This is a genomic window from Lentilactobacillus farraginis DSM 18382 = JCM 14108 (genome assembly GCF_000583655.1).
GTDB lineage: Bacteria > Bacillota > Bacilli > Lactobacillales > Lactobacillaceae > Lentilactobacillus > Lentilactobacillus farraginis.
In genome coordinates, this window is the sequence record NZ_BAKI01000008.1 from 1 (window position 1) to 57,671 (window position 57,671).

Annotated in this window: 51 protein-coding genes and 7 pseudogenes (1 of these 58 running past the window's edge); 21 read left to right on the forward strand and 37 right to left on the reverse strand. The window is 43.2% G+C overall.

Going from position 1 to position 57,671, the window contains the following annotated elements:
* Nucleotides 1-609: 609 nt before the first annotated feature.
* Entirely contained in the window at nucleotides 610-1,932 is a 1,323-nt protein-coding gene (locus tag JCM14108_RS04560; protein ID WP_035178729.1) for an MFS transporter, read from the forward strand.
* Between the two features lie 94 nt (nucleotides 1,933-2,026).
* Here the strand turns inward: JCM14108_RS04560 and JCM14108_RS04565 are convergent, their stop codons facing one another.
* Together JCM14108_RS04565 and cls are read right to left on the reverse strand one after the other, a co-directional pair.
* The gene (locus JCM14108_RS04565) at nucleotides 2,027-2,356 is read right to left on the reverse strand and encodes a hypothetical protein (protein WP_035178730.1); all 330 of its coding nucleotides are present in this window, start codon (nucleotides 2,354-2,356) and stop codon (nucleotides 2,027-2,029) included.
* Nucleotides 2,357-2,736: 380 nt separating this feature from the next.
* Nucleotides 2,737-4,197, reverse strand: a complete 1,461-nt coding sequence (gene cls / locus JCM14108_RS04570) for a cardiolipin synthase (RefSeq protein WP_035178731.1) — start codon at nucleotides 4,195-4,197, stop codon at nucleotides 2,737-2,739.
* A 136-nt stretch (nucleotides 4,198-4,333) separates the two neighbouring features.
* On the opposite strand from cls, the gene JCM14108_RS14800 reads away from it, so the two are divergent.
* Entirely contained in the window at nucleotides 4,334-4,483 is a 150-nt protein-coding gene (locus JCM14108_RS14800) for a hypothetical protein (RefSeq protein ID WP_191978530.1), read from the forward strand.
* 179 nt (nucleotides 4,484-4,662) lie between these two features.
* On the opposite strand, the gene JCM14108_RS04575 is transcribed toward JCM14108_RS14800, so the two are convergent.
* Nucleotides 4,663-5,106, reverse strand: a complete 444-nt coding sequence (locus JCM14108_RS04575; RefSeq protein ID WP_035178732.1) for a MarR family winged helix-turn-helix transcriptional regulator — start codon at nucleotides 5,104-5,106, stop codon at nucleotides 4,663-4,665.
* Between the two features lie 177 nt (nucleotides 5,107-5,283).
* On the opposite strand from JCM14108_RS04575, the gene JCM14108_RS04580 reads away from it, so the two are divergent.
* From JCM14108_RS04580 to JCM14108_RS04590, 3 genes are all read left to right on the forward strand, one after another.
* Nucleotides 5,284-5,859, forward strand: a complete 576-nt coding sequence (locus JCM14108_RS04580) for a PadR family transcriptional regulator (protein ID WP_035178735.1) — start codon at nucleotides 5,284-5,286, stop codon at nucleotides 5,857-5,859.
* On the forward strand, nucleotides 5,843-7,417 hold the full coding sequence (locus JCM14108_RS04585; RefSeq protein ID WP_035178736.1) for an MFS transporter: 1,575 nt from the start codon (nucleotides 5,843-5,845) through the stop codon (nucleotides 7,415-7,417). The genes JCM14108_RS04580 and JCM14108_RS04585 overlap by 17 nt, the downstream gene beginning before the upstream one ends.
* Nucleotides 7,418-7,602: 185 nt before the next feature.
* Complete coding sequence (locus tag JCM14108_RS04590; protein WP_035178740.1) at nucleotides 7,603-8,520, forward strand: NADP-dependent oxidoreductase; 918 nt, start codon at nucleotides 7,603-7,605, stop codon at nucleotides 8,518-8,520.
* 153 nt (nucleotides 8,521-8,673) lie between these two features.
* On the opposite strand, the gene JCM14108_RS04595 is transcribed toward JCM14108_RS04590, so the two are convergent.
* Nucleotides 8,674-9,459 (reverse strand): carbon-nitrogen family hydrolase, encoded by a 786-nt coding sequence (locus JCM14108_RS04595; protein ID WP_035178743.1) that lies wholly within the window; start codon nucleotides 9,457-9,459, stop codon nucleotides 8,674-8,676.
* A gap of 213 nt (nucleotides 9,460-9,672) precedes the next feature.
* On the opposite strand from JCM14108_RS04595, the gene JCM14108_RS04600 reads away from it, so the two are divergent.
* Nucleotides 9,673-10,629 (forward strand): GRP family sugar transporter, encoded by a 957-nt coding sequence (locus JCM14108_RS04600; RefSeq protein ID WP_035178745.1) that lies wholly within the window; start codon nucleotides 9,673-9,675, stop codon nucleotides 10,627-10,629.
* 134 nt (nucleotides 10,630-10,763) lie between these two features.
* On the opposite strand, the gene JCM14108_RS04605 is transcribed toward JCM14108_RS04600, so the two are convergent.
* Nucleotides 10,764-11,075: a SemiSWEET family transporter gene (locus JCM14108_RS04605; RefSeq protein WP_035178746.1), complete on the reverse strand. Its 312-nt coding sequence runs from the start codon at nucleotides 11,073-11,075 to the stop codon at nucleotides 10,764-10,766.
* A gap of 765 nt (nucleotides 11,076-11,840) precedes the next feature.
* Between JCM14108_RS04605 and trpD the strand changes: the two genes are divergently transcribed.
* From trpD to trpA, 5 genes are read left to right on the forward strand one after another with little or no spacing between them, the layout of a single operon-like run.
* On the forward strand, nucleotides 11,841-12,866 hold the full coding sequence (gene trpD, locus JCM14108_RS04610) for an anthranilate phosphoribosyltransferase (protein ID WP_035178748.1): 1,026 nt from the start codon (nucleotides 11,841-11,843) through the stop codon (nucleotides 12,864-12,866).
* Complete coding sequence (gene trpC / locus JCM14108_RS04615) at nucleotides 12,863-13,642, forward strand: indole-3-glycerol phosphate synthase TrpC (RefSeq protein WP_035178749.1); 780 nt, start codon at nucleotides 12,863-12,865, stop codon at nucleotides 13,640-13,642. The genes trpD and trpC overlap by 4 nt, the downstream gene beginning before the upstream one ends.
* A gap of 2 nt (nucleotides 13,643-13,644) precedes the next feature.
* A complete protein-coding gene (locus tag JCM14108_RS04620) occupies nucleotides 13,645-14,232 on the forward strand; it encodes a phosphoribosylanthranilate isomerase (protein WP_035178750.1) in 588 nt (195 codons plus the stop codon).
* On the forward strand, nucleotides 14,229-15,449 hold the full coding sequence (trpB, locus tag JCM14108_RS04625) for a tryptophan synthase subunit beta (protein ID WP_035178752.1): 1,221 nt from the start codon (nucleotides 14,229-14,231) through the stop codon (nucleotides 15,447-15,449). The genes JCM14108_RS04620 and trpB overlap by 4 nt, the downstream gene beginning before the upstream one ends.
* Nucleotides 15,442-16,236, forward strand: a complete 795-nt coding sequence (gene trpA / locus JCM14108_RS04630) for a tryptophan synthase subunit alpha (RefSeq protein ID WP_035178754.1) — start codon at nucleotides 15,442-15,444, stop codon at nucleotides 16,234-16,236. The genes trpB and trpA overlap by 8 nt, the downstream gene beginning before the upstream one ends.
* A gap of 90 nt (nucleotides 16,237-16,326) precedes the next feature.
* Here the strand turns inward: trpA and JCM14108_RS04635 are convergent, their stop codons facing one another.
* From JCM14108_RS04635 to JCM14108_RS04660, 6 genes are all read right to left on the reverse strand, one after another.
* Entirely contained in the window at nucleotides 16,327-17,934 is a 1,608-nt protein-coding gene (locus tag JCM14108_RS04635; protein ID WP_235807183.1) for a polysaccharide biosynthesis protein, read from the reverse strand.
* Between the two features lie 104 nt (nucleotides 17,935-18,038).
* Nucleotides 18,039-18,599 (reverse strand): GNAT family N-acetyltransferase, encoded by a 561-nt coding sequence (locus tag JCM14108_RS04640; RefSeq protein WP_035178759.1) that lies wholly within the window; start codon nucleotides 18,597-18,599, stop codon nucleotides 18,039-18,041.
* A 137-nt stretch (nucleotides 18,600-18,736) separates the two neighbouring features.
* Nucleotides 18,737-20,065 carry an MFS transporter gene (locus JCM14108_RS04645; protein WP_035178762.1) on the reverse strand — a complete coding sequence of 443 codons (1,329 nt, stop codon included), beginning with the start codon at nucleotides 20,063-20,065 and terminating at the stop codon, nucleotides 18,737-18,739.
* A 704-nt stretch (nucleotides 20,066-20,769) separates the two neighbouring features.
* The gene (locus JCM14108_RS04650; RefSeq protein ID WP_035178765.1) at nucleotides 20,770-21,030 is read right to left on the reverse strand and encodes a hypothetical protein; all 261 of its coding nucleotides are present in this window, start codon (nucleotides 21,028-21,030) and stop codon (nucleotides 20,770-20,772) included.
* A 174-nt stretch (nucleotides 21,031-21,204) separates the two neighbouring features.
* Nucleotides 21,205-21,456, reverse strand: a complete 252-nt coding sequence (locus tag JCM14108_RS04655; RefSeq protein ID WP_035178767.1) for a fatty acid kinase subunit FakA-related protein — start codon at nucleotides 21,454-21,456, stop codon at nucleotides 21,205-21,207.
* A gap of 140 nt (nucleotides 21,457-21,596) precedes the next feature.
* On the reverse strand, nucleotides 21,597-21,956 hold the full coding sequence (locus JCM14108_RS04660; protein WP_035178769.1) for a winged helix-turn-helix transcriptional regulator: 360 nt from the start codon (nucleotides 21,954-21,956) through the stop codon (nucleotides 21,597-21,599).
* Between the two features lie 186 nt (nucleotides 21,957-22,142).
* Between JCM14108_RS04660 and JCM14108_RS04665 the strand changes: the two genes are divergently transcribed.
* On the forward strand, nucleotides 22,143-23,162 hold the full coding sequence (locus tag JCM14108_RS04665; protein WP_035178849.1) for a zinc-binding alcohol dehydrogenase family protein: 1,020 nt from the start codon (nucleotides 22,143-22,145) through the stop codon (nucleotides 23,160-23,162).
* Between the two features lie 104 nt (nucleotides 23,163-23,266).
* Here the strand turns inward: JCM14108_RS04665 and JCM14108_RS04670 are convergent, their stop codons facing one another.
* The 4 genes from JCM14108_RS04670 to JCM14108_RS04685 are packed head-to-tail and all read right to left on the reverse strand — an operon-like array spanning nucleotide 23,267 to nucleotide 26,414.
* The gene (locus JCM14108_RS04670) at nucleotides 23,267-23,740 is read right to left on the reverse strand and encodes a hypothetical protein (protein ID WP_235807182.1); all 474 of its coding nucleotides are present in this window, start codon (nucleotides 23,738-23,740) and stop codon (nucleotides 23,267-23,269) included.
* Nucleotides 23,724-24,053, reverse strand: a complete 330-nt coding sequence (locus JCM14108_RS04675; RefSeq protein WP_035178771.1) for a hypothetical protein — start codon at nucleotides 24,051-24,053, stop codon at nucleotides 23,724-23,726. The genes JCM14108_RS04670 and JCM14108_RS04675 overlap by 17 nt, the downstream gene beginning before the upstream one ends.
* A gap of 29 nt (nucleotides 24,054-24,082) precedes the next feature.
* Nucleotides 24,083-25,654 (reverse strand): hypothetical protein, encoded by a 1,572-nt coding sequence (locus JCM14108_RS04680; protein ID WP_035178772.1) that lies wholly within the window; start codon nucleotides 25,652-25,654, stop codon nucleotides 24,083-24,085.
* Complete coding sequence (locus JCM14108_RS04685) at nucleotides 25,647-26,414, reverse strand: ABC transporter ATP-binding protein (RefSeq protein WP_035178774.1); 768 nt, start codon at nucleotides 26,412-26,414, stop codon at nucleotides 25,647-25,649. The genes JCM14108_RS04680 and JCM14108_RS04685 overlap by 8 nt, the downstream gene beginning before the upstream one ends.
* A gap of 371 nt (nucleotides 26,415-26,785) precedes the next feature.
* Here JCM14108_RS04685 and JCM14108_RS14805 point away from each other — a divergent pair, with 371 nt between their 5' ends.
* Nucleotides 26,786-26,926, forward strand: coding sequence for a hypothetical protein (locus JCM14108_RS14805; protein WP_169790416.1), 141 nt, complete (start codon nucleotides 26,786-26,788; stop codon nucleotides 26,924-26,926).
* A gap of 67 nt (nucleotides 26,927-26,993) precedes the next feature.
* Here JCM14108_RS14805 and JCM14108_RS04690 read toward each other — a convergent pair whose 3' ends face one another.
* From JCM14108_RS04690 to JCM14108_RS14280, 4 genes and pseudogenes are all read right to left on the reverse strand, one after another.
* Nucleotides 26,994-28,634: an ATP-binding cassette domain-containing protein gene (locus JCM14108_RS04690; RefSeq protein ID WP_035178775.1), complete on the reverse strand. Its 1,641-nt coding sequence runs from the start codon at nucleotides 28,632-28,634 to the stop codon at nucleotides 26,994-26,996.
* 139 nt (nucleotides 28,635-28,773) lie between these two features.
* Nucleotides 28,774-29,544 carry an ABC transporter permease gene (locus JCM14108_RS04695; protein ID WP_035178778.1) on the reverse strand — a complete coding sequence of 257 codons (771 nt, stop codon included), beginning with the start codon at nucleotides 29,542-29,544 and terminating at the stop codon, nucleotides 28,774-28,776.
* Complete coding sequence (locus tag JCM14108_RS04700; RefSeq protein ID WP_081759848.1) at nucleotides 29,544-30,317, reverse strand: ABC-2 family transporter protein; 774 nt, start codon at nucleotides 30,315-30,317, stop codon at nucleotides 29,544-29,546. Before JCM14108_RS04700 ends, JCM14108_RS04695 begins: the two co-directional genes overlap by 1 nt.
* Nucleotides 30,314-31,256, reverse strand: a pseudogene (locus JCM14108_RS14280) (ATP-binding cassette domain-containing protein). The gene JCM14108_RS04700 and the pseudogene JCM14108_RS14280 overlap by 4 nt, the downstream one beginning before the upstream one ends.
* Nucleotides 31,257-31,530: 274 nt before the next feature.
* Between JCM14108_RS14280 and JCM14108_RS16080 the strand changes: the two are divergent.
* Entirely contained in the window at nucleotides 31,531-31,899 is a 369-nt protein-coding gene (locus JCM14108_RS16080) for an NUDIX hydrolase (RefSeq protein ID WP_369385524.1), read from the forward strand.
* Between the two features lie 18 nt (nucleotides 31,900-31,917).
* On the opposite strand, the gene JCM14108_RS04710 is transcribed toward JCM14108_RS16080, so the two are convergent.
* The 11 genes and pseudogenes from JCM14108_RS04710 to JCM14108_RS04755 all read right to left on the reverse strand — a co-directional run bounded on the left by JCM14108_RS04710 (nucleotide 31,918) and on the right by JCM14108_RS04755 (nucleotide 44,824).
* A complete protein-coding gene (locus JCM14108_RS04710) occupies nucleotides 31,918-32,841 on the reverse strand; it encodes a glutathione S-transferase C-terminal domain-containing protein (protein WP_035178783.1) in 924 nt (307 codons plus the stop codon).
* A 121-nt stretch (nucleotides 32,842-32,962) separates the two neighbouring features.
* Nucleotides 32,963-34,761: pseudogene (locus tag JCM14108_RS04715) on the reverse strand (oligopeptide ABC transporter substrate-binding protein).
* Nucleotides 34,762-34,868: 107 nt separating this feature from the next.
* A complete protein-coding gene (locus JCM14108_RS04720) occupies nucleotides 34,869-35,825 on the reverse strand; it encodes an ABC transporter permease (RefSeq protein WP_035178785.1) in 957 nt (318 codons plus the stop codon).
* 11 nt (nucleotides 35,826-35,836) lie between these two features.
* Nucleotides 35,837-36,796 (reverse strand): ABC transporter permease, encoded by a 960-nt coding sequence (locus tag JCM14108_RS04725; protein ID WP_035178786.1) that lies wholly within the window; start codon nucleotides 36,794-36,796, stop codon nucleotides 35,837-35,839.
* Nucleotides 36,796-37,775 (reverse strand): annotated as a pseudogene (locus JCM14108_RS04730) (ATP-binding cassette domain-containing protein). The gene JCM14108_RS04725 and the pseudogene JCM14108_RS04730 overlap by 1 nt, the downstream one beginning before the upstream one ends.
* The gene (locus JCM14108_RS04735; RefSeq protein WP_035178789.1) at nucleotides 37,772-38,797 is read right to left on the reverse strand and encodes an ABC transporter ATP-binding protein; all 1,026 of its coding nucleotides are present in this window, start codon (nucleotides 38,795-38,797) and stop codon (nucleotides 37,772-37,774) included. The pseudogene JCM14108_RS04730 and the gene JCM14108_RS04735 overlap by 4 nt, the downstream one beginning before the upstream one ends.
* Before the next feature lie 201 nt (nucleotides 38,798-38,998).
* On the reverse strand, nucleotides 38,999-40,147 hold the full coding sequence (locus JCM14108_RS04740) for an MFS transporter (protein ID WP_035178792.1): 1,149 nt from the start codon (nucleotides 40,145-40,147) through the stop codon (nucleotides 38,999-39,001).
* 219 nt (nucleotides 40,148-40,366) lie between these two features.
* Nucleotides 40,367-40,870: an NAD(P)-dependent oxidoreductase gene (locus JCM14108_RS04745; protein ID WP_237745714.1), complete on the reverse strand. Its 504-nt coding sequence runs from the start codon at nucleotides 40,868-40,870 to the stop codon at nucleotides 40,367-40,369.
* Nucleotides 40,867-41,019 carry an NAD(P)H-binding protein gene (locus tag JCM14108_RS16200; RefSeq protein ID WP_237745715.1) on the reverse strand — a complete coding sequence of 51 codons (153 nt, stop codon included), beginning with the start codon at nucleotides 41,017-41,019 and terminating at the stop codon, nucleotides 40,867-40,869. The genes JCM14108_RS04745 and JCM14108_RS16200 overlap by 4 nt, the downstream gene beginning before the upstream one ends.
* A 167-nt stretch (nucleotides 41,020-41,186) precedes the next feature.
* Complete coding sequence (locus JCM14108_RS04750) at nucleotides 41,187-43,445, reverse strand: glycoside hydrolase family 65 protein (protein ID WP_035178795.1); 2,259 nt, start codon at nucleotides 43,443-43,445, stop codon at nucleotides 41,187-41,189.
* A 21-nt stretch (nucleotides 43,446-43,466) separates the two neighbouring features.
* Nucleotides 43,467-44,824: pseudogene (locus tag JCM14108_RS04755) on the reverse strand (SLC45 family MFS transporter).
* 451 nt (nucleotides 44,825-45,275) lie between these two features.
* On the opposite strand from JCM14108_RS04755, the pseudogene scrK reads away from it, so the two are divergent.
* The 5 genes and pseudogenes from scrK to JCM14108_RS04780 all read left to right on the forward strand — a co-directional run bounded on the left by scrK (nucleotide 45,276) and on the right by JCM14108_RS04780 (nucleotide 49,837).
* Nucleotides 45,276-46,150 (forward strand): annotated as a pseudogene (scrK, locus tag JCM14108_RS04760) (fructokinase ScrK).
* 63 nt (nucleotides 46,151-46,213) lie between these two features.
* Nucleotides 46,214-47,215 (forward strand): zinc-dependent alcohol dehydrogenase family protein, encoded by a 1,002-nt coding sequence (locus JCM14108_RS04765; RefSeq protein ID WP_035178798.1) that lies wholly within the window; start codon nucleotides 46,214-46,216, stop codon nucleotides 47,213-47,215.
* Between the two features lie 5 nt (nucleotides 47,216-47,220).
* The gene (locus JCM14108_RS04770; protein WP_035178800.1) at nucleotides 47,221-47,988 is read left to right on the forward strand and encodes a DUF6198 family protein; all 768 of its coding nucleotides are present in this window, start codon (nucleotides 47,221-47,223) and stop codon (nucleotides 47,986-47,988) included.
* A gap of 28 nt (nucleotides 47,989-48,016) precedes the next feature.
* On the forward strand, nucleotides 48,017-48,406 hold the full coding sequence (locus JCM14108_RS04775) for a VOC family protein (protein ID WP_035178802.1): 390 nt from the start codon (nucleotides 48,017-48,019) through the stop codon (nucleotides 48,404-48,406).
* 86 nt (nucleotides 48,407-48,492) lie between these two features.
* Nucleotides 48,493-49,837: pseudogene (locus tag JCM14108_RS04780) on the forward strand (glucose-6-phosphate isomerase).
* 99 nt (nucleotides 49,838-49,936) lie between these two features.
* Here the strand turns inward: JCM14108_RS04780 and JCM14108_RS04785 are convergent.
* Nucleotides 49,937-50,539: a TMEM175 family protein gene (locus tag JCM14108_RS04785; protein ID WP_235807181.1), complete on the reverse strand. Its 603-nt coding sequence runs from the start codon at nucleotides 50,537-50,539 to the stop codon at nucleotides 49,937-49,939.
* 1 nt (nucleotide 50,540) lies between these two features.
* Entirely contained in the window at nucleotides 50,541-51,011 is a 471-nt protein-coding gene (locus tag JCM14108_RS04790; RefSeq protein WP_035178805.1) for an RrF2 family transcriptional regulator, read from the reverse strand.
* A gap of 121 nt (nucleotides 51,012-51,132) precedes the next feature.
* On the opposite strand from JCM14108_RS04790, the gene JCM14108_RS04795 reads away from it, so the two are divergent.
* Complete coding sequence (locus JCM14108_RS04795; protein WP_035178808.1) at nucleotides 51,133-51,804, forward strand: acyl-ACP thioesterase domain-containing protein; 672 nt, start codon at nucleotides 51,133-51,135, stop codon at nucleotides 51,802-51,804.
* An 82-nt stretch (nucleotides 51,805-51,886) separates the two neighbouring features.
* Here the strand turns inward: JCM14108_RS04795 and JCM14108_RS04800 are convergent.
* Both JCM14108_RS04800 and JCM14108_RS04805 read right to left on the reverse strand, forming a co-directional pair.
* Nucleotides 51,887-53,256, reverse strand: a pseudogene (locus tag JCM14108_RS04800) (MFS transporter).
* 66 nt (nucleotides 53,257-53,322) lie between these two features.
* Nucleotides 53,323-54,288 carry a LacI family DNA-binding transcriptional regulator gene (locus tag JCM14108_RS04805; protein ID WP_035178810.1) on the reverse strand — a complete coding sequence of 322 codons (966 nt, stop codon included), beginning with the start codon at nucleotides 54,286-54,288 and terminating at the stop codon, nucleotides 53,323-53,325.
* A 152-nt stretch (nucleotides 54,289-54,440) separates the two neighbouring features.
* Here JCM14108_RS04805 and JCM14108_RS04810 point away from each other — a divergent pair, with 152 nt between their 5' ends.
* Nucleotides 54,441-54,989 carry a hypothetical protein gene (locus JCM14108_RS04810; RefSeq protein WP_035178812.1) on the forward strand — a complete coding sequence of 183 codons (549 nt, stop codon included), beginning with the start codon at nucleotides 54,441-54,443 and terminating at the stop codon, nucleotides 54,987-54,989.
* 136 nt (nucleotides 54,990-55,125) lie between these two features.
* Here the strand turns inward: JCM14108_RS04810 and JCM14108_RS04815 are convergent, their stop codons facing one another.
* The 3 genes from JCM14108_RS04815 to JCM14108_RS04825 all read right to left on the reverse strand — a co-directional run.
* Complete coding sequence (locus JCM14108_RS04815) at nucleotides 55,126-56,454, reverse strand: C1 family peptidase (RefSeq protein ID WP_035178815.1); 1,329 nt, start codon at nucleotides 56,452-56,454, stop codon at nucleotides 55,126-55,128.
* 145 nt (nucleotides 56,455-56,599) lie between these two features.
* Nucleotides 56,600-57,112, reverse strand: coding sequence for an ECF transporter S component (locus JCM14108_RS04820; RefSeq protein ID WP_035178818.1), 513 nt, complete (start codon nucleotides 57,110-57,112; stop codon nucleotides 56,600-56,602).
* A gap of 4 nt (nucleotides 57,113-57,116) precedes the next feature.
* Nucleotides 57,117-57,671, reverse strand: the 3' portion of a protein-coding gene (locus JCM14108_RS04825; RefSeq protein WP_035178820.1) for a TIGR01440 family protein. Its footprint extends 30 nt past the window's final position; only the last 555 of its 585 coding nucleotides appear in the window; its start codon lies beyond the right edge, outside the window; its stop codon occupies nucleotides 57,117-57,119.

A 57,671-nucleotide genomic window follows, 5' to 3' on the forward strand; every position in this document is an offset into this window, starting at 1 on the left:
AATTATATCTCTTCCTCTGTATGTAATAATGAACCGTTTATTCATCAAAAAACATTAATTAACCCGCCATCAGCCACAGCTGGTGTTTTTTTAACAAACAAAATCAAATCTAAAAATAGCCACCCTGAATCAATCTATTAAATTTAAAGCTATCACATTTAAGAATGTTGTCAGAAAGGCCTTTCAACAACATTTTCCTTTTTTAAAATTAAATTATTTTCATTTTCTTATTTACTTTTCATTTTTAATCTGGTAAGATTCTATCAACCTAAAAAAACGAGGAAGAAATTATGAAAATCAATTCAATTTACAATTTAGTCATTATTGCCGTTCGTGTCGTCATTATTTAACCCGCGGGCGCACTTTTGACTGCCCGCAAAAACGGGCAGAATTGGTTTTCAAGCCAAGAACTGTCAATTCGGTTCTTGGCTTTTTTTATCCTTAAAGGAGTTGATTGCCAAAGATATAACTATTATGCCAAACGCTTTTATTAACCTGCATCCTCGCCACCGCTTTTATGACGATACTTGATATTTATCATCCAGGCCCGCTTGGTTGAGACTACCCAAATATCCAGTAGCCCTACTACAGAAAGAGAGTTGACCTCAAATGGAAAATACCAATCCAACATATGACACAACTGCCAAGTCTAACAGCCTGCAACGAGACCCGGTGAAAACCGTTATTTTTGCCTCAATGATCGGCACCGCAATTGAATTCTTTGATTTTTACGCCTACGGAACCGCTGCCGCTACATACTTTCCAAACGTCTTTTTCCCGTCGCTAACCCCAACTATTGCAATGATTCTAAGCCTTTTAACTTTCGGCGTTGCTTTTGTCGCCCGACCGCTGGGGTCACTGCTATTTGGCCACTTCGGTGATAAACTGGGTCGCAAACGCGCCCTGGTTGTTTCCCTACTACTAATGGGTGTTTCGACCGTCATTATCGGTCTGCTTCCCGGCTACAAAACCCTTGGTATCACGGCAATCATGTTACTTTGCCTAGCCAGGTTCATTCAGGGAATCGGCCTTGGCGGTGAATGGTCCGGTGCCGTTCTGGTCGCTACGGAAAATGCACCAAAGGGCAAACGGGCGCTTTATGGCGCTTTTCCCGAACTAGGTGCGCCGATCGGCTTTTTCTTAAGTAATGGTCTTTTCTTCACGCTGGAATCAATCCTAACGCCCGCTCAAATGAACACTTTCGGCTGGCGAGTACCGTTTCTGGCTTCCGCTGTCCTCGTTATTGTCGGCCTATGGGTTCGTCGCAAAATGCAGGAAACCCCACTCTTCCGATTAGCTCAGCAGCAAAACACCGTTGAAAAAGCACCTTTAGTTGAAGTTTTCCGTAAAAACTGGCGCCAAGTTATCCAAGGAGCGCTGACAATGGGTGTTTCGTACACATTCTTCTTTTTGCTTTCAACGTGGTCATTGAGTTACGCAACCACGGCGCTCGGATTTAATAACCGGGAATGGCTGTTACTGCTAATGTCTGCCATCATCGTCTTTGGGATTATGATCCTTTATTCATCAGTATTGGCCGATAAATTTGGCCGTAAGAAAGTCTTAATTACCGGTACGATCCTAATCACAGCCTTTGCATTCGCATTTCCATTTTTCTTCCAAGGGCAACACAACCTCTTTGGCAGCCTGTTTTTCCTCTTTATTGGCTTTTTCACCATGGGGATTGTTTATGGCCCGATCGGTGCATTGCTTCCTGAGTTATTCCCTACCAATACCCGTTATTCGGGTGCCGGTATCGCGTACAACATGTCAGCCATTATTGGGGCCGCTTTTGCGCCGACGATTGCTTCCTTCCTGGTAGATAAATGGGGCATTCACGCTGTTGGGACGTATCTGGCAATTATGGCAATTGTTTCACTAATCGCCTTGATCACTACCAAGGAAACCAAATCTATCGATTATACAAAGTAAACTACTGTTACTAATTTTAGCAACAAAAAATCAGACATTACCACTTTTCGAGACTTGAAGGTAGTAATGCCTGATCTTTTTGTAAATAACAATATTATTCTTTTTTGTCATCAATTTGCAAAGACAAACCATCAAATAGTTGTGAAAGCTCCTTTGGTGACAAGAAACTTCCCCTTTTGATAATTTGATTATCTAACGTAACTATCGGCAGCAGCTCACTGCCATCATTTGAAAATAAGGTCACTCTTTCTTCATCATCCAGTTTTTGAAGCTTTGCTTTGCTGCTAACTTCCACCACGGATAACTTATATCCGGCAAGAGCCTTCGTGAAACGACCTGCCTTCTTCAAAAGGATTAACTTTTTAAAAGCCTTAAACAACGCACTTTGTTCATTTTGACGGGCGTAAACCGTTAGTCTTTTCACTGCCAAACATCCCTTCTATAAATAGAGCAGACTTAACACAAAACCAGGACCCAACATTAAGTTAAACAATGTCGGGTCCTGGTTTACACATTGTGGCTATCCGGATTATCATCCAGCCACATTCGAGATGGTATCTTGTGAAAGGTATTAGACCAATCATTGACCAAATCGGCTGGTCGGGTATTGTGTTACATTATATCTCTGTCGTTAGGCGGCAAACTACTCGGATCTGGATTCGATGACCCAGCGCCTGATTAATTTCTGCTGTTATCCCTCATTTGCCAAGCAGGTGATTAGTCTGTTCACCTTTCACCATTATTATACGATGATTCCTGGGTCGTTTACAAATGATTAGGCTTATATTCGACGCCCGCCAACACCTAAAGGATCGGTGACAGCAGTCGACTGAAAGTCTGCTTAAACTTAAGCCATAACGACTGCCGCTCAAACATCGCCGGCGTCTGTAATTCACTGACGGCAATATCATCTAAATAAATGTCACGCATTTGCTTAGCAAATTTTTCATCATAAATAAACGAATTAATTTCAAAATTCAGTTTGAAACTGCGATAGTCCAAATTAGCAGAGCCAACCGAAGCAATTTCATCATCGATCACCATTGTCTTGGCATGCATAAAGCCATTGCCGTAATAGTAGATCTTCACTCCCTGTTCGGCCAACTGACGGGCATAATATTGGGTTGCCCGGTAAACAAACGGATGATCAGGCATGCTGGGAATCATAATCCGTACATCAACGCCCGACATCGCCGCGATCCGCAAAGCGTCCAAAACACTGTCATCCGGAATCAAATAAGGTGATTGGATCCAGCAATACTTGGTCGCCATGGTAATTAACTTAATATAGCCCATTTTAATCTGCTGAAGATCGGAATCCGGTCCACTGGATACAATCTGCATATTAACATTGCCCTTGGTAGTGGTAACCGGGAAATATTTGGCCTGCACTTGATCCTCATCAATTTGCCCCCGGGGACTGGTTGCGTTCCAATCCAAAATGAACCGAGCTTGCAAACCGAAGACGCCCGACCCGATAATGCGAATATGCGTATCACGCCAATTACCAAACTTTTTCTTACGGCCCAAATACTGGTCACCAATATTAAAACCGCCAGTATAGCCGATTTTACCATCAATCACAATAATCTTTCTATGATCACGAAAGTTAATCCGGAAGTCCAATAAGACCGATCGCGTATTCAAGAACGGATAAGCATGACCGCCGGCTTCGGCTAATGGCTGAAAGAATTTCCGGGTAGTCCCCATCGATCCCCAAGAATCATAAATGACCCGGACTTCAACGCCTTGCTTGGCCTTGGCAATTAATAAATCCCGAATCTCATTACCAATTCGATCATTATAAAACGTGTAGAATTCAATATGAATACTTTTCTTCGCGCTTTCAATATCCTCGATAATGCGATGGAAAAGCTCATTACCGTTTGTAAAAATATGAACTTTATTTTGACGGGCCAAAAAAGCCGAATCGGTGGTCATAAACATGTCGACCGCGTTGCGATTTTTCCGAACAACCTCATCAGCTGGTGTCTTATCCGCATGGCCCAACTGGCTTCGTTGCTCCTTAAGCCGTTCATCCAACTGCATCTGCACGTGTTTATGTAATTTAAACAACCGGTTTTTCGGTAGTTTACGTCCCAAAAAGGCGTAGGCAATAAACCCGACCAGCGGCAGGAAAACCAGCACCAGCAGCCAGGCCCAAATCGCCGCAATATCGCGTTTTTCTCGAAAGACCGTCAACACAGCGAAAATCGCGTTAATGATGACAACCGCGTTAAAAATTGAAGATGCATCAATAGTCATTTTTCCCTCCTGATGCAGAAATTAGTTTAATATTAGAATAGAACAGAAATATCGTTTTAACAAATCCGACGCTTAAAAACGCCCTAAATATTAAAAGATCCACATAAGTAAGTATACTAGAAAGAAGCGAAATGACATGACTTTTTTTGATTTTTTTCCCGCCGCTCTTCATGGTTTTCATACCGTGAGATTTATCCATTTTATTTTTAACGAGCAGCCATTGATCGGAATCGGCCTGATCGTGGCGTTGATTCTGTACATGATTTATAAGATTATGAATCGTTAATCAAACTAAAACGCAGTTCAAAAGCATGATTACCACTTTGAACTGCGTTTTAATTGATTAATTATTGATTTAACATTTTTACAGGCATTTTTTGATTAATTATCAATATTGGTAAATTTATCAAGTCCGGGACTTTATTTTAATAAACTGCTGCCCCAACCAAAGGATAACCTGTCCACTCATTCATTCTTTACAGCGCTTTCCAGAGCTGTCAGCAGCTCTTCATTAACTTTCAGGGCTTGCCGGTACCGCTCAATGTTTAAATGGTCTCGGCCAACAAGCTCAGAAACTGCCTTAAGAATTACCGCCTGGCTATCTTTTCCCTTTTCGGTTAGCTTAACAGCAAACTGACGTTTATCATAGGGAACCGAACTACGGGCAATCCAACCATCTTTTTTCAAACGACCCAGTAAAGGTCTTAACTTGTTATTGGCCAGCCCCAATTCCAGCCCCAGTTCACGAAGCGTTTGATTATCACGTTCCCACAAATGTAATAATATTAAGTACTGCGGATATGTTAATGCAAACGGTTCAAGTGCCTGCTGATAAAACTTGTTAAATAAACGGTTGGCACTAAAAAACGTAAAGCCCAGCTGATTGGCTAACTTTATTTCATCATTCATTCGAATACTCCCAATTATTGATATTAATTGTGAACAATTAGTTTTATCTTATCACACGTCCTTTTTTTGTCAATATCAAGATAATTAGCGCGCAATTTACTGAAGAAAATACTTGCATCATCCGTCGAAACGACCTATGATAGATAAGTCGCTTCGACATATTGGGAGGGTTACATTTTGTACGAATTATTAATTTTAGGTGTTTTAACGTCGCGAGACATGTCCGGCTACAAGCTGCGGGTCATTTTGGAAAGCAGCTTAGTTCCCAGGCGGGAGATTTCCAACGGCGTGATGTATCCTCTACTACGCAAATTAGCGGATAAAGGCTTCATCAATTTTATTGAAGATGATGACAACCCCCGAAATAAAAAGGTAGCTCATATTACGGCAGCCGGCATAACCCGGTTTCGCCAGCTTATGAACCGGCAGGTTGCCCGGGATGCCAAGCGGGAAGCCATTTTCCGCTTTAAATTCCGGGGCATGGCCGGTGTCGACCAAACCACTCAGGAACAAATCCTGGCTGACTATCAGGCTGCTGAGCAAGATGACCTTGGTGTTTATCGAGAAGTTCGTCGTCATCTGCAGGAAAAGTATGATGACGATCCCACAATCAATCGGCCATATATTATTTGGGCCATTCGTTCTTTGGAACTGAGCATCGCTATCTGTCAGGCGAAATTAAAATGGATTAAAAGTTGTCGTCAAGAAATTAATCAGGATAGGAAGCGATTGGAAAATGAACAAACAAAGTAAACTAAACCAGTGGATTGCACTGCTGGCAATGGGGCTCGGTGTCTTTATGGGATTACTCGACGTAACGGTTGTTAACGTGGCCTTACCAACGATGGCTCGCGGATTTAACACCACCTTCACCAACCTGCAGTGGGTTTTGAACGCCTATACATTGGTTTACGCTGTTACCTTAATGATCATGTCGAAACTTGGGGATATGTATGGCCGCAAGAAAGTCTTTTTAGGCTCACTGATATTGTTTGTGATTGCTTCGGCAATTAACGGGATGGCGCCCAGTCTGTTGATTCTAGATATTGGCCGCGGCGTTCAGGCTATCGGCGGTGCCGGAATGATGTCACTTTCAATGGCCTTGGTTGCTTCCAACTTCGAAGGCCGCCAACGTGGTCTGGCTCTCGGTATTTTAGGCTCCATCATTGGTGTTTCATCAGCGTCCGGGCCATTGATCGGCGGTTATTTGGTTGAACACTTCGGCTGGCCGGCCATTTTCTACGTTAACGTGCCGTTTGGCATTATTGCCGTTATCCTAACAATTTTCTACGTTGCCGAAACCCCCAGTTACGGTAAAAATCACAAAATCGACCTTGCAGGAATGGGGCTTTCCGCGATTGGTTTATTTGCAATTATTTACGGCTTGATTATTAAAGAAAGCCACCCCCACTGGTCATGGTTTGAGCCGCAGGTAATCGGGCTATTACTTGGCGGTCTGATCATTATGATTACTTTTGTTTTTGTCGAACTGCGGGTGACAGACCCGATGATGGACATAAAAATGTTCAAACGGCCGCATTTTTTAGGAACGATTGCCGTTGCCTTCTCACTAGGAGCCGGCATTTATGCCTATAACGCATTTTTAACTGCCCTCATGCAGAATTACATCGGTTATTCCGCCGTTCAAACCGGGGTCCGGCAGCTGACAATCAGCGGCTGGTCACTGGTACTCGGCCCGGTTGCCGGGATTTTGAGTGCGAGATATTCCAAAAAGTGGATGATCGTCATCAGTTTGGTCATCGGTGGCCTGGGCTTCTTTTCAATGGCCAAGGCAATCAGTCCGACCGTCAGCTTCGTGGAACTCTGGCCCGGCATGGTTTTGATGGGCCTGGCAAACGGGATGGTCAACCCACTCTTGAATACGGCCGGCATGGAGGGTGCTCTGCCAAATGAAATGGGCATGGTTTCCGGCCTGCTTAACGTCTTTCGTCAATTCGGTACCACCGTTGGCGTGGTCGGCTTAGGCTTGATTCAAGACGCTCAGTTTAAAAACTATTTAAACGCCAATTTACATCATATCGCAATGCCAAGCCAGGCTTTAATTGGTATAAAAAATGCCCTTATTAACGCCGGCCCGTTTTCCGGTCACGGGATTGCGTTTTCAGAACGGCTGTCAAAAATGCCGTTTGCCCACGAACTGCAGCAAGTCGTCATTAAAGCCTACGATAATGGCATGACCGCCGTTGCCATTACATCCGGCGTACTCGTCATTCTCGGAGCACTTGGAGCTGCCTTTTTAATGCGGAATCGCATGACCAATCAGGATATTGAATTAAAGAAAGCAAAATAAATCAGGAATCTCAAAAGTCGAGGCCTGACGTGTCTCGACTTTTTGTTTGGTTTCATATGGCCACTCATATATTTTTGTTCAATAACCCTTTTCGAAAAACAAGGCACTTTGCTTGCCCCAACTCAGGTTTGCGCTTACAATAACCTCGTTATTAAACGAATCAACCATAAGGAGGCCTCATTATTATGAAAGCATTCGGCTATGAACATCATGGTGCCCCAGACGTTTTTCAGACTTACGACATTCCAACACCGTCTCCGGCAGCGGATCAATTACTGGTAAAAACCATTGCGATCGGCTTAAACAACCGCGAACGTGCGGAACGCGCCGGCGGTTACGGTGGGATAGGTACACCCACCATCCCCGGCAGAGACGTTGTCGGTGAAGTTGTAATGGTCGGCGGGGAGGTGACCGGCTTTTCGGAAGGAGATCTGGTCCTCACCCATACGGAACACGGCTACGCGGAATACGCCCTTGCCGATTTGAATGCCACCGTCAAGCTCCCCGACGGCATTACCCCAACTAAAGCGGCCGGCATTATTACCCCGGGATTAACCGCTTATAAAGCCGTTAAGTTTTTTGCTAATCTTCAATCCGGACAAACCGTTATCGTTAAGGGCGCTTCCGGTGGCGTTGGTTCCATTTCCGTTCAAATCGCGGCTGACCTTGGTGCAACGGTCATCGGCATTGCTGCCAGCCATAACGCGGATTACGTTAAATCTCTTGGAGCCGCTGAGTTTGTCGCTTACGATCAAAACGATCCGGCAACGCTTTTAGCCAATCGGGCAGACGTTGTCATTAACAGCGCCATGAATGGCGCCGGCACAGCCGATGATATTGCGATGGTAAAGCCCGGTGGCACCATTGCCAGCGTTGCCCATGAATCCCCCGTCACTGATAAACCACTGAATTTTGTCCACATTCACCCGACTAATGAAATGACTGATCGAGAAGCCCTTCAAGCCGTCGTTGATTTGATGCGGGATGGTAAATTAACCATCAACATCGGCTACACCCTGCCGTTTTCCCGTGACGGTTTTGTAAAGGGCCACCAATTATTGGAAGAAAAACACAACGGCCGGGTAATTATTGTTAACGATTAACTTAACCACTATCGTAAAAACCAAAAGACAGCCAACATGGATCAATTTCATTTTGAAATTCGATTCAGTTGGCTGTTTTAAGTTGGTTCATTAAATTAAAAATGATTGATTCCTTTAATAGTACTGGGTCTTCAAGCGAGTATCCCTGATCTTTTACCGATATAATTCCGGCCGCCGATCGGCAAATACGGGCATAAAACCCCGAGCCTCATCGGTTTCCGCTGTATCGATCGTCACCGTTTTTAACTGGGGCTGATCGTTTAACGTCAGGATTTCATCTCCCAGCGGATTATAAATGCCGGAATGGCCTCCAAATTGATTATCAGGATCACTGCCGACCCGATTAACCGCTACCACAAAGCTTTGATTTTCAATTGCCCGGGCGGCTAATAATCGTCGCCACTGTGGTATTCTAACAGTTGGCCATTCTGCCGGCACAAAAATAATCCGACTGTTGTCCAGGCTCAATGTCCGCAGCCATTCCGGGAAGCGAATGTCGTAGCAAATGACACTGGTGGCGTCAATGCCGTTTACCTGAAAATGATCTTCTTCATGACCGGCAGCCAAATACTGATCTTCCCGCATTAAACCGAATAAATGCACTTTTCGGTAGGCAGCCAGTTGGCGCCCGTCCGGGCCGTAAATATACGTTGTATTATAATACGCGCCGTCATCAGCAGTCGCAACCGAACCGCCGTGGACAGTCAGGTGATATTTTTTAGCAAGGCCGGCCAACAAGTTTTGCGTTCGCTGACCTGTCGGATCGGCAATTTCAGCAAACCGCGTCAAATCATAACCGGTATTCCACATTTCCGGGAACACCACCACATCAGCGTTTTCCTCAGCTGCCCGTTTAACAGCCGGTTCAATCTGGGCAAAGTTTTGATCGGGATTGCCAAAAAAGATATCCAATTGGGCAAGTGAAATTGTCAGCTTCATTTAAAAGACCTCCTCAGCCTGTTATAGGCGCGCTACAGTCACGTTTTTGTTCAAACTTTGACGGCTGTCGCATTTAGTTAGCCTTATTATAAAGCAAAATTTTTTGAATCGCACGTGATCTTTTGGTTTAGACGACTACCGGCTGTGATATAATCATTCCAGTCACAAAAAAATTGACCAATGATTTATTTAAAAACGGGGGAACTATCTATCATGAGCATCAGTATTTTATTAGCACTCATTCCACCATTAACCTGGGGTGCCACCGGTATTATCGGTACCAAAATGGGTGGATCATCCGCGCAGCAGACTTTTGGCGAGTCCTGCGGGGCATTGATTTTGGCACTTGGTGTCTATTTGTTCTTTGTACTGCCAAACGGGATTGCCGTTGACGGCAGAATCTGGTTGGTTGGCCTATTTTCCGGCTTATTCTGGTCGGTAGGAACTGTGGGCCAATTTTTTGCTTATAAAAAGATGGGCGTTTCGGCCGCCTTTCCGCTTTCAACAGCCGGTCAAATCGTGTGTAACGCTTTAATGGCCGCTGCGGTTCTCGGCGAATGGACAACGCTAAACATGTGGTTCTTCGGCATTATTTCGATTGCCCTAGTAACCATTGGAGCTCTTTTAACCGCTGCCCGCTCAAACGTTGAAAAAAAGGCAGCTCAAAAGCGACCGGCAACCTATCTGCAAGGCCTGTTTGCCCTGCTTCTCTCTACAATCGGATTTATGCTCTACTTTGTTTTCCCGAACCTATTGGTAAAAGTCGGCTTCATCAGTGAGCAGGTTCATAATGCCAACAATGGGATTAATTATATGACGGCAATCGTCACACCCCAAGCAGTTGGTCAGGTGATTGGCTCGGCGCTGATTGGAATTTTCATTCTGCACGAAAAGCACCTATTTGCCAAGCCGACCTTCAAAAACCTGGTTACCGGTGTTAATTGGGGTGTGGGTAATCTGTTTATGTTCATTTCGACAGCCAACCCGGCAATCGGTCAGGCAACCGCAACGACCCTTTCCCAGCTGGGAATCGTGGTAGGAACATTTGGCGGTATCTACATTCTTCACGAACGAAAGACTTCCGATCAAATGGTCAAAATTGTGCTTGGTTCAGCACTGGTCATTGTTGGTAGTGTCCTGATTACGAATTTAAAATTATTAAGTTTATAACTTTTTGAAATCGGTATAATCACTGCTTCGATTACAAAAGGACGCCCACATAACAGCTTTGGTTTTTTAAAGCCGTTATGCGGACGTCCTTTTTGATTTTCAACTTCATTACCTGGTCAACTACATCATTGCCGTTAAGGTGTTAGTATGCCAAAGACAACGCCTGGAAAGCTTGCAATAATCAATCGCCAATCCTTGGTCGGTTTTAACCAGCCATAGCCAACCCACAGCGTCGCGTTTAACGCCGCAAACAACGGTTGAACCGGTGAAATCGGATCACCGTTTAAATTACCAATAATCTCACCAATATATGAAACGTACATGATAAAATTCGCGATGGTCGCAAAATCGCCGATTAACTTGATTTCATCGACTCGCTTTTTATGTAACGCGTCTTGAACCTGATTCCTAAATTGACCCTGTGTCGGTCTTAATTGACGCTGCATGCAATCACTTCCCCTATTTCTCTCACCATTAGTCTTACCACTTCCCCACTCTAAAAGCTAGTTGTTTTTACTTAAATTTTCATTTAATTCTCAGAATCATTAAATGTTGTTAAGTTCAAAAAAACATTTTATTTTTTAACGTGATTGAACCATCATTGATCCAAATAATCAGCATCCCTTTATCCTTGCTATATCAACGTTTTCTAACGGGTGTTCATCCAAAACGGGCGCTGATTTTTGGTAACTTCAAAACATTAGCTAAAAAAGTTTCATTAAAATCATTGACATTTTGCCGGAAAGCCTCTAATATACAAAGCAACAATTAATATTCGTCCATGAGAAAAACCGATGACGTGGAGATCAAGATCATTGTGCACGCAAAGAGAGTTGCCGTTGCTGAGAGTGCAATCGAACGCAGATGATTAAATGGACCACGGAGGGTTCTCCCGAAAGTATTCGAGTACGGAGAAACGTGCAGGCATACGTCAGTTGTCGGAGGGATGTTGGTCCCTCGCTAAGCGTAATTAATTGGGAATTTCATACTAATCAATCATGATTATTTGTTGAAGACCCGGTTAATTGAACTAAGGTGGCACCGCGGAAAAATCCGTCCTTAACTTATCGAAGTTATGGGCGGATTTTTTGTATAAACGGAGGTCTTGGATATGCAACTAACAAAGGAAATCAAACGATGGCAAAGGTCATATTAAATTTCATCGTAATGACACAACAACTTAAATCAAATTAAATTTGGAGGAATCTATTATGATCAAACAAGCCATTGAAAAAGTCGTTAACCACGAAAACCTAACCTTTGAAGAAAGCCAAGCTGTTCTAGATGAAATTATGAACGGTGAAGCATCTGAAGTTCAAACTGCCAGTTTATTGACGGCTTTAACCGCCAAGAATCCAACGATTGATGAAATTGCCGGTGCGGCAGCCTCTATGAGAAGTCATGCCCTTGCCTTTCCGGAAACTAATGATGTTTTGGAAATCGTTGGAACCGGCGGTGATCATGCCAACACTTTCAATATCTCAACAACCAGTGCCATTGTGGTTGCTGCAACCGGCACTAAAGTTGCCAAGCATGGCAACCGTGCTGCTTCATCCAAGAGCGGCGCTGCCGATGTATTGGAAGCCCTCGGTTTAGATATTAACGAAACGCCGGCCGTTAGTTACCAAAGTTTAAAAGAAAACAACCTGGCCTTCCTATTCGCCCAGGAATATCACAAGTCAATGAAGTACGTTGCGCCGGTTAGAAAGCAACTTGGTTTCCGAACAATCTTCAATATCCTCGGCCCACTGGCAAATCCAGCCCATCCAACCCGCCAATTACTTGGTGTCTACGATGAATCGTTACTTGAACCATTGGCCAATGTTTTGAAGAAGCTGGGCGTTAAAAACGCCATGGTTATTCATGGTCGCGATGGCCTCGATGAAATGACGACTGCTGATGAAACCGCCGTCGTTGAATTACGAGACGGCAAGTTAACCCGCTATACACTGACGCCTGAACAATTCGGTTTCAACCGCAGTCAACGAGACGAATTGGTCGGTGGCACCCCCGAAGATAATGGTAAAATTACCCGCGATATTTTATCCGGCAAAAAAGGCCCTAAACGCGACATCGTTTTATTAAACGCCGGTTCGGCACTTCACCTGGCTCATCCTGAACTATCAATTCAAGCCGGCATTGACTTGGCAGCCAAAACCATTGATGATGGCAAAGCCCTCGAGGAGCTCAACCGACTGTTGGCCTTTTCCAACAAACGTAAGGACGTGGTGGCATGATCTTAGATGATCTGGTTACCGTTACCGAAAAACGATTGATTCGCCACCAAAAGCGTCACTCATTAACCGAACTAAAACGTGAAGTCGCTGCCATGCCGGCAACCACCAAGCCGAATTTCCTTTCTATCTTAAAGCAGCCCGGTTTACACATTATTTCCGAAGTTAAAAAGGCATCCCCCTCAAAGGGAACCATCGTCACCGATTTTCCCTATTTGGAAATTGCCAAGGCTTATGATCAGGCCGGTGCCGATGCAATCTCCGTTTTAACCGAGCCGGATTACTTTAACGGCCACCTGCACTACCTAAAAGCCATCAGCCAAGCAGTATCAGTTCCAACCCTGCGCAAAGACTTCACAATCGATCCTTACATGATTTATGAAGCCAAGGCCAACGGTGCCGGTATTATCCTGTTGATTGTTGCCATTCTAGACGACCAGCAGTTAATTGCCTACCGGGAATTGGCAGAACAGTTAGGCATGCAGGCAATCGTTGAAGCCTATACCGCTGATGAAGTCACCCGGGCGTTAAAATCCGGTGCTAAAATCATCGGCATTAATAATCGGAACCTCAAAGATTTCAAAGTGGATTTCAATAACAGCTTAAAGCTACGGGCAATGGTCCCACAAACAATCCCTGTGGTCGCCGAAAGTGGTATTAAAACCAGGCAAGATGTCGAAAAGCTGGCAGCAGCCAATTTCAATGCCATTCTGATGGGTGAAACCTTAATGAGATCCGATCAAAAAAAGCAACTGATTGAAACGTTCAAGGAGGTCTAAAAATGGTTAAAGTTAAAATTTGCGGTCTGATGAAACCGGCCGATGTCTTGGCGGTTAACGCCGCCGACGCTGATTTTGCCGGCTTTGTCTTCGCTCCCAGCCGCCACCAGGTATCACTTGAAACAGCCTTAGCACTAAAAATGCTGTTAAAGCCTGGTATTAAAGCTGTCGGCGTGTTTGTCAATGAATCCGCTGACGATATTCTGGCCGCCTACAAAGCCGGCGCCATTGATATTGCTCAGCTGCATGGTAAAAGCACGCCAACAGAAATCACCCGACTACAACAAGCCGGTCTCCAGGTTATTCAGGTCTTTGAACGTCAGTCAATTGATCTGACTTCTACCGCCGACTACCTGATGGTTGACAGCGGTAAGGGCAGCGGCCGACTTCTTAACTTAAAAGCCATTCCACATATTGACCGCCCACTTATTCTGGCGGGTGGCCTAACGCCTGAAAACGTTGCTCAGGCTGTTCAAATCGTTCGCCCCGATATTGTTGACGTCTCCAGCGGTGTCGAAACAGCCGGCCATAAAGATGCCAGTAAGATCACCCGATTTATTAAAAACGTAAAAGAGGAAATTTTATTATGAAAACACTGAATGAAGCAAAACAAAATGAAAAGCAAACCGGCCGTTACGGTAAAGATTTCGGTGGCCAATACATCCCCGAGACCCTGATGACCGAACTTGAAAAAGTAACTAAAGTCTTCAACGACTTAAAAGACGATCCTAAATTTAAAGCAGAACTGAATGATCTATTGGTTAACTACGCCAATCGGCCATCTCTGCTATACTATGCCAAGAATATGACCGAAGACCTCGGTGGCGCTAAAATCTACTTAAAACGTGAGGACTTAAACCATACCGGTGCTCACAAGATTAATAACGTTATTGGTCAGGCACTGCTGGCCAAGCACTTGGGCAAAAAACGCTTAATCGCTGAAACCGGTGCCGGCCAACACGGTGTTGCCACCGCAACGATTGCCGCCTTAATGGGGATGGAATGTGAAATCTTCATGGGCAAGGAAGATACCGACCGCCAAAAGCTAAACGTTTATCGAATGGAACTTCTTGGCGCCAAGGTTCATCCGGTCACAAGCGGTTCAATGGTTCTAAAAGATGCCGTTAACGCAACTTTGCAGGAGTGGGCCAGCCGAAGTGAAGACACATTCTATGTGATGGGTTCAGCTGTTGGACCGGCACCCTTCCCAGCCATTGTCAAACACTTCCAAAGCGTTATTTCAAAGGAATCCAAACAGCAGCTCCAAAGCAAGGAAGGCCGACTGCCGGATATGGTTGTTGCCTGTGTCGGTGGCGGCAGTAATGCCATTGGCAGCTTTGCGGACTATATCGATGACCCATCCGTTAAATTAGTCGGTGTCGAAGCTGCCGGCAAAGGTGTCGATACTGATCGGACTGCTGCTACTATCGAACGGGGAACGGTTGGGATTTTCCACGGCATGAAATCACTGTTCATGCAAAACGATGACGGTCAAATTGATCCGGTTTACTCAATTTCAGCCGGTTTGGATTACCCGGGTGTCGGTCCGGAACATGCTGCGCTTGCCCAGGAAGGCCGGGCGCAATACGTTGGGATTACCGATGATGAAGCTGTTCAGGCATTCGAATACATTGCCCGGGAAGAAGGCATTGTAGCCGCAATTGAAAGTTGCCATGCCGTTGCCTACGTTGAAAAAATTGCGCCAAAGATGTCCAAAGATCAAATTATTGTCTGCACCCTCTCCGGGCGTGGTGACAAGGATGTCGCAAGCATCGCCAAATATAAAGGAGTGGACATTGATGAGTAATTTGTCAGAAATTTTCAAAAATCATAAAGCTTTTATTCCGTTCGTAGTCGCTGATGACCCGGACTTTGATACAACTGTAAAAAATGTAGTTGCGCTCGCAAACGCCGGTGCCGACATTGTTGAATTAGGAATTCCCTTTTCCGATCCAGTCGCCGATGGTCCGGTTATTCAAGCAGCCGACCTGCGAGCCTTTGATGCAAAGGTCCGCACCAAGACTGTCTTTGAGATTGTCGAAGCAGCCAGAAAACAAACCGACGTTCCAATCGTCTTTCTAACTTACTTAAACATCGTCTTCAAATATGGCTATGACGCCTTCTTGAAGCGTTGTGCCGACCTGGACGTGTCCGGGCTGGTAATTCCCGATTTACCATATGAAAGTCGTGATGAGATTGTGCCAATCGCCGAGAAGTACAACATCGACATTATCCCACTGATTACGCCGACGTCCGGACACCGGATCGAAAAGATCGCTAAGCGTGCGTCTGGCTTCATCTACGTAGTCTCCTCACTGGGAATTACCGGTGAACGAAACGAATTCTTCAACGGCTTAAAAGACCTGGTTGCCAATATCAAGCAGTATACTGATGTTCCGACTGCCATTGGGTTTGGTGTTCATACGCCCGAACAGGCGCGAACAATGGCCGAAATCGCTGACGGCGTGATTATTGGTAGTGCCATCGTTGATATTGTCGCCAAAGAAAAACAACAGGCGCCAGCTGCTGTTGGGAAATTTACAAAGCAGATTCGCGAAGCTGTTAATAGCGTTAAGCAGGTACCGGTTAAGTAGTGGCTGTAAAAAATACTTCCATTTCGTTAGGGTAAAAACACCTAATGAAATGGAAGTATTTTTATTTGGCCTGCTGAAAAGCCAATGTGTTTATTCAAAGTGTTTATATCTAAAGTATCGATACCCAATCTTCTTATCGAAAACCTGCTTGGATAAGCCGGTCGCATTGGCCATTGCCAAATAAATCAGCAATGCGACCAAGCCAAAGACTGCGGCATAAACAAATGCGGAAACTTTGGTTAACGGCAGGTAAACCCGCTCCATCCCAGTTGCGGCCAAACCGACAGAAATCGCAAAGACCACGTTAACAATAATGTTAAGGGTTAATTTTGATAATTTGACTTTAAATTCTTTACAGATTTCACGGATACTTAACAGACAAACCAGCCCAAAGGCAATCGCAGTTGCCAAAATAGCACCGAAGCCCTGCAGCCAGGTCACAAACGGTACCTGCAAAACCAGTTTGATAATCAAGCCGATAATTAGGTAAAACATCGCCTTTTTACTGTAGTGCAACGCCTGAAGCAGCGTTAAACTATTGATAGCCAAGCCAAGAATCAGACTTTGAATAATGTTCCAGAAAAGGTATCTGCCGCCCAAAAAACTAAACGGGAAAAATACGCCGTTAATCGCAAATGAAAGTGCGCTAAGAATCGTGACAATCGGCACCAATGCAAAGATCAGCATATTCAGATTTTGCAGAACCAAATCACCGATATTTTGCTTGCCAGCCGATCGACTACTTGCCAAAATTGGCAGAGTTGTTTCAGCAACCGCTAGCGCTAATGAGACCACCACCGTTGTAATTTTTGTTGGGTTGGCAGAAAACATGGTAAAAATATTTTGAGTATAAAGGGCCGTCTTATGTAAGACATTTTCCATTACCTGCTTAAATACCAATTGGTCGACCAACTGCGTCAGTGAAATTCCTGATCCAACTACCACAAACGGAATGGATTCATAGGCGATCATTTTAAATGTCCGCCCAATTCCCTCCAAATCATATGGTTTACTTTGTTGACTTTTTTCAGCATAGTCAGCACTCTGCTTTTTGTAATAGGTTGCTAAATAAAAACAACTGGCCAATGCGCCAACCAAAGCAGCCATAACGCTTAAATAAACTGCATGGATAAACGTTTTATGAAAGATGTAGATAACAACATATGTGGACACCAAAATAAAAATAATTCTAATGAACTGCTCCCATAATTGGGAAACACCAAACGGTTTTAAATCCTGATTTCCTTGAAACCACCCACGAGCAGCACTCATCGCCGGCAAAATTACAATTGCCGGTACCAGAAACCGAATAGCAGTTGTTGAAACTGCCGGAGAAACGACCGGACTATTAGCGGAAAGAAGCGGTGCCAACACATACAGCAGAATGCCACACACAACCCCAGAAATCAGCATAATTCCCAAACCAACCTTGGCTAATCGCTTAGAATTCAAAAATTTATTTTCACCGTTATAATAGGCTACACGCCGAGCAATCGCTGACGGAAAACCGGCAGTTCCCAGGGAGATAAACAATGCATACGGCGTATATGACGTACTAAACAACGCTTGGGCAGCATTCTGATTTGCGGCACTTCCCATCATTGCCAGCCATGGAATCAAATAGATCACGCCAAGCACCCGTGAAAAGATACTTCCAAATGAAAGCCAGAATGAACCTGACATAATTTTTTTATTCAAAGAAAACACGCTTTCTAATCAGATATCTAAAATGTTATTGTACCGTATTTTGACGGTCGATAGACATCTAATTTCCGAATACTTTTAAAAGTTTAATTTTCAATTTACGAATGACGGCCATCCGCTTTGTTAATCAACCCGAACTCAACAAAATCCCGATACTGACCATTGGCATAAATCTGGTCTTTAAATTCAGCCTCTTTAATAAAGCCAAGGCGCTCTGGAATCGCACTACTTTTTGTGTTACCAGCTTCCACCTGAATCAAAATCTTATGTAACTTCATTTCATTGAAGCCATAATCTATCAATCGTTTAAGTGAACGGGTCATAATACCAAGTCCCTGGACCTGCTGTGAAAGCCAGTACCCCACTTCCGCATGATGGTCAGATTGATTAATTTGGTGAAAATCAATCATGCCAACCGGCATATTATCAACCGCAATTGTCAACATGAACACTTTACCAGCAACCATTTGGCCCTGAATATATTTGATAAATTTCGCTTCTGACCGTTCGGATTTGGTATCATCTACCCATGGCATCCACTTTCTTAATTCATTTCGGTCTGCTTCAACGACTTCAAAAAGTGCCTGAGCCTGATTCTCCTCTGGAAGCAATAAGCTGACTTGATGACGATCAATATTAAATTGCTTAAAAACAAACATTTTTGAGTTCCTTTCGAAAGTCAATCTGACATTTACCTTCTATTATAACCTATATTTGACATACAAAAACCCGACTTGGTAAAAGTACCAAATCGGATTTTTTAAATTACAATATCAGCGTGTTTAAATAAACAGCATTACTTCGTGTAGTCAATTGACTTGGTTTCTTTGGTAGTTAGCAATGCGACCAACGAAACAAAGGCCATTAATGCCAGATAGAAACCAACCGCGTGGATCCCCCACTTATCAACCAAGAATGATGCAATTGTTGGCGCAAAGGCGGCACCAATGATAGCTGCCAAGTTGTAAGCAATTCCTGAACCTGAATAACGGGTGCTGGTCGGGAATAATTCCGGCAGCAGGGCGCCAACGGGTCCATAAATGATTCCGTAGATGAAGAAACCAACAAAGATGAAGAACAAGCCACCGCCAACATTATGCTGTCCCTGGAAGAAGAATGGAAAAGCCAACGCAAAGGCGATAATCATCAATGTTCCAGTAACCAACACACCCTTTCGGCCAAGTCGATCAGCAAACAGAGAGGCAACCACAATCATGACACCAAACAAAACAACTCCCAGCATCAGCAACAATAACCATTCACGATTATTAAAGCTCATGGCTGTGGTTACGTAACTCAATGACCACGTTGTCAGTAAATAGAAGAAGGTATAAGCAACTCCCATTATGAAGGTTCCCTTAAGAATTTGAGCCCAATTATGCTTAAAGACTTGGGCCAATGGTGCTTTTTGAACTTTGGACTTATCCATTGCCAAACGGAACAATGGCGTTTCTTGCATTTTTTCTCGAACAACCAATCCGACAACTACCAGAACAGCAGAAGCCAAGAATGGAATCCGCCAGCCAAATGCCTGCATTTGAGCCGGCTTTAATGTTGATTCAAGGACAAAGTAAAGACCATTACTCAGGAAAAAGCCAATTGGCGCACCCAATTCCGGAAAAGCACCATATAAAGCTCGGCGATTAGCCGGCGCATTTTCAGTTGCAACCAAAACAGCACCGGACCACTCACCGCCAAGCCCAATTCCTTGAATGAATCGAGCCAAACAAAGTAGAAGAACAGATAGGAGTCCCAAAGTCGCATAACTTGGCAGGACGCCGATAACAACCGTTGCGGTCCCCATCGTCAACAGCGAAACAACTAAAGTTTTCTTTCTTCCCAATTTGTCACCAAAATGGCCAAAGATTAGTGATCCTAAAGGTCTGGCAATAAAGGCAACCCCGAATGTTAAAAGACTTAAAATAAGAGCAATCGCCGGTGTTACTTTCGGGAAAAAGACTTTCGGGAAGTATGTAGCTGCTGCAGTACCATAAGCATAAAAATCAAAAAATTCAATTGCGGTCCCGATCATCGAAGCTAAAATAACAGTTCTCACAGGATCTCTTTGTAAAGTAACGGTCGATTCTTGTGTGGAATCAACCGCTGTCGTAGGCGTATCTTCCATAAAAACATTCACTCTCCTCTATCATTTACGTATTGTAGATTACAATACAAACACTCATTACCGGACAACTTTTTACCAATTTCCATAAACCACTTCCTTTCCTGAAATAAAAAACGCCAAGAACTGTATTGACAGTTCTTGGCGAATGACACCAACCCTGCCCGCACGCTTGCGGGCACCCCAATTAGCCCGCAGTATGAATAATAATCACAATGCGAGAAATTAAGCTATTTAAGTATAATGATAAGTTGGTGTTTTTCATTTCAAGCGATCTCCTTTTCATAAATTGGTTTCATCTTAGCAAAATAAAAATTAAAAGTAAATGAATTTTCAAAAATTAAGGGTTAATACCTATATAATTAGATATTAACCCTCTCAATGATATTCTAATACTATTGTCTAAGAATCGGCTTAATTTACTGGTGTGACGGGTGTTAACCGTTTTGATGCGCACACTGTTTTAGGACTGCTACGCTAAGCAACGTCCTGCTCGTAAGGGATTTATTCCCAAAACCCCAGCCCGGGGTTCCCGGAATAAACGCCTTACGCTCCGAACGTTAACCGCTTAGCTTCGCACACTCTTTTAGGACTGCTACTCAAAACAACACCGCTCTATATAAGAGATCAATTCAAAAAATCCAAAACCGGGATTTCCTGAATTGACGTCTTATACTCCGGGTGTTAACCGTTTTGATGCGCACACTCTAATTTTCACTCAACGTTGCATACTTCTGAATTTCCGGAGATAGATCGAACATCTTGGCTGCTTCGGATAACATTGCGTGATAAGGATACGAACCGTCTCGATACGGCTCAATCACCACTTCTTCTGAGATTTTGGAAAGTGGCTTTTTGCCGTCTCGAACTTGTAACTTATCTAAATCTGCAATGATTCTTTTCTCAACTTCCGCGTAACTGCCGACCAGCGGCTTCGTTTCCAAATTGCCTTGAACTGAAATTTTCATAAAAATCCCTCCGCAATCTATCGTTTTCTGAGAAAATACATCCATATTCAATCTTCCAGATATATTTAGTTATATCATACCAGCCATTGCCGATTTGTTCACCCTAAATTTAAGAAAAATCGATAACCAATAGCACATCTTTTATCATTTAAATTCCTACTTTCCCAACTGCTATCAACCCTTTAACCCACGGGCCTGACGATCCATATCTTCAACGACGATATCAAAAATCTCGCCCAGTGACGCACAATATTCCAAAATTTCCCAAGGCTTGTTTGTGTGAAAATGAATCTTCACCAACGTTTCATCGCCGACCGCAATCAGGCTGTCACCTTCAAAATGACTTTTGATATAAGCGTCAATTGCATCCTCATCTAAATCATGACCATCAATTAAGCACTGAACATCGTATTTATATTTAATCATCTTGTCCTCCGCTAAGATCAACCCATTTTCTGTTACTCACTATTATAACGGTTTTGTGCTGAGCAACCCACTACTTGTCCAAAAAAGAAGCTGAATCTATCAATATCGATTCAGCTTCTTTAAGGCTAAGCTATTTTGTTTTAAGATGCTTGCGTATTCTTCACTTCACTGCTTTTTAATTGATTATACATAACACCCCACTGCTCCATTGCGGCAATGACCGGTTCGAGTGTCTGACCAAATTCCGTCAGTGAATAAGTCGTTTTGACCGGTACTGTTGGGTAAACTTCTTTTGAAATAACCCCATCAGCCAATAATTCTTTTAGCTGCAACGATAACATCCGTCGTGAGCAGTCAGACATTAACTTTTGCAGGTCGTTAAAACGTTTGGTGCCATCTAATAGATGATAAACAATGACACTTTTCCATTTTCCGGAAATAATCTGCAGGGTACTTTCAACGGGACAACCAGCTTGACAATCATAAATTTTTCGATTCACTTCAATTCCTCCCTGAACGATAAAGTATCGTTACTTTTATGATAATTCGTGAAAGTAGCCGTTTCAAACAGAAGCCCTCGTTTCGGAAAAATTTGTAGCAAGGTTACAAAAAATTCACTTCTTGTATCCGGATTTTAAACGCCTAGACTGAAATTAGTTAGAAGGGAGTTTTTAAAAATGACAAAAATGAATGCCATCGGCTTTACTCAGCACTTACCAATTACAGATCCAAATAGTTTTCAATTATTCAAAATCGAAAAGCCAATTCCGACCGGCCGCGATTTGCTGGTCAAAATTATCGCAACTTCCGTAAATCCCGTTGATGTCAAAGTTCGTGGTAATGGCCACGGTGAACAAACGACACCAAAAATCATCGGTTGGGACGCTTATGGGGAAGTTACTGCTGTCGGTGAAGCAGTGACGTTATTTAAACCAGGTGAAAAGGTCTTTTATGCTGGTTCCTTTATTCGTTCGGGAACCGATAGCCAATTTCAGCTGGTAGATGAGCGGCTGGTTGGCCACGCACCAAAGAAATTAACTGCGTCCCAAATCGGCGGCATGCCGCTAACCAGTTTAACCGCTTGGGAAGCACTCTTTGAACGGCTTCAAATCAACCCGGACCAACCAAAGAAAAACGCTGGTCAAACCATTCTAATCATTAACGGCTCCGGCGGTGTTGGGTCGATTGCCACGCAACTAGCTCACATGGCTGGGCTAACAGTCATTGCCAGTGCGTCGAGAACGGAAACCATCGCCTGGGTCAGAAAAAACGGCGCCGACAAAGTTGTTAACCATCATCATAATCTGGTTACTGAAGTTCGCAAACTTGGTTTTCGATACGTTGACGACATTCTTAATTTGAATGATTTGGACGGCCATTGGGACGAAATTGCTGAATTAATAAAACCAGCCGGTAAGGTGGGCGCGATTACCGAAAATGAGCGGGGAGTTAATCTGCAAAAACTAACCAAAAAGTGCGCGTCATTTCACTGGGAATGGATGTACAGCAAGTCTTACTATCACACTGCCGATATGATTACCCAGCACAATATTCTGGAAAGAGTCGCGCAATTACTGGATCAGGGTGTCATCCATTCAACTGTTACACAAACATTGAAACCAATCAATGTCAAAAATTTAAAGCAAGCGCATCAGGCAGTAGAAACCAATCACATGATTGGAAAAATTGCCATTTCAAATCAATAAAACGGAAAGGGGTGTGACAAAATTACTTTTGCCGCACCCCTGTTGTGTTAATCACAATTACTACCGAGCGAAAACGTGCGTCAAAAGGCAACTTCCTGCCACCCTCAATATTGCTCGGCTTTCGGAACCGTTACCCGTGCCTTGGTTTTGAACGGTAAAAAGGCAGCTTGTCTAGCCAAAATAATCGCCTGATGATAATGGCCATTTACCCGCACTTTTCCCTTGTGATAAAGCGCAAAACCGGCACAGTCGTCGGTTTGTTTTTTGCTAAAAAACGAGTATTGTACGTGTCCGGCCATCTTAATCTTTTGAATAACTAGATTTTTACCGCTAATCCGGTTTTGATTTTCTTGAACAGCTGTCGGTGCAACCCGTAAATTAGCAAACTGGTGTCGATATTGATCATAATAATGCCACGTTCCCCAAAACGATTTCGGCATTTTATGTAGCCGAACAATTTTGATTTTCGGTGTTTTCTTTGCTTGCGCTGGTAGTGCATTCATCGTTCCAAACGAAATTGTCAACGATAACATACCCAAGAACGGTAATAGCAACTTTCTTTTAAAAATGCTTATCATCTCCCAATTCTTTCTCGAATTTTTTATCAAAATAATATTGTGCCCACATGCCATAAACCAAGCTGCAGATAGCCAAAAGGGCAACGAAAAATATCAATTCCCATGGTTGGTGCCGCTTCACCAATAAGATTATCAGTCCAAAGATTGTACCAAAGAAGCTGAAAAAGCCGACGCAATAAAGTCTGAAAATGTACCTTGGTTGCGACCACTGTGGCTTGTTTCCAAAATATTTGAATAACAAAAGGCCGATTACGCCGAACCGCCACTTAACTTCCCACAACCGTTTTCTTCCAACTTCATGTTCAACTCTCATCAAAGAATTTCATCCTTTCTAATTTCTGGTTAAAGCGTTAAATCTGCTTTTTTCCAATAATCCACATAGTGCCACACGATATAGGTACTGGCGATGACCACCAAAAGCAAAGCACTGGCATTGATGAATAGTGGTGAAAAAGCGTTTAATAACGTCACATAGATGGCCACGACGATGCCACCGGCAATCATAACACCCAGCATAACAAAACCAATCATAACACTGCCGCCACCTCGATTAAATAACTGCGTCGCGTTAGTCCATGTCAAATCAAGCAGCCGCCAATCACGGGTATAGTTGTACAGACTGCTTAAAAGATTTCCCAAGAGCACACCCAGACAAAGCGTTACGGCATTGAACCACATCAACTTAGCCAAAAACGCAAAACCGATTGCCAGGCAAACCAATATCACCGACTGAATCGCTACTACCAATTTGAATTTCAGCCATAGGTAACTTTTGAAATCAATTGGCAGCGATTTAATAAAGGGCAGATTTTGCCGATCCAGTGAAATCATAACGCCAGCCAGCGATCCCTGGCTAATCATGACAACGGCTCCCATAATGCCAACTACAAACGTGACACCGGCATACTTAATCGTTAAATTGGCCAATGAAAACCTATTTTGCACAAACATTGCGATCCCAAAAAAGACAATTGGAACAATCGTCATCGCCATTGACTGGGTAAGCAGCGTCGGGTTACCGAGTAAGCCAAGATTGTAACGAATAAACTGCCGGGCCATTCCCTGTCCCCGGCGGTGCTTGCGGGTAACCGTTCTGGTTTGCGCATTGGCACCACTCATTACTTTTGGCAGCAGCCATTTTTGAAGCAACAGCCCCATCATGACAACCGCAACCAGCAAGATCGCCACAGTAATCAAGCTGGTCGAACTGATTGGGTCAACGACCACCTGATGGAGTTGCGTAAGTCCCGGAATCGGCTTGTAACTCGTACTGTCGTCATCAGAAGCTGAATTCATAACGACAATCGCACCAATCATCGCAATCATCGTAATTCCCGTCATCAAAAAGGTCATCAGTTTTTGATGATGGCGATAAAGCTTGGTTTGAGCAAAACTGAAGATCGCAATTGAACAAAACAAAAATAGAAATATGTAGTAAAGGATAAACAGCAACGTGCCAACTGTGATCCCCACCCCGACAAAACGACCGGTTTGAATGCCGGTAATCACGAACATCATCCAAACGGGCAATGCGGTCGGTAGAATGATTAAACCGATAACCGAAAACTTAGCTGCATAAACCGCCCATTGGCTGAGTGGCAGAGGGAGATAATCTTTGAGATCCTTGCTTTCAAAAAAGACATTATCAATGGTCGTCACACTTTGTGATAAACCGATAACGGTAAATAAGCCCACAACATTGGTAAAAGCACCAATATCTTTAACCAAATTCGTCGTTAGCAGCAACCCACCATAAATAAAAGCGAATATACCGCCCAGCAAAACGTATTGTCGAATCAAAGCCCGATACAGTGCCGAACCGGTCTTACCGCTTTCCCGCTGCTTACGAGTCTGTTGCGGATTAACATACAAAATATTAATTTTAATCAGTTGTTTGAGCTGTTGACTAATCATGCTTATCCGCCCCCTCAAGCTGATCAATTACCTGGCTGTCACCCTGTCGGCCGGCCATTTTCAAATAAATGGTCTCCAATGACGCATTCGGCATTGTACTCAGCAACTGTTTAACCGACCCATTGTAAATCAATTGTCCATGACGAAGAATTGCCAACTCGTCACACAGTTCCTGCGCTGTTGCCAATACATGAGTCGAAAAGATGACGGTTTTACCCTTGGCAGCGTGCGAACGCATCAATGTCTTTAAATCATAAATTGCTTGAGGATCCAAACCGGTCATCGGTTCATCAAGAACCCAGATATCGGGATCAGATAGCAGCGCACCAATTACAACCGTTTTTTGCCGCATACCGTGTGAAAAATCGCCGATGGGTTCATCCGCGTGTGAATCCATATCAAAAAGCCGGGCCAGCTTGGTTTGGCGTTGTTCTCTAACATCCTTTGGAATCTCATAAGCAGACGCAATCAAATCCCAGTAGTCATTAGCTGTCAGCTCTAAAAACATATCCGGTGAATCCGGTACGTAACCGATTTTCTTTTTAATTGACAGCCGATGATCGGCTAAATTATAGCCATCTACGTTAATGGTTCCCGATGTCGGTTCAATAATGCTCACTAAACTCTTTAACGTTGTTGATTTTCCTGCACCATTATGCCCCAGAAAGCCAAAAATTTTACCGTTCGGAATTGTTAACGTCAAATCCCGCAAGGCTTCGGTGGAAGGATAAACTTTTCTCAGATGATTAAACTCGATCATAAATAAACGCCCCTATTCAGAAATTTGTTTCATTATACACCGAGCGCCCATCATCACAAATCACAAACCAGATCAAAACACTATCAAACGTTGATAAATCAAGATTGCTATAATTTAAAGCCCTCGGTTTTGCAATACCCGTTGCTCTTTAAATTACCTTAATTTTATGAAGAAAGTGTGAATTTTTTATGGAGAAATAACGAATTTTGAATAGTTAAGTGGGTACTAAGCTTGCTTTCTTAATTTCCATACTGGATTATCTACCGGAAACCGGTTTCGGGTTGGTTTTCGATGGATATTTTGAAGCCACTCATAGATTTAAGCGGTATACTAAAAATAAATGCAGTTATCATTATTAGGGGGATACGCTAATGGGGGCAATCTTTAATATTGGAGATTTTATTTTTGTCGTTATTACTTGGATAATCATTATCGCATTGGTTGTGATGCTAATTCACTTTGGGAAAATCGCTTATAAAGCACTCATAAAAAAGCAAAAAAATAACCATTAATTAAGGCTGAAAATCACTGAAATCATATGATCTTCGGCCTTTTGGCAAACTTGGTCTATGTTAAGGATTACTGCTTTTTAATTAAATCATCAAAGTTAATCTGCTGATCAAACATCCCAACCGTCTCCTGATGCGGTGTATGACTTACCATGATCAGCGTGAGTGCAGAATCTTGCAACAATAGCCGCTCAATATCAACTGCCGTTTTGTGATCTACTGCCGAAGTACCTTCGTCCAATAAAATTATCTTCGGGCGTCTCAATATACCACGAGCCAAAGCCAACCGTTGCAACTGCCCACCAGAAAGCCCCTGATTGTCACGCAAGTTGGTATTTAGCAATACCATACCAGCCCGTTCATCTTTTACCAACTCTACATACTTTAGACTTTTAATCAGTTGTTCATCTGAATAGTGAGCACCCAAATTCAGATTTTCTCGAACTGATGCTGAAATCATCTGGGGCTTTTGATCTAAATATAATAATTGTCGATGCAGATCTTCTGGATCAATCAGCTTTAGATTCCGGCCTTTAAAAAGAACGGTTCCCGATTCAGGCAGCAAATATCCCGCAACTACCTTTAACAATGTCGACTTTCCAGAACCGCTTTGCCCAAGGATTAGGTATTTTTTCCCTGCTTTAAAGCTCACCGAAACCTGAGCGAAAATCGGCTTTTTTGGCTCATATCCAAAAGAAACATCCGTTAACTTAATTAGTTTATCAGTTTGAGATTCACTAAGCTCTCCACCACTTAGCTTTTTGGCTTTAATATTGCTCTGATCAATTAATCGGTCCTCAATGCCATACTTGCTGAAAATCGGTCGTGTTCCTCGAATCATCCCCAAATAATTGCTCATATTTCCAAGATTATTAAAAATATTTCCAGATAAACTGCTGACAGCATTAATGGTCCCAACAGACACCAATCGGTCAATAACTAAAAATCCGGTTAAACCGGTTAACAGAATCTGAGAAATAACATTCCCCAAAAATCCGGTAGCCGCAATCTTTGCCTGAACCCGACTTCGATTAACAAACGCATCTCCAAGTTTTTGTGAAGCCTGCGTAATCTTCCGAAGCAGGAGCCGCAAAGCATTAAACGTATATAACAGGTTAAAGACTGATAAAAAATCGCCGGTCTGCTCAACGAACCGTTCATTTTCATGGGTAAACGCTGTTGTTTGTTTTTCCAATTGACCATTAAAGAATCTGGGTGACGTCAAAATAACCAATGAGAACGCAATTGCCATGATCGCCAGTGACCAATGAAAAGTAAACAGCACAATCAAAGCGAAAAAGGTCCCCAGTAAACCGTCAATAACGACAAATAGGCTTCGAAATCCTTGTTCGTTAATTGTTTGAATATCGTTGTTAACCCAAGACTCATAAGTGTTGGTATCTTTTGAATTGTACGTTGAATAATTGCTTTTCAAAAGCATACCAACCACATCAGAACGAATGGCGGTATCCATGTTCTGAATGACTCTTTCCTGATAGATCGTTTCCAAATACCGAATTGCAACAATAATCGCCCAATTAACCAGGAATAAACCAACGTTAAAAGAAAAAAGTCGGATCTTCATTGCTACCAGTGAATTTAAGATTCGTGCGTTAATGACAGATCCCAAAACTGTAAACAACTCGGTGACTGCTAATAACGTAATAATGATGCCAACTTCTCGTTTATGTAAACCTAAATATTTTTTCATCGGCTTCCTCCAATTAGAAAATATCAGTGTATGCCTTAAAATTAGTTGAACAATAAAGAGAGAACAAAGTTCACACTGACCGAGGCCTTGTTAATTTATAATAATTGTCAGCTCAACTTGTTACAAACCCTTTCAATAATTAATCAGCTGAAACATAATGACGTAGGCCGTGCTGCCATTCAATATATGACAGCCGCAGCAACAGCAAATCAATGGCCACTACCCAAAGAAAAGATCCCCAGCTATAATTTCTTTGAATAATCTCAACTGGTAAATTGGTTACAGCCAATGACGGCACAAACCACAAGAAAATCATTCGGACAAGCGATGGATAAATCTTACTGGGCCTGGCCGAGGCATTCATAATATCCTCTGGAATACCAGTTAAGGATGTCAAACCATCGAACCAAAAAGTTGCTGTTACAAATATTTGATTTATATCAAATACGAAAAGCACGCCTAACAGTACCGATAAAATATACAAAATCAGTTGTTGGATCGTAGGCTGGCGGCTCCAAAGAATCATGCTTTCAACTAGAACGGTGAGTAATACCGTGATAGTAGAGGGAAAATCCAGCCGATAAAACGCATGGAACCAATAGGAATTAATTGGTCGCAATAAAGAATAGTCAAGATTGCCTTGTAAAATTGTTTCCGTCAGTTCTTCATGCGATACGACAAAGAACAATTGATACATGTAACTAATCAGGTTAGCAGTGGTGATTAAATTTAAATAGTCAATAAATTGCCAGCCATAAATAGTTTTGGCAAACGAAAAATAGACACCACCTGCAACAATACTAATCGCGTAAAAGGCAATCCCAAATATAATGGTTAGTACAGTAGTTGTCCGATACGTCATATTTTCTTCAAGACTCTGGGCAATCAATGTCTTATAAATTCTAAACATTACATACCAACTCCTTCGTACCTCAAATTCCCCCTTTTCCAAAACAAATGGATAAGAACTCCCAATAGCAAAATCCAAATCAAAGCCCAGAGAAAGCTACGAAAGAACTCCTCTTCTGACATGTCGCCAATTGAAAGCATCGTGAGCTGATTGCCTGCCAAGGAAAATGGATTATATAGCAACCAACGAAAATTTTTAGGCAACACCTGGAGGGGAAATAATTGGCCACCCAACAGAAAGAAGCACGCATTAAATACTGGCTGCATCGGCCAAATTTGAATTAACCAAAAACTGCTTAATCCCATTAACGTTACTAACATATAAAACATGACGTAAATCGTTAAAAATAAACCCAAGCTGCCTAAGCCAACCAAAAGATTGGAAATTGGCTTAACTACCCAGAATACGCCCATATAAATCAACAAATACGGAAACGAACGGCCTAAGTATTCAAAAAAGCCCTGCATTAAAATATTAACAGGTCGCAGTAACATGACAGACAAATTGCCACTTCGAATTAACGCGCTAAGTCTAAAGATGGGTTCAGTAGAAAATACCAAGGTTAATATATTAACAATTACTAAATACAGCGACATATTGGCTTGACCAATGCCTGCAACCGTTTCTTGACCGCTAAATTTATAAATTGCCTGCCACATGAATACAGACATCCCAATGCTAAGAAGTGTTGTAAATATCCGCACCCAAAAATTAGTTCGATATGAAAGTAAGGTAAATAGTGAATTTTGAAAGCTAAAAAAATATTTCATCATGCCCCACTCCCAAAAAGTTTACTCAAAATGCTATCCAAATCACTATTAACTCGATTTATGGAAATCAGATGTTGCGCCAAATTAGGAACTAAGTCCGTTTTACTTGAATCAATCCGATAGTGATAATCATCAATTCTTTTATAGCCTGCCGGCAGCGGGATTAATGGCTTATCAGTTACAATCTCCATCATCGAATGACTTGCATACTTATTAACCAGATTAACCAGTGCGCCATCAAATATCTTTGTCCCCCGATTTATAAGCACCACTCTTTTGGCAACCGCTTTAATATCTTTGGTGTTGTGGCTAGTTAAAATAATCGTAATTCTATATTTCTCGTTCAGCTCCTTTAAAAAAGAGTAAATGTTTAATTGACTTGCTACATCGATTCCAATCGTAGGTTCATCCAAAAATAGGATTTTAGGGTAATGGATTATCGAGCAAATTAGTTCAAACTTTATTCGCTGCCCCAAAGACAGCTTTCTCACTGGCGTTTTAAGTTGTTTTTCAACTGATAATTTCCGGGTAAAATAACGCAATCGCCGATCAAATTCTTCCGGCTTCAGTTGGTAAATCACCCGCAGCAACCTCAGTGTGTCTATCGGCGGTAAATCCCAGATCAATTGGCTTTTTTGGCTCAACATAACGCCAATATTTTTTAGAAAATCCTTTTTCTTTTGAAAGGGAGTCATGTTGCCAAAAAGAATTACTTCTCCCCCTTTGGGTTGGTACAATGCCAGTCAACATTTTGATAAGGGTAGTCTTGCCGGCACCATTCGCTCCGAGAAGCCCGATTATCTCTCCCGCTTTAACTTTTAATGTGACATTCTTAATCGTGCTGACACGCTCATATTTTCGATGAATCATATCCTTTAAAGCGCCCGAAAAGCCAGGACTTTTAGTAAAGCTGGCATAACTAAAGCTCGCGTTATTTACCATAATAATAGGCTCATTGATGTCCACTTACTAATCCCCCCGATTTGAAAATGTTGGTTAATAGCTAAGCAATAAAATGAGATTACGATAAGATTACGATTAATATTGGTATAACACTATTTCAAAAATTTGTTAAGATCTTCATATTGTGACCACTAAGTTTAATCGACCTAACTGTAACCTTTCCCAAAAAGAAAGCGGGTCTTCTAAACAAAAAGTGACAAATAAAAACCCGTTACCACTAATTTAGACGCGGTAACGAGTATGAAAAATCTTAATATTAACCGGTGACACGCAACAACGTGAGACAGCCGTTGACTGTGTTGTTAGAGAAATTCGCGAAGAAACCGGCTTAAAAGTTCAAATCGACTATCTTGTCGGAAATTACTTTCGATCATTACACAACGATCAGCAAGCCATTTTTAAAGTCACCCCGCTCAATAAAAAAACAATTGTCAGCGGCCCGGAAACAAAACAAATTGCCTATTTCCCAATTAATCGACTTCCTAAAAATATGGTTGCGCTTCGTCGAAGACAAATTCTGGATACCTTTCATGGAAGACGCCAGCTTGAATACACCCAAAAAGAGTGCCGGTTGTCCTTTTATGCCGAGAAAATCATCCGCCGAATTTTCAAATTAGGTTAGCAACATTTCAATTAATTTCTAATAAGCCGACCATCGATTCTCGTCAGGCCCTAACGGCATTACTCGATCCAGTGAGTCAACCGGGTTGTCACTTATCTTAAAGAAATGCGCTTTGATTGCCTGAAAGTCAGTATTATTGCGAAATGCCGGAATTTGGTAACAATCTCTGGCGTACCGCCACAGATTCGGATAATCATCCAATCGCTGCTTATTCAGCTTATCTTTGAAGTAAAAGACAGCATCAAATCTTACCAAATCAACAAACAGGCGGATATCCGGCTGCGTTAATTTGTCCCCCAACAAGAACCGATTATTACTCAGCCGGCCTTCAAGCCAGTCTAAGCGGTCAAAATATTGCTGATATAATTTTTCATAAGCTGCCTGGGATGTCACACTCGAAATTTGTCCTGGAATTGCCGTCAAATCATCAACAATAAAATGATTCATTTCCAAAATCGCTTCACTCTGATCATTAGGGAATATATCGGGCGCATCTGGTGCGAAGTACGCTTGCCAAGCCGTCGATAATTCATTCATTAACTCATCTGAAGAAGTGCTAACAACTTTACCGGTTGTCACATCGACCAACGCCGGAATGGTTGGGCGCTCGTTAAAATCAGGATCCGTCTTTCGATAATTTTCGGACAACCGGGACGTCTTCAACACCGGATCTTGGTCATGATCACCAGCACCAAAGAACCAGTCGTCGTCGATTCCAGCATGACGCAAATCATAGATTGCTGCTTTTGAAATAACTTTATCTAAACCCATTAGATCAATTAAAATTGCAACCGGTGTTGCCCAAGGACAGAAACGTCCCCAAACCAATCGATAACGATTAGGTTCAATCGGCAGTTCGCCCGTTGTAAACTTCTTTTCAAATGCGGTATTCCCATTTGAACGGGGATGCCAGGCACACGCTGCATTTACTGAATCGGACAAGAAAAAAGCCTCCTTTAATTTATCAATTTTATACAATTGATTTTAACGCACTTTCCCAGCCAAAACAAAAGCATCGCCATAATTGACGATGCTTTTGTTAACTCTTGAACGCACTATCTAACTACTTTGGATTAGCAGCAGTTAATGACAGATTACTCCAGAATTCGTTATTTTGTGGTCTAAGGTCATAACCCTTCACACGTTTGTTAACCGGTGACCAAGCCAGGCTAAACATTTCAGGTCCATAAGCAGCTTGACTGTTCATGTATTCTTGCCACTTTTTGAATTGTTGTGCTCGATATTTCGAGTTCCAAGCCTTGTCATTATTTAAACTATTAAGCAGTTGCGTATTCTTCTTAGTAGCAAAATGTCCCATGTTATATGGTGCGTCCACCCCATACATCTGAGTCGGCGTTGGTTCCGAAGAAACTGCCCAGGCGCCTAAGAAAACATCAATTTTATTCTGAGATGGTTTTTGTAATGTAGAATAGAAGCTATTCATTTCCATCGGCTTGCCAGTTGTCATCTTAACATTTAAACCAGCCTTACGCCATTGTTGAATATAATATTGATATTTCGCTTCTGTAGCAGCGCTACTTGACATTCCACCAAAATAAATTGTCAGCTTCTTGCCATTAGGTTGAGTTCGCCATTTACCCTGCTTCTTATATCCTGCTTTATTCAACAATGATTTAGCCTTTTTCATATTGTATTTAAAGCCAGGAGCCTTGGCATCATAAACATTCTTAAATGTTGGTGGAATTAATGTATTTGCACGCCAGGAAAGACCATTCCCAAATTTTTTGGAAACCGCGTCGATATTAACCGCATATAACATAGCCTTCCTTAGATTTTTGTTACCCATCTTAGCATTTTTGTCCATAACGTTAAGACCAGTCTTAGTGTTCATGTGCCCGACATTAAAACCAAAGTAATTGTACCCCAAAGAGGAAATTCCAACCTCACTATAATCTTTTAAAGCCTTTAACTTTGGATATTGGCTGGAAGGCATTGTAGCATTAGGACCACCGGCAACGAAGTCATACTTTTTCGACTTGAAAGCCGCAACAATGTTATTCGATGAAACAACCTGAATAGCAATGTTTTTAATCTGTGGTTTCTTACCCCAATAATACTTATTTGGTGACCAGCTGGTTGATTCACCCTGAACAATTTTATCCAACTTATAAGGACCCGTAAAAATTGGATTCTTTCGAACTTTGGCCGATTCAGCCAACTTAGAAATCGGCGTCTTACCATAGTATTCGTATGGCTCGACAGTTCCCCAAATGAACGAATTCCCTAAATACTGCATTGAAGGAGACATCTTGGTGAAATGAATCACGACTGAACGTCCCTTTTGACCATCTGGGTATGTAATACCCGAAATTGTTTTAGCTTTACCGGCATGGTAAGCAGCCATCCCTTTAATAGTCGCATAGTCCGATGAGTATTGCTGCGATTCGGTCTTTTTATTACCAATAATTTCATACGGATATTCAATATCTTTAGCTGTTACCTTTGTCCCGTTTGACCAACGGGCATCTTTCCGCAGCGTAATTGTTGCCGTTTTAGCTTTACGATCCAATTTTAAGTTAGCTAAGCCACCATCGACAATTTTATAGTTTTTAGTAACGTTGAAAAGATTGTCACCACCACCTGGTGAAAAAACATCCGCATCTTCTGCATTACTTGCCAGTGTCGGTGATGAGATCCCAGCAAATGGTGCATCATTAACTTCGGCAACTTTTAACGTACTGTTATTCCAGATGTTGTTGCCTTTCCCGGTCCGCTATATGTTTCCGGCATTGATACGTGTTTGGCTGTGCCGGAATTACTGCTCTTGTTACTGCCACAGGCAGCCAGTGTCAAAGCTGACAAACCGATTAATCCGGCCATCAGCCATTTTTTCTTGCTCATAAACATCCCTCCAATAAATTATAAAACTCATTGAAAACGAATCCCTCAATACGGTTAAACGGCATCATCTCCCTTGATGCAGATCTTTAACGCATTTTTTAACCCAACTACTTCTTATCCTTGCCACGTCGTTGTGCTGCGTTGGTCGTGCGCCGCATAACCTGGCCGATATAGCTGATAGCCAAACAAAGAATAATAATTTCAACTGCGGCCGGCAGCCAAGTCCACCAATAACCGGTAATGTTTTCCGGATCATTGGCGTTGGCAATTAGCGTCCCTAGTGACGGGGTTCCCATTGGCAGGCCGAATCCTAAGAAAGAAAGTCCGGTTTCAACTCCGATGTTTTCGGCGAACGATAACGTGGTATCAACGATAATCAATGATGAAATATTTGGCATGATTTCTCGAAAAATAATCTTAAAATTGCCGGTGCCGGAAGTTTTCGAGGCCGCAACATAATCTTTTTGCGATTCGGAAAGTGTCCGTGAACGAATCAACCTGGAAGTGCCCATCCAATAGAAGATTGACAGGATCAACGTTAAGGTAATCGCGTTGTAGTGAGGCACAACCGTGACAATGACAATGATGGTCATGAGCATTGGGATAATCATCATAAAGTCATAAACCCGTTGCATCCCCAAATCAACCATACCACCAAAATATCCTGAAATTAGTCCCCAGCAAATACCAAACGTTGAGGAAATGACAGTCAAGCCAATTGCGATACAGATTGAATTTCGTGATCCGACAATCAACTCTTTGGCAATCGATCGGCCACCAGCATCGGCGCCCAGCCAATATTGCGATGTAAACGGCTTGGCATAATAGCCCATAATGTTGGTTTCCATCATTTTGGGAACATCGATAAACAGCGACGCAATAATGACGAACAGGATAAACGCCACCAGGATAAATAGTGAGATCAAAGCCGGCTTGTCGGCAACAAATTCGCGCCACATGATTTTAGCCGCTGAAGGGGTCGCTTCCTGACTGGCCTCTTTGGTTAGTCTGGCCAGATCGGTTTCAGAAATTGTCGTAACGTCTTCAATATCTTTTTTTGCCATTTCGATCCCCCCTATTCAACTCGAACACGTGGATCGACAATACTCAACGCGATATCGGAAAGTAGCGTCCCCATTAGGTTCAGGAACCCATATAACAAGACCAGCGCCGTAATAACGGTATAATCCCGGAAATTAATGGCATTTAGAAACAGCAGGCCCATCCCCGGATATGAGAAGACCATTTCCGTAAAAATCGAGCCACCCAACAAACCGGTAATCGAGTAACCGGCAAAGGCCGCAATCGGCAGCAACGAGTTTCGGAAAATGTGGTGTCGATAAATATCTTTCATCGGCACCCCTTTGGCCCGGGCAGTCCTGACATAGTCGGAATGCTTGGCATCAATAACTTCAGAACGCAGATACTGGACGATATTGACTGTCCCAAACAAGGCCCCCAGCAGACCAGGTAAAATGATGTGGCCCAGCCGCGATATAAGTGAGCCACCCAAGCCGCTTGCCTGCGATGAAATCGAACCACTTGTCGGAAACCAATTAAGCGTGTAACCGAAAATCCAGATTCCGATAACCAGCACAACGAAAAATGGAATTGACATGGTCACGTATGTATAAATGCGAACCAATGTGTCTTGGAGCTTTCCTTCATGACGCCCAGCATAAATTCCTAATGGCAAGCCAATCGCATAAGTCAGAACCATCGTAAAGAGTGCCAGCCATAACGTGTTGGTTCCCCGCTGCCTGATCAAATCGACAACCGGTTCCTGATATTCGTAACTAATCCCCAGATCACCGTGGAACAAATGGACAATCCAGTTCCAATACTGCTGGTACCAAGGATCATAAAGCCCATGAATCACCATCAAATGATGAATTTGCGCCTGACTGGCCCGCGGATTAATTGTCCCGGTAAACGGATCACCGGGCATCGCTTTGGCCAACAGGAAAACCAAAATACTTAGCACAATCAACTCTGGAATCATAATCAAAAGTCGCCGCAAAATTGTCTTCCACATCAGATCGTCACCCCTTCGTTACGCTTATTTTGACGATATTGCTGCGCTTCATCAGGCGGCAGGGCAACGGCATGGGTTGCCGAAACTTGAGTCAGCGGAAAAGCCATCCCGTCCTTGTCGTAGTATCGTTGGTGCTGCTCTTGATAGATTTTTTCAATTTCCAATCGCCGCTGACGATGTTCTTTTCGATGCGTCACGTTGGTTTCCGGAATCGCAGCCAATAACCGCTTGGTATAGATGTGCATTGGGTGATCGTAAATGTCTTCACGGCTGCCCATTTCGACGATTCTGCCCCGGTTCATAATCGCAATATTTTTACACATGTGGCGGACAACCCCCAAATCATGAGAAATAAAGAGATATGAGATACCAAAGTCTCGTTGAATTTTTTTCATAAAATTAAGCACCTGTGCCTGAACGGAAAGATCCAGTGCGGAAACCGGCTCGTCAGCAATGATTAACCGCGGATGGGTCGCAACTGCCCGGGCAACTCCGATTCGCTGCCGCTGGCCACCGGAAAATTGGTGTGGATATTTATATAGCGCATCGGGATCCAAACCAACAATGTCCAATAATTGTAATACCCGTAACTTTTCGGCATCCTTACTCAAGTGTTCAAAATTCCGCAACGGTTCAGCAATAATATCTTCAATTCGTTTACGGGGATTCAGGCTTGACAGGGAATCCTGAAAAATCATTTGAACATCATGGTTATAGTGCAATTTTCGTCGATTTTCAGCTTGGATAACATCTTTTCCTTTATATGTAACGGTTCCCGAAGTGGCTTTTTCCAAGCCGATTATCGCTTTGGCCGTGGTTGATTTACCGGAACCCGATTCGCCAACCAACCCATAGGTTTCGCCGGCTTCAATATTAAATGTAACGCCGTCAACCGCCTTAACGTTGTCGACAACCCGATTCCAAAAACCGCCCCGAATGGATAATGAACCTTTAAGTTATTAATTTCAATCAAGCTCATTGCGAAAGCCCCTCCTTATTCACTTGATCCGGAAAGTAAAATTGCTTGTAGCAGGTACACCTGACCAGATGCCCGCTCCCCAAATCGTGCATCACCGGATTTTTTTCATGAGCGGCAGCCGGAATCCATGGAATTCGCGGTGCAAATCGATCTCCGGTTTTGGGCATCCGCTGCAGTGACGGTACCATTCCGGAAATAACGTAAAGCTCATCGCGCTCATTATCTCGTTGTGGCATCGACCGCAACAACGAGCGGGTGTAAGGGTGCTTAGGATTATTGAAAATTTGTTCAACGCTCCCCTGCTCAACAAACTGACCGGCATACATTACCGCAACCTGATCGGCCGTTTCGGCCACCACGCCCAAATCATGAGTAATCAGAATAATCCCTGCGTGGTTTTCTTTTTGAATATCCCGCAGAACGTCCAAAATTTGGGCTTGAATCGTAACATCCAAGGCCGTGGTTGGTTCGTCGGCAATGATTAAATCAGGCTTGCAGGCGATGGCAATAGCGATAATAATCCGTTGCCGCATCCCACCTGATAACTGATGCGGAAATTGATGGGCCGTTCGTTGCGGATCATCAATACCGACTTCGTTCAATAATTCAATCACCCGATCGTGGCGTTGCTTTTCGGTCATCTTGGTGTGATAAATCATGACTTCTTGGATTTGGTCTTCAATTCGCTTTAACGGATTCAGTGCAGACAGCGGATCTTGAAAAATCATCCCAATCTTTAACCCACGAATTTTGTTATAACCATTTTCATCCAGCTTCAACAGATCAGTTCCTTCAAAATTGACCTCGCCGGAAATCCTGGTTTCCTCAGGATCATGAAGCCCCATGATTGTTGTCGCAAGCGTACTCTTTCCACAACCGGACTCACCCACGATTGCCAAAATTTCATCGTGGTGTACTTGAAGACTGACATCGGAAACCGCGTCATAATAGTTATCGCCAATCTTAAAGGCTGTACTAACACCCTTAACGTCCAAAAGTGAATTTTTGTTTTCACTGGCCATATCTAATCCCTCTTTAATCAAAAATATGATGCAATCTCATTTATTTTCGTGAAAAACATGTTGTAGTTAATCAAATTAAGATAATCTCATTGTATTATCATTTCCGAATTTATTAAAGTATTTTTCAGAAAAAAGTAAAAAAGAAACCAAGTCATTATTTGGTTTCTGCTTTAACCGACATCAAAATATCGATGGTGCAGCCTATGTCCGCTGTCGATTAACTATCTCAATGATGCTAACTACCATAACTGTTAGCCCTACCAATCCCCAGTAAGCAAGATTAATCCCCAGCCCAGTATTTTGAAGGATTCCTAACACAAAGACTGTTACTGCGGACAAAATATTGGTCAGCATACTCTCTAGAATAAATACTTGGGAACGATTTTCATCATCAATATTGATTTGAATCAAATTATCAACCATATTTCCCATTAATGTCAGTCCGATTGCCAATAAGGTGTAAGAAACCAGTAATATCCCGAACTGTCGACTTATCAGCATCACTACTGCATAGCCAATATAAATAACGGCTCCGATTTGAAAGACGGTTTGACTTCGCAATCCGATTCTCCAAAATGCCAAAGCAGCCGAGACAATCAGGAAAACAACTGCTAAAAAAGACAGCGAAAAGGCATATTGCGCGGCAGTCAGTCCAATAATTTTGGTCACAAAAATAATTTCAAACGAGTCCAATCCGGTTCCCATATTATCAAGTAGCAAGTAAACCAGGCAGATTGCTGCTAATCCTTTCACTGATAGAATAGCTCTGATTGCCTGGACAAAATCCAGCTTTAAAAGTGACAAGCCGGTTTCTCTTCTGTTACTTTCAAATTCAACTATTGGCAGCAGCCACAGCGTTAAACCGCCCAGAAATGTAACCAGCCCATAAATATAGAACAATAGGGACTCTGGTTGTCCCTGCAGCACACCTACCAGCAAAGGCCCAACAAAATATGAAATCGAACCAACTGACGTAATTGATGCATCAAAGCGACTTAAATTTTCCCTTTCAACTACCTTAGGCACAAAAGCGGTTAGGTTCCCATCAAAAACATCACTAATAATCTCAACCAAAAGTACCAACCCAAAAAGTAACCAATGGCGAAAAAGTAACGGCATGACGCCAAAAATACCGGCTTTGGCTATTTCCAAACTAATCAATAACGTTTTTTTGTTTTGAATTCGGTTCAGTTGCCGATTAGCTGGTAAAGACAGCAAGCTGCCAACAATCTTGGCACACCAAAGAAACAGTACCGAATTAACGGAAATCTTGGCAAGAATAATATTCAGCGCAACTGTATAGCCATATTGAGCTGTTAGTGAAATCAGCCTGTTTAAAAGAATCGGCATATTTTTTGAATTATAAGTATGTGGAATTTTGAGTCACTTCTTTGTATGTAAAATTATTTGTATGTTTTTTTAACGTTTTAAATCAGGCAACGTTTATGTTACTATTATATGTCATCTCACAAAAAATTCATTTTAATTTAAAAAAGTGGGTCACCACCTCTTGGCAATGCCAAATCAAATGGTAACCCACTCTTTATATCGGTCTGATAGTTCGAAATGTTACTTGTTAACCACCGTAAACCGTTCATTTTGATGCGTTGGGTGAACAATCTCGTCAACAATTACTTTGCCAACGGTCCCGGAAGTGACTTCTGATTTACCGGCTTCATTTCTTAAAAGGTCATTATGGCCCAACTCATAGGGAGCCAGCTCTCCCGGCACAAAATTGGAACTTGGAGAGATGGCAACCCAGTTGGCGGCTTTTACACTGGTTAAAAACGCATACTCTTCTGATTGCGCCCGTGGTGTCGCGATGAATTGTTCTTTATTCGGCAGTCCCTCAAGTCGGTCGATTAATCGGCGGCCGCCGCCAATATTGAGGCTGGCCGCGCCCAAGATAAAGAACAGTCGCGGCTTATCGCTTCCCTTCACCAAATCCACCAAATGTTTGGCAAGGGCTACGTGTTGAGATGCTTCACTCGGGTCATGACCGGGTGAAAAAGCATCAACGACGACATCCAAATCGTCAACATCCGACTTTTGAATGTCAAATACGTCAATCACCCGATAATCAACCTGGTCGCCAAATAAGCCTTGGCCTTCGCCTCATTTCGAACAAACGCTCGAACAGTTAATCCCTGGTTAAGCGCTTCTTTTGTAATAGCACTGCCGGCCATTCCGGTCGCGCCAATAACACCGATTGTAAGTGACATAAGAATCCCTCCATTAACTAAACGACATTAAAAGGTAATCCCACATAATCCTCATCAACTACTTTAAGTATCCGATATTCAAATAGTCAGGTCAATTGATTCGACACCCCAATCATGATTTCCCAAAATAAAAAAGAACCGGCAATTACCGATCCTTCTTCAGACCATTATTTGGTTAATTTTAAAGGTTTGCCGGCAACATCAATCGTAATCGGTTCACCATCAATTAATTTAAACTGCGCACCGTCTTGGTCCACGTCGACCTCAATCAAGCGGCCCCGAAAGACTTGGCGGAACGAATAGCGCTGCCACTTTTTCGGCAGAAATGGCGCGTAATGCAGCTGACCGTCACGAACCCGCATACCGGCAAATCCTTGAACGACTGCCAACCAGCCGCCGGTCATAGCCGTGACGTGCAAGCCGTCGTCAGTGTCGTTGTTGTAATTGTCCAAATCCAGCCGGGCTGTTCGTTCATACAATTCAACTGCCTTATCCTCGTAATGTAAATCAGCCGCAAGGACCGAATGAATAGATGCTGACAGGCTGGATTCATGAACCGTCAGTGGCTCATAGAAGTCAAAGTTGGCTTTCTTCTGCGCCGGCGTGAAATCATCAATAAAGTCCCAAATTCCCTGTAGGACGTCTCCTTGCTTGATATAAGGTGACCGTAAGATCTTATCCCATGACCAGTGCTGATTAATCGGCAGCTGATCAGCAGGAATTGCCGAAACCGGCTGAATATCCTTATCCAAAAAGCCATCTTGCTGAACAAAAATATTCAACGCTTTGTCGTAAGGCAGATACATCCGCTCTACGATATCCTGCCAGTGCTTCTTCTCGTCATCGCTGACCGCCAATTTTTCGGCCTGCGCCGGTGAAACTTTCTTCAAAACCGACAGCGTGTATTTTAAGGTCCACTGGGCCAAGAGATTGGTGTACCAGTTGTTGTCAACGTTATTTTCATATTCGTCCGGTCCGGTTACGCCGTGCAGCATGTACTTCTGCTTGCGCTGGCTGAAGTGAACCCGGTCCGCCCAGAAACGGGAAATCTCCGTCAGGACTTTGGAACCTTCGTTAAGGACGTAGGAGGTATCACCGGTATAACGGGTATAATTATAAATTGCAAACGCAATATCCCCGTTTCGGTGAATTTCTTCAAACGTGATTTCCCATTCATTATGACATTCAATTCCGTCAAACGTCACCATTGGGAACAGTGCGCCGGCAAGGCCCTGCTGTTTGGCATTATGGTAGGCGCCGGCTAGTTGCTTGTAGCGATACATCAGTAAATTGCGGGTTACTTTCGGATCGGTAATGCCAAGATAAACCGGTACCGCGAAGGCTTCGGTATCCCAATAGGTCGCACCACCGTATTTCTCACCGGTAAAGCCCTTGGGACCAATATTTAACCGGGCGTCTTCCCCATAATAAGTTGAAAACAGTTCAAACATGTTGAAGCGAATTCCCTGTTGGGCGGCAGTATCGCCTGCAATTTCAATATCTGATTTATTCCAACGTTCCGCCCAAATTTGAGTGTGGGCATTAAGCAGCTCATCATAGGTCTTTTCCGCTGTCTGATCACTCAGCCGATGCATGGCAGCTATCAGCTTATCAGTGGACTGGTAATCCCGTGAAGTCACGACAATCACCCGTTTCTCAAGTTGGGCACTTTGTCCGGCTGCCAACTCCCCTACAAACTCATTAACAACCTCGTTATCGTTTGGCTGACTTACCGAAACGTTTTTTAAATCGGAAACGTGACGCATTTCCATACCGGAAGTAAATCGGGGTGTGCCAAACGGATTCGGTGTCGTTTCAGCAACCACACTACCGGAATCTGGTTTCTGATTAGTGGAAACCACTTGCCAAAAACGTTCATCATAGTTTGCGTCTTCGTTTCTAACGTCGGCATCAATTGCCGAATCAACCGTAACCATTACTTTATCGGTACCGACGTTTTTTACTGTCAATTGTTGTGCTGATAACGCCTGTTGGGCAACACTCAGGAACCGTTCAAAAGTAACGGCAACTTGGGCAGCTCCCTTAGTCACCGTATATGATCGGGTCAACACGGCCCGCTTCATATCAAGATCCAGGCTAAAATCACTGATTTGATCTTTCGCCAGGTCTACCTGTTCGCCGTTGATTCGAATTGGCATTTTAATAAAGTTGACCGCATTGACAACCTTACCGAAATATTCCGGATAACCGTTTTTCCACCAGCCAACCCGGGTTTTATCTGGATACCAGACCCCACCCAGATAGATGCCGGGCAAGCTGTCACCACTATAATTTTCTTCAAAGAACCCCCGCATGCCCATATAGCCATTTCCAAGACTGGTCATTGATTCCTGCAGTCGTTTGTCCTGGGGATTAAATTCATGGGTCACAATATGCCATGGCTGAACGTCAAAAATTCTCTTCATTTGCAATTGATCCTTTCTTAATTAAGCTTTATAAGTTTCTTTAATCAAGCCAACGGATAATGCCCCGATTGCCATAATGATGCCGGCCAGCAGGAACATGTTTTCCTGAGCATTGCCCAATAGCGGGAACAAAGCAAAGCTGGCCAATGAAGCAACAATCTGCGGCAGACAGATGGAACCATTGAATAAGCCGAGGTAAGTTCCATGTGTTCACCGGACAAAGCGTTGGTGATCATCGTCAATGGATAGGTGTTCATTGCTGCCCAAGCCATCCCGACCAAGGTAAATGACATAATCAACACAGACTGGGAATGAATAAAGAAGACTGACAGAAAGCCGACAGCTCCCAGTCCGAGACTGAGGGCATAACCTAATTTGTGGTGATCGTTAGGCACCTTCGCCAATACATATGACCAAACCACCGCCGCAATCGATTGAACAGCGGCTAAAACACCGTACCAGTTACCGGCTGCCTGATAACCGGTTGAAGCGGCGTTGGTAGTATGCCAAACATTATGGGCAATTGCCCCGGCTGAGTAAGTCCAAAGGTATTGGAAGGCAACCCAGCAGAAGAATTGAACCAGTGTAACGGTCCAGAATACTTTTGGTGCCTTCTTTAAAAGGGCAAACCAATTGCCGCCCGTTGTGTTGGCTTCTTCCGAAATCCCGTGATACTTGGCATAGGTTGCCGGATCGTATTCATGCACCTTAAAAATAGTCAATAAACTCGTCAGCAGCAGGATAGCCGCGCCAACATAAAATGAGATAACGACTGATTGGGGCACAACCCCCTTCTTGGCGGTATTGGCAATTCCAAGCGCCGTAAACAAAAACGGAAAGATGGCCGCAATTACCGCCCCACCGTTTGACAGAAAACTTTGAATCCCGTAGGCATAACTCTTTTGATCGTCATTTACCATATCGCCAACCATCATCTTAAACGGCTGCATGGCAATATTTGACGAAACATCCAGTAAGGCCACGGTCACGGCACCAAACAACAGCGCGGTAATCGACGCATAACCGAAACCAAAACTACCGGAATTTGGCAGCAGGCACATCACGATAATCGCAATCAATGTTCCCAATGCCAGATAAGGCAGCCGACGGCCCCCGAGCTTTGGTGCCCAGGTTCGATCCGAATAGTAACCGATAATTGGTTGAACAATCAAGCCGGCCAGTGGCGGTAAGATGAAGAACCACCCCAGCTTATTGGGATCCGCTCCAATCGTTTGAAAAATCCGACTCATCTGCGAGCTCTGCAGCGTAAAGGCCATTTGGACTCCCAAGAAACCAAAGTTGATCATCCAAATAGTGCTGGCAGGAAGCTTGGGTAGCCCAGACTTCCTGGTTGCTGCTTCTGCACTTCGTTCCTCCATGTTTATTCCTCCATATCTTCGCCCTTGAATAATTAATAATTGCTTTAACGATGATATTATGACACCGTTTTCGAATTAATGCAACCGGTTGCACAACTCTTTTTGATGATAATAACGCTTTCATGCTGTTATATAAGCGATGGTAGCGATTAATAAAGATTGTGAAATATTTTTTCATAGCGTTTTCAATTTTGCGGTAAAATAAAAACTAAAAACAGTAAACAACGTTTATTTACCGGCCAAAGTTGGCTTAGAAAAAAATTTACAAAAAAAGTTTTTGGCTATTTTTTCACTTTGATTTGCCCATGGTCTAGACCTTAATAAGTTTAATGAAAATAAGACTCCTAAAAATCAAATTTATTTTCATTTACATATAGAAAAATTGTGTTATATTGAATCATGATTCACAAGGGAATCACTTCGAGGATTAAATTAAAGGTGGTGACAATTAATGTTACTTGGAAGTATTGAAGCTGGCGGTACCAAATTTGTTTGTGCCGTCGGTAATGAAGACTATCGAATTATTGACAGTGTCCACATTAAAACCACGACGCCGGAAGAGACCCTTCAAAAAACAGTCGATTACTTTAAGCAGTTTAAAGATCTGCAGGCAATCGCCGTTTCATCATTTGGGCCCATCGAACTTCGTAAGAATTCACCAAAGTATGGGTACATTACCAACACCCCCAAAAAGGTTGGGCCAATACAGACTTTGTCGGTCGCTTAAAACAGGATTTTGATTTACCGATTTCCTGGACAACCGACGTTAACGGTTCGGCCTACGGTGAATACGTCATGGCAACCCTCTTCAACGAAAAGATCGATTCATTGGTTTACTTTACGATTGGAACCGGTGTTGGTGCCGGCGAAATCGTCAACGGTCACTTTATCGGTGATATTGGCCATCCGGAAGTCGGTCACGTTCGTTTGAAGCGTCATCCAGATGACTTGGACTTCAAGGGGATTTGTCCATATCACGGGGATTGTCTGGAAGGTTTGGTCAGCGGACCAACATTTGAGGCCCGGACTGGTAAAAAGGGTCAAGATATCCCGCTTACCGATCACGTTTGGGACATTATGGCCTTCTATGTTGCTCAGGCCGCCATTCAAGAAACGCTGTTGTTCCGACCTGCCAAAATTGTCTTTGGCGGTGGTGTTGTCAGCGAACCGTTCTTAAAGAAAGTTCGGGCTCAATTCAAAGAGTTGTTGAACAACTATGTAGATGTTGGCGACTTGGATAAATATATCGTCATGCCACTGGTTAAAAACAACGGCTCGGCAACTGTCGGCGACTTTGCTTTAGCAGTTGAAGAACTTAACAAATAATTTTTTTACTGAAAAACACAAACGTTTGTGTTAGCGCTTTACATTCTAAAGGAGACTATATTCATGAAAGCACTTGTATTTACTGATATCAAAAAGATGGAAATTGAAGACATCAATACACCTAAAATCAAGCCTAACGAAGTTTTAATCAATACCGCCTATGCAGGTATTTGCGGTACTGACCACGCTTTATACAACGGCTTACCAGGTTCTGCCGATGCCGTTCCACCAATCGTTTTCGGTCACGAAAACTCAGGAATTGTCGCTGAGGTCGGTGCCAACGTTACCAACGTTAAAGTTGGCGACCGAGTAACTGTTGACCCTAATATCTACTGTGGCCAATGCTTCTACTGCCACACTGACCGGCCGGAACTTTGCGAAAACCTGTCAGCCGTTGGTGTTACCCGTAACGGTGGTTTGGAAAAATCATTTACCGCACCGGCAACTGTTGTTTATCCAATTCCAGACAGCGTTTCATTAAAAGCTGCCGCAACGGTTGAACCAATTTCTTGTGCCGTTCACGGTATCAAATTACTTCACTTAACCCCTTACCAACGCGCACTGGTTATCGGTGATGGTTTCATGGGTCAACTATTTGCCCAAATTTTACAGGCATATGGCGTTCACCAAGTTGACCTTGCCGGTATTAATGATGAAAAATTAAAGCGCAACAAAGACAAATTCGGTGTTCAAAACACTTACAACACCACACGTGAAGAAATTCCCGCCAATTATGATGTTGTCATTGAAGCTGTTGGTTTACCACAAACCCAGGAACAAGCCGTTGAAGCTACTCGTAAGGGTGCCCAAGTCTTAATGTTTGGTGTTGGTAAGCCGGATGCCCACTTTGAAATGAACACTTACGAAGTTTACCAAAAGCAATTAACTGTTCAGGGATCATTTATCAACCCGAACTCATTTGAGGATTCAATTGCCTTACTGCAAAGCGGCAAGTTAGACGTTGAGTCATTAATCAGTGACGAATTATCACTTGACCAAGTTGAAGGTGTGCTTCAAGGCAAGACCAAGATTGCCTCAAAAGCGGTTGTTAAAGTAGGTGACTAGTTAACATGTTAAATAACGAGGAGGCCAACATGAACGAATCCGAAGTCTTAAACGGCCGAACAATTTCGATGACGACATCGATTGTATACTTTATTATTTCTCTGGTAATTAACTCCGCCGGAAACGTGCTGACACTTGTAACCAGTGCCAAGATTCACCCCTCCTATTTGGGATCGGCTTATTGGACAGCCGCTGAAGCCAACCTGAGTGTTGCCTTTGGCTGGAACCTGTTTTGGGCCTTTCTGATTTTAGGAGTTGTTATTACCATTTTGAATGCTATCCTGGTTGGTCACTGGAGCTGGCGACGAGCACTTGGAAACTTAATCTTCATGGTTCCCTTCTCCGCGTTAATTCAAATCTTCGAAGATTTCTTTATCGGCAAGTACTCCTTTTTCAAGGGATTACCAGCCGCAAATTCTACCGGAATGATTATCTTCTACATTCTGCTCAACTTCTTCGGTGTTGCGCTAATCGGAACAGCCATTTCAATCTATCAGCGGGTTAACCTGGTACTGCACCCGGCCGATGATTTAATGCAGATTCTGCGTTTCAAGTACTTTAAGGGAAATGCCAATATTGCCATGTGGGCTTCCTACATTCCACCTACAATTATGGCGATTGTGGCATTCATCATTACCAGACAATTTACCAACTTTGGTATCGGAACTATCTTTGCCTTCCTTTTCCAAGGCGGGATTACCGGAATTGCCGATGCAAAGGTCTTCCCTGGCTTAAAGCATCAAGCACTGGATGTTGGTAAAACGGAAGAATAGTTTAGATTAGTCTGAAAGGAAGCTTATCATGGCAATTAAAGATGACATTACAGGAATTCAACACGTTGGGATTCCGTCAAAAGATTTAGACAAGACCATTGCTTTTTACGAATCACTCGGCTTTGAACAGGCCGGCTTGTTCCACAACGGTGAAAACCGCTGTGCTTTCATGAGATTCGGTAATTTAACGATTGAAACATGGGAAGGCGACCCAGTTGCTATGAAGGCCGGCGCAATCAACCATATTTCTCTGAACACACCGGATGTTGAAAAAGCATTTGCTGATGCCAAGGCACAAGACCTTGAATTGGTTGACAAAGAAATTCAATCAATCCCTTCTTTCTGGGAAAAGGGCATTCGTTACTTCAATATTCTTGGTCCCAACCAAGAAACCATTGAATTCTGCCAAATTCTGTAGTTAAAAAAATATTTTGAGCATTAAGCGTTTAATTTAATGATACTATTAAGTTAAGCGCTTATGTTTTCAGAGGAGGATATAAAACAGTGGCACATATTTCATTTGACAGTTCAAAATTATCGAAGTTCGTCCATGACAACGAATTGGGCGAAATGCAGGCAATGGTTAACGCTGCCGACGCGGAAGTTCGCCAAGCACCGGTGCCGGTAGTGATTTCCGGGATTGGCTGACGTTGCCAAAGGATTATGATAAGGCTGAATTTGACCGCATCAAACAGGCCGCCAAGAAGATTCAAAGCGATTCTAAAGTTCTTGTGGTTATCGGAATCGGCGGTTCGTATCTGGGCGCCAAGATGGCCGTTGATTTTCTCAACGATACCTTCTTCAATTATTTGCCGGATGACCAGCGGAAATTCCCACAGGTCTTCTTTGCCGGTAATTCATTAAGCCCATCGTACGTGTATGATCTGCTGCACCTGATTGGTGACCGGGACTTCTCCGTTAACGTCATTTCCAAGTCCGGAACCACCACGGAACCATCGATTGCCTTTCGGATTTTCAAAGACAAGCTAGTGCAAAAATACGGTGCCGAGGGTGCTAAGGAGCGGATTTACGCGACAACCGATAAAGCTCACGGGGCTTTGCGTCAGGAAGCCGATGCCAACGGCTATGAAACCTTCATCATCCCGGATGGTGTCGGTGGCCGTTACTCCGTGCTTACTCCGGTTGGCCTACTGCCAATCGCCGTATCAGGTGCCAGCATCGATGACTTGATGAAGGGGGCTGCCGATGCGGCCGACGCCTACACCGACCCTGATTTGACCAAGAATGAAGCTTATCAATACGCGGCTTATCGTAATATCTTATACCGTAAGGGCTATACGACCGAATTATTGGAAAACTACGAACCCAACATGCAGTATCTGGCTGAATGGTGGAAGCAGTTGATGGGTGAATCCGAAGGTAAGGATCAAAAAGGCATCTACCGTCATCAGCCAACTTCACTACCGACCTGCATTCACTGGGCCAATACATTCAGGAAGGCTTGCGTAACCTGATGGAAACGGTTGTCAAAGTGGATCACCCTAATCATGATGAGGATATCCCCAAGGAAAAGGACAACCTGGACGGCTTGAAGTACCTGGAAGGCAAAACCATGGACTTTGCCAATACCAAAGCCTTTGAAGGCGTCGTCTTAGCCCACACCGACGGCAACGTACCGAATATGAGTGTTCATATTCCAGACCAGACGCCTTACACATTGGGTTATCTGATCTACTTCTTTGAAATTGCCGTGGCGATTTCCGGTTACCTGAATGGGATCAATCCATTCAACCAACCCGGGGTTGAAGCTTATAAGACCAACATGTTTGCGTTGTTGGGTAAGCCCGGCTACGAAAAATTAGGCAAGGAATTAAACGAACGACTTTAATTACTCAATTTAAATTCAACATCTAAAAAACGACTGGTGTCAACTCAATCTTGGAGTTGCACCAGTCGTTTTAGTGTCCCAAACTGACTTTTTTGCGTCTTATTTTGATTGTCGTTCCAAGTAAAATCGAATTCCCCTAGTAATCAGTACCCTGGATAAAATCCCCAGGGCAATCGCAGCCGGCAGGAACTTTGGTATCAATAAACTAACGAATATGTAGACAATGCTGATGGCAACCATCACTTTAACCGAGCGAAACTCTTCTACATCGTGTTCGATTATCCTTTGGCCGTCATGACGATTCTGCTCAATGACCAGATGAAAAAGCCATAACTGTGAAACATTCACAATAAACATCAGAATGGCAAAACCAATTGCACTTTCACTGGAAATAAAGCTGCTACTCAGCCAGGTTGTCGCAAATGGGATCAGACAAATCGGACACAGATAATAGATATTGGCAATCATGATTTTGAAAGTTGTTGTTTTTAACGTTGTAAACAATTCTTGATGCAGTACCCAATATTGAGCAACTACTCCAAAACTAATCAGGTAGGACAATAACTGCATCATCAGCCGCTGAATTTCATAGTCGGAAATATTTGCCATGGGCGCTTTAATGTCCAGCACCATAATGGTTAAAACAACCGCAAACACCCCGTCAGAGATTGCTGCCATCCTGGATTTGGAATTTTTAAACATGTCAATCATCCCCTACTTGATTCCAATCAATTGGCTGTCTGTGAGTGCCATCCGGATTAATCAGTAAGGTCCCTAAGTTTTCCTTTTTTAATCCGGACTTAAATTGCGTTTCCGCTCTGCCAATCTGGTCAAAAATCTTTTCTTCCTGTACTTCCACAAACTGACCATCAAAGAAAACCTGCCTGGCGATGCCGGTTGGCTTAATGAGAGGAGACGATCCTTCAATAGCATTGTAAATATCGAGAAGCGTCATCCGATTAATATCATAGCAGAGAGAAAAGCCACCCCCCTTACCAGCCTCAGAGCTAATCAGACCGCCTACTACCATTTGGTGCAACACCTTCTTTAGATACGAATCTGAAACACCCAACCGATTACTGATGACAGCACTTCTTAATGGCATATGATTCTTACTTAACGCCAACATTAATAAAATGCAGACTGCCTGTTCAAAACTACTTTTTAATTTCAAAATGACTATTGTCCCTTCCTGAAAGTTTACAGCCTATAGACATTTCCTATCTATAGATGTATATTATCGATGTATCTACTTAAAATCAAGTTTAAAGAGTCATTCATAACACTAATAGAAGGTGAGCCCATTGTTTAAAATTAAAAGTCACATTCACTTATCCGATGTTGGTCAGGACGCCAAAATACGATTGGGAAATCTAGTTGATAAATTTCAAAATGCCGGTTGGATGCATTTCCAAGAACTTCAAAAACAATTACCCAGCATAGATCCCCATCTGCTTTACTTTGTTGTTTCACATAAAATTAATATTCATAAAGTCCCTTTGCTTAATAAACCGATTATCTTGCAATCATTTGTCACAGATACAAATCGATTTAAAATAACCCGTTTGGTTGAAATCCGCAATACCGCAAAGAAATTAATTGCCAGCCAAATTGAAGACGCCTTTATTGTCAATAAGTTAACTGGTAAAATTGCCAAGCTGCCGGAAAATTACCCTACTCATTTAATGGTAGACGATCTCAAGAAATTAACTTTTCACCGTGATAAGATCGATGCACCGGCAAGCGAACACCAGACCCAGTCAAGTTTTCGGGTGTTACCGCGAGATATTGATAATTATGGACATATGAACAACGCCCGATACTTAGATCTCATTACTGAACATCCTGATCATATTGAAGCGGTTTCTATCAATTATCTTTATCCGGCAAAATTGGATATGGAATTCGAGTACTTACGAACACAAGTGAATCACTCCGTCTTTTATACTGTTCGTAATGGCAACTAGATAATGTCCGAGATTAAATTAGCCCTTAAATAATCTAAAGCACGCTGCCGGTTGCTTAAAGCAATCACAGCGTGTTTCTTAATTAAGTCCGATATTTTTTTCTTAAAACAATCCCAAGCAAAATAATCGCGATTAATATTAATCCCAGCGAAAAAGCATAGGCATAGTGCATACCAAATACAAACCAGTCGGGATGCATATCCGGATAAGTCGTCATTCGCTGACCAGCTTTTAAACTAATGCCATGATATAGTAACGACGTCGCCAAAGCCAGGCCCATCGACATCCCCAGATTCCGTCCCAAGGCCGCAATGGAACCGGCAATTCCTTGAAACTCCGGTGCCGCGTTACCCATAATCATCGGGTTGTTCTGAAAGGCACCATTTGCACAGCCAAACAGCGCTAAGCCGATAATCAGCCAAAGAAGTGACCACTGTGGCGTTATCAGAATAAAGATTACTTCCGGCACAATAAAAATAAATAACGCGATAAACGACACTTTTTCCGCGCCGATATGATCGAAAAGTGTCCCGCCAGCCGGGGCGCTGAAGATATTAACCACCGGCACGGCCATCAATATCAACCCCGCAATACCAGACGATAATAATAGCCGGTCCTGCAGATAAAACGGCATGATAACATTATTAAAGTAGCCACACATGTAGACCAGCATAGCCGACAGAATACCAAAACTGAACCCCAGATTTTGAAAAATTCGCAAATTAATCAGTGGGTCGGTCTGGCTGCGTTCTACCAAGACAAAGACTGCCAAGAATGCCAGTGTTACTATGGCTAATCCCAGAATCTTCCAGTGACCAAAACCAATCATCTGTCCCCAAAAGATCATCACAAAAAAGCTGAGAATCATACCGGCATAGGTTAGAAATCCAACCGCATCAATTTTGGGCCATCCCCGCACCGGTTTAGGTCGAGGGAAAAAATGGTGCCCCAGGAAAAAGGCAACAATGCCGATTGGTACGTTCACAAAAAAGATATAGTGCCAGTTGGCAAAGCTTAAAATCAAGCCACCAACACCGGGGCCGGCAATGTTGCGACTTGGACAAAGGAACTGTTAACGCCCAGTGCCAAACCATGCCGGTTCAACGGAAAAATGTCGGTAATAATACCAAAGTTAGTCGCCATTGTCATCGAAGCCCCAAGTGCCTGCACCGCCCTGGCAGCTAAAATTGTCGGCAAATTAACGCTAAGTCCACAAGCCAGCGACCCAAGGACAAAAATTATCGTGCCAATTTGAAAAAGCCGAACTCTCCCCAGCTGATCCGACAGCCTACCAAAGAAAATCAGCAGAATACAAATCAACACCAGGTATACCGATACAATCCATTCCGCCTGGTTATTGGGAATGCGAAGGTCCCGGGAAATTTTAGGGACTGCAATGTTGACGATGCTGGCATCGATCGTTGACATGAAGGACACAATCGATGTCGACATCAAAAGCACCCATTGATTTTGTCGCTGCACGCCGACACCTCCCTGCTTAAAGATATTTTAAAGTACTCAATTAAAAAAGCTGTGCGCCACAATCGTATGCTTAACCCGAGCGCTGCCTGTTTCTTTTTCAAACAGTAGTTGAACAGCCGCCTGGCCCATTTCGGCGGGGTGTAGATCGACTGAATGAAAGTGCTGATCGATTAATTCATTTGGCAACGAGTTGTTATAACCCACAACGTTAATTTCTTTATTGGGATAAAGTGTCTTAAACCGTCGATATAGTTTCAAGCCCGTATAATCGTCCGTTGCCACCACCCCGTCGATTTGCGGATGATCTTTAATGAATTGATCCAACGCAGTGTTATCCTGATCGGGAACCGAAAAAATAACTGGTTTGCGATCGGTTTGCGATATTTCTCGAAGATACCCTTCCCGCCGATCCAATTCATAAGGCCAGCCATTCGGCGATTCTGCGAAAATCGGGTGTTCAGCGTGATAGTTGTTCAGTAACAGTCGGGTCCCATCAGCACCAGCCTTCACGTTATTATTATCGACATAGGGCCACTTTTGACCGGCTGCCGGCTTTCCGACCGTCACAAAGTCAACCGGTTGGTGCCGTAACAGTTCAATCACTGGGTCATTGATATGAGAATACAGTAAAATAAACCGCTTGATTTGTGCCCGGGTAATCATGGATTTCACGTTTTCAAGAACCTGCTCGGTTGAATTACCGATTGCAACCGAAAGCACATAATTTCTGGAAGTCAGCTCTTCGTTAATGCCGCGCAATAAGCCAACGTAAAAAATATTATCAATCACCCGATTATTAACGGGAAAAACAACTCCAACTGCATTAGCTTCTCGATTCGTCAGATTCCTGGCATTGTAGTTGGGCTGATACCCCATTTCCGAAGCAATTCTTTTCACCCGTTTGCGGGTTCGAATACTAATCCGCTGATTATCATTAAGTGCCCGAGAGACGGTGGAAACCGATAATCCCATCTTCTTGGCAATGTCCCGAATGGTTGCCATAACTATCTTCCTATCTACATTATTAATCATTCGCTTCAATATTTCTAAATTGCGAACGTGTTAAGATTTCGTTTCTTTTATTAATATTCGAACATACGACTAGATTTTGCAAGTGTTGTGTGATAATTTCATCATATGAGGTGATAACGAATATGGAAAAGAGCAAATCATTAGCTGTTATTTTGATGGCAACCGCGGGGCTGGGGCTTGTTTTGGCCGGTTGCGGCAAATCCAGCCAAAAAGGGGCTAACCCCAGCAGTAAGACTAGTATGCAAAACGCGACCAAGGGTAAAACCGCGAAGCAAGCCCTGGTTTCCAACGACAATCTTTGGTATATGAACGGTGCGATCAATGCCAAAAGCAAGACCGGCATTGACGCTTACAAATTTGATAAGCGCAACCATACGGTTACAATTTACAGTGTCAGCAAAATGTATAAAACTTATAAGGATGCCAAAAAGGCTAATGATTTGGCTAAACAAGGCACGTTAAAATATACTTTTAAAAATGATTCGGCTACAAATCCCATTATTTATATGAAGGGTAAGCTTTCAGATATTCCAATGGATCAAACCGTGACCGTCAAAAGCAAGGTTACCGGTAAATATCATGCTGGCAATCTAAACGTTGCCGGGTTCAAAGTCGTTCGAAACTTGGATAATGATGATGCCACCCAAGTATTGGTAACACCGGGAAATTAATAGCATCATTGTTCAAGAGTGGGACGAAAGGCGGTTAACTTCCAGAATATAATCGCGATTACACAAAAGGGCTGGGAAAAATTTTCCCCAGTCTTTTTGTCGTTATTGCTTTTAACTTTAAGTTCCCTTATCAAAATTATGCCAATGAATCCCAAGCGGGCAATTCAACAGGTGCTGTTTTAAGAAGCTTTTGCTGCTCCGCCGTTAAATATTGTTTGTGGACAACAACCTCATAAACATAATCGTTCATCCAACTGTCAGCCATTGTAAAGTAACCCTTGTTGCCGTACTTGTCACCCCAGGAATTCTCAACCTTCCATTTGGTAGGCTGTCCCTGATCGTCCAAATCAACCCCGGCGAGGGTCATGGCATGGGAGACTTCAGCCTGGTGATATTCCAGCCGCTTGGCCTTATCCATTTCCAAGTTAACGTCAAACAATTCGGAATATCGATAAAGATGACTGTCTAAATAGCCCTTCTTGCGGTCCATTTGCTCCAACACATCATTTCCGAACCAAACCGTTTCGCCATCTTTTAACTGCGCCACAGTGGCTTTCTTCAGCGTTGCCATTGGTAGATTCAAGAATTGGATCTGTTTGCCGCCAATCACGTTGTTTTGACTTGGTAGCGAATATAGCCGATCAAAGTCCTTATCCGGCGAATTGGCAATCACCACGTAATCGTCCAAATCGACGTCAAAATATTGCTTGTAAAATTGCTGCGGTGTTAGGCCCTTAATACGGTGATACTTCTTGTCATCATCCCGATAGGCAAAATCAACCGTTGTCGGCGGCTCACCAAATGAATAGGCTACCATCCGATAGACTTCACGCAACATCTTGTTGCGGGCAGCTTGAATGTCACCATCGGCTTTACCGGCACGCACCATCTCTCGCAGCTGCATGCCATCAAGCCGCAGTTTTCGATTCATCACCGTATCCAGTGCGCCGGTGTTTTCAACGTTGCTGGTTTCCGGATAGTCACTTACCGGCACAACCCCGTACTTTTGAACCAACGCGGCTGCCATTGCCCATTGACCACCATCGCTACCGGGCATACTCAGATAGTAGGTTACCTCCCGATCATCGGCTGGTCGATCGGCAGTCGCAATCATACGACTGTAATAAATATTAGCCCGTTCGATTCGATCCCAAAAGAATAAGTATTTTTGTGATAGATTAAAATCCTTCACTTTGTATTTTTTGGCAAATCCATGCCGCAACGTATTAACCAAAGAGAATAACCAACAGCGCCCGCTTTGCTTTTGATTGGTTACCGTTCCGGTCTGCAGGTCAACCGAAAAAACCGGATCAAGCCGGACTTGCGCATCCGGATCCTGAGCGGCTTGGTTAATCCCGTTTTGAGTTATAATTCGCGAAAGAATGTCACTCTTGGGTGCGTTCTTAAAATCCTGATGAAGTTGTTCAAGATCTTGTTTTCCCAACTCATTTTCTAATTCAGCCATTTTATAAAACCCCCGATCAAAAATTACGATTGTTAATATTGTAGTGCTTTTATAGCTATCCAGCAATCACCTCATGAATTGTTTCAATTTTAATCAAGCTGAAAAAATCGGCAGCCTAACCGCGACTGCCGACCAATGATTAATTTTAACGATGGATCCGTTTCCGTAAGAACGGTGTGACAACCAATGCAATCACCGCACCGACCAATCCCTGGATTGTATTGGTAAAAATCCCCAGGAAGCCGGCCGAAATGGTGTAAAGAATGGTATCCGCAAAGAAATAGCCAACAACCATAACCACGGCGGCAATTAGAACCGCAATAACGTCAACTGATTTCTTGGCGCCTCGGTTCTTAATCCAACCGGCAATCAGGCCTTCAAGTCCGTGAACAATGAATGAAAAAATAGCATAGTTACTATATCCGGAAAGAATATCCAATAAAAAGCCGCTTAAAGCCCCCACGGTACCGCCGACTTTGGGTCCCAGCAGCAACGCACTGATTAAGATGCCGCCGTCACATAAATTAATATTACCGTGAGTGCCGGGAATTGGAATCGGTGGAATACCAATACTGACTGCCAAAGTAACGGCGACAAACATTGCCGTCAAAATAACCGTTTTAAATTGGGTTCGCTGATTAACTTGTTTATTATCCAAAACTTTAACTCCTTTCTAAAAGTTGGTCTTGGGTGTTTTTCTCACTAAATGTATATTGCGCCCGCTGACCACCAATTAATTTTGGTCTTGATGATAAGCATACCACATTTGCTGCCCCGACTTTCCGGTGATTCAGCCGGATTGGAATCTGGACGAACTTAACATGCATGCCGATCTCAGTACCGCCGATATCAATACCGCCAAACGCGGTAATGTGTTCCACCTCCACCGGATCAGTCATTCGCTGATAGGCGGCCACCTGCGTACCACCGCCGGCATGAATTGCGGGGACGACCGAGACAATTTCCAAATCGTGCTTTTCGGCAACTGATCGCTCAACCAATAAAGCCCGATTAATGTGTTCACAGCCCTGAATGGCCATGTGAATGCCCCTGGGTGTCAAAAAATCCATCAGCGTTTCCACAACCGCCGTTCCAACATCCAACCGGGAATCGGTTCCTTTCCAGTTGCCACTGATTTCACTGGTACTACAGCCCACAACAAAGATGCCGTTTTTAGGAAAGGTGACTTTATCAAAATATTCTGTCAAAACATCGCT

What these genes read in the sequence shown, in the direction of transcription:
- JCM14108_RS04560 (WP_035178729.1), top strand. Translation starts at nt 610, where the DNA reads ATGGAAAATACCAATCCAACATATGACACAACTGCCAAGTCTAACAGC.
- cls (WP_035178731.1), bottom strand. Translation starts at nt 4,197, where the DNA reads ATGACTATTGATGCATCTTCAATTTTTAACGCGGTTGTCATCATTAAC.
- JCM14108_RS14800 (WP_191978530.1), top strand. Translation starts at nt 4,334, where the DNA reads ATGACTTTTTTTGATTTTTTTCCCGCCGCTCTTCATGGTTTTCATACC.
- JCM14108_RS04575 (WP_035178732.1), bottom strand. Translation starts at nt 5,106, where the DNA reads ATGAATGATGAAATAAAGTTAGCCAATCAGCTGGGCTTTACGTTTTTT.
- JCM14108_RS04585 (WP_035178736.1), top strand. Translation starts at nt 5,843, where the DNA reads ATGAACAAACAAAGTAAACTAAACCAGTGGATTGCACTGCTGGCAATG.
- JCM14108_RS04590 (WP_035178740.1), top strand. Translation starts at nt 7,603, where the DNA reads ATGAAAGCATTCGGCTATGAACATCATGGTGCCCCAGACGTTTTTCAG.
- JCM14108_RS04595 (WP_035178743.1), bottom strand. Translation starts at nt 9,459, where the DNA reads ATGAAGCTGACAATTTCACTTGCCCAATTGGATATCTTTTTTGGCAAT.
- JCM14108_RS04600 (WP_035178745.1), top strand. Translation starts at nt 9,673, where the DNA reads ATGAGCATCAGTATTTTATTAGCACTCATTCCACCATTAACCTGGGGT.
- JCM14108_RS04605 (WP_035178746.1), bottom strand. Translation starts at nt 11,075, where the DNA reads ATGCAGCGTCAATTAAGACCGACACAGGGTCAATTTAGGAATCAGGTT.
- trpD (WP_035178748.1), top strand. Translation starts at nt 11,841, where the DNA reads ATGATCAAACAAGCCATTGAAAAAGTCGTTAACCACGAAAACCTAACC.
- trpC (WP_035178749.1), top strand. Translation starts at nt 12,863, where the DNA reads ATGATCTTAGATGATCTGGTTACCGTTACCGAAAAACGATTGATTCGC.
- JCM14108_RS04620 (WP_035178750.1), top strand. Translation starts at nt 13,645, where the DNA reads ATGGTTAAAGTTAAAATTTGCGGTCTGATGAAACCGGCCGATGTCTTG.
- trpB (WP_035178752.1), top strand. Translation starts at nt 14,229, where the DNA reads ATGAAAACACTGAATGAAGCAAAACAAAATGAAAAGCAAACCGGCCGT.
- trpA (WP_035178754.1), top strand. Translation starts at nt 15,442, where the DNA reads ATGAGTAATTTGTCAGAAATTTTCAAAAATCATAAAGCTTTTATTCCG.
- JCM14108_RS04640 (WP_035178759.1), bottom strand. Translation starts at nt 18,599, where the DNA reads ATGTTTGTTTTTAAGCAATTTAATATTGATCGTCATCAAGTCAGCTTA.
- JCM14108_RS04645 (WP_035178762.1), bottom strand. Translation starts at nt 20,065, where the DNA reads ATGGAAGATACGCCTACGACAGCGGTTGATTCCACACAAGAATCGACC.
- JCM14108_RS04650 (WP_035178765.1), bottom strand. Translation starts at nt 21,030, where the DNA reads ATGAAAATTTCAGTTCAAGGCAATTTGGAAACGAAGCCGCTGGTCGGC.
- JCM14108_RS04655 (WP_035178767.1), bottom strand. Translation starts at nt 21,456, where the DNA reads ATGATTAAATATAAATACGATGTTCAGTGCTTAATTGATGGTCATGAT.
- JCM14108_RS04665 (WP_035178849.1), top strand. Translation starts at nt 22,143, where the DNA reads ATGAATGCCATCGGCTTTACTCAGCACTTACCAATTACAGATCCAAAT.
- JCM14108_RS04670 (WP_235807182.1), bottom strand. Translation starts at nt 23,740, where the DNA reads ATGATAAGCATTTTTAAAAGAAAGTTGCTATTACCGTTCTTGGGTATG.
- JCM14108_RS04675 (WP_035178771.1), bottom strand. Translation starts at nt 24,053, where the DNA reads ATGAGAGTTGAACATGAAGTTGGAAGAAAACGGTTGTGGGAAGTTAAG.
- JCM14108_RS04680 (WP_035178772.1), bottom strand. Translation starts at nt 25,654, where the DNA reads ATGATTAGTCAACAGCTCAAACAACTGATTAAAATTAATATTTTGTAT.
- JCM14108_RS04685 (WP_035178774.1), bottom strand. Translation starts at nt 26,414, where the DNA reads ATGATCGAGTTTAATCATCTGAGAAAAGTTTATCCTTCCACCGAAGCC.
- JCM14108_RS14805 (WP_169790416.1), top strand. Translation starts at nt 26,786, where the DNA reads ATGGGGGCAATCTTTAATATTGGAGATTTTATTTTTGTCGTTATTACT.
- JCM14108_RS04690 (WP_035178775.1), bottom strand. Translation starts at nt 28,634, where the DNA reads ATGAAAAAATATTTAGGTTTACATAAACGAGAAGTTGGCATCATTATT.
- JCM14108_RS04695 (WP_035178778.1), bottom strand. Translation starts at nt 29,544, where the DNA reads ATGTTTAGAATTTATAAGACATTGATTGCCCAGAGTCTTGAAGAAAAT.
- JCM14108_RS04700 (WP_081759848.1), bottom strand. Translation starts at nt 30,317, where the DNA reads ATGATGAAATATTTTTTTAGCTTTCAAAATTCACTATTTACCTTACTT.
- JCM14108_RS04720 (WP_035178785.1), bottom strand. Translation starts at nt 35,825, where the DNA reads ATGGCAAAAAAAGATATTGAAGACGTTACGACAATTTCTGAAACCGAT.
- JCM14108_RS04725 (WP_035178786.1), bottom strand. Translation starts at nt 36,796, where the DNA reads ATGTGGAAGACAATTTTGCGGCGACTTTTGATTATGATTCCAGAGTTG.
- JCM14108_RS04735 (WP_035178789.1), bottom strand. Translation starts at nt 38,797, where the DNA reads ATGGCCAGTGAAAACAAAAATTCACTTTTGGACGTTAAGGGTGTTAGT.
- JCM14108_RS04740 (WP_035178792.1), bottom strand. Translation starts at nt 40,147, where the DNA reads ATGCCGATTCTTTTAAACAGGCTGATTTCACTAACAGCTCAATATGGC.
- JCM14108_RS16200 (WP_237745715.1), bottom strand. Translation starts at nt 41,019, where the DNA reads ATGTCACTTACAATCGGTGTTATTGGCGCGACCGGAATGGCCGGCAGT.
- JCM14108_RS04750 (WP_035178795.1), bottom strand. Translation starts at nt 43,445, where the DNA reads ATGAAGAGAATTTTTGACGTTCAGCCATGGCATATTGTGACCCATGAA.
- JCM14108_RS04765 (WP_035178798.1), top strand. Translation starts at nt 46,214, where the DNA reads ATGAAAGCACTTGTATTTACTGATATCAAAAAGATGGAAATTGAAGAC.
- JCM14108_RS04770 (WP_035178800.1), top strand. Translation starts at nt 47,221, where the DNA reads ATGTTAAATAACGAGGAGGCCAACATGAACGAATCCGAAGTCTTAAAC.
- JCM14108_RS04775 (WP_035178802.1), top strand. Translation starts at nt 48,017, where the DNA reads ATGGCAATTAAAGATGACATTACAGGAATTCAACACGTTGGGATTCCG.
- JCM14108_RS04785 (WP_235807181.1), bottom strand. Translation starts at nt 50,539, where the DNA reads ATGTTTAAAAATTCCAAATCCAGGATGGCAGCAATCTCTGACGGGGTG.
- JCM14108_RS04805 (WP_035178810.1), bottom strand. Translation starts at nt 54,288, where the DNA reads ATGGCAACCATTCGGGACATTGCCAAGAAGATGGGATTATCGGTTTCC.
- JCM14108_RS04810 (WP_035178812.1), top strand. Translation starts at nt 54,441, where the DNA reads ATGGAAAAGAGCAAATCATTAGCTGTTATTTTGATGGCAACCGCGGGG.
- JCM14108_RS04815 (WP_035178815.1), bottom strand. Translation starts at nt 56,454, where the DNA reads ATGGCTGAATTAGAAAATGAGTTGGGAAAACAAGATCTTGAACAACTT.